52 protein-coding genes are annotated in these 53,424 nt (G+C 60.6%); 22 read left to right on the forward strand and 30 right to left on the reverse strand.

What is annotated here, in order from left to right:
• The 4 genes from GIW28_RS21325 to GIW28_RS21340 all read right to left on the reverse strand — a co-directional run.
• Positions 1-882, reverse strand: an 882-nt coding sequence (locus GIW28_RS21325) for a hypothetical protein (RefSeq protein WP_236490412.1), incomplete at its 3' end; no start/stop codon positions are given.
• A gap of 279 nt (positions 883-1,161) precedes the next feature.
• Positions 1,162-1,422 (reverse strand): hypothetical protein, encoded by a 261-nt coding sequence (locus tag GIW28_RS21330; protein ID WP_017137997.1) that lies wholly within the window; start codon positions 1,420-1,422, stop codon positions 1,162-1,164.
• A gap of 394 nt (positions 1,423-1,816) precedes the next feature.
• Positions 1,817-2,494 carry an anti-sigma factor gene (locus tag GIW28_RS21335; protein WP_017137998.1) on the reverse strand — a complete coding sequence of 226 codons (678 nt, stop codon included), beginning with the start codon at positions 2,492-2,494 and terminating at the stop codon, positions 1,817-1,819.
• A complete protein-coding gene (locus tag GIW28_RS21340) occupies positions 2,491-3,117 on the reverse strand; it encodes a sigma-70 family RNA polymerase sigma factor (RefSeq protein WP_017137999.1) in 627 nt (208 codons plus the stop codon). Before GIW28_RS21340 ends, GIW28_RS21335 begins: the two co-directional genes overlap by 4 nt.
• Before the next feature lie 151 nt (positions 3,118-3,268).
• Between GIW28_RS21340 and GIW28_RS21345 the strand changes: the two genes are divergently transcribed.
• Complete coding sequence (locus tag GIW28_RS21345; protein WP_017138000.1) at positions 3,269-3,841, forward strand: DUF2780 domain-containing protein; 573 nt, start codon at positions 3,269-3,271, stop codon at positions 3,839-3,841.
• Here GIW28_RS21345 and GIW28_RS21350 read toward each other — a convergent pair.
• Complete coding sequence (locus tag GIW28_RS21350; protein WP_017138001.1) at positions 3,838-4,725, reverse strand: acyltransferase; 888 nt, start codon at positions 4,723-4,725, stop codon at positions 3,838-3,840. The genes GIW28_RS21345 and GIW28_RS21350 overlap by 4 nt on opposite strands.
• A gap of 196 nt (positions 4,726-4,921) precedes the next feature.
• Between GIW28_RS21350 and rloA2 the strand changes: the two genes are divergently transcribed.
• The 4 genes from rloA2 to creD are packed head-to-tail and all read left to right on the forward strand — an operon-like array spanning position 4,922 to position 8,942.
• Complete coding sequence (gene rloA2, locus GIW28_RS21355; protein ID WP_017138002.1) at positions 4,922-5,422, forward strand: retropepsin-like aspartic peptidase RloA2; 501 nt, start codon at positions 4,922-4,924, stop codon at positions 5,420-5,422.
• 8 nt (positions 5,423-5,430) lie between these two features.
• The gene (gene creB / locus GIW28_RS21360; RefSeq protein ID WP_017138003.1) at positions 5,431-6,099 is read left to right on the forward strand and encodes a two-component system response regulator CreB; all 669 of its coding nucleotides are present in this window, start codon (positions 5,431-5,433) and stop codon (positions 6,097-6,099) included.
• Positions 6,099-7,538, forward strand: coding sequence for a two-component system sensor histidine kinase CreC (creC, locus tag GIW28_RS21365; protein ID WP_236446060.1), 1,440 nt, complete (start codon positions 6,099-6,101; stop codon positions 7,536-7,538). Before creB ends, creC begins: the two co-directional genes overlap by 1 nt.
• Positions 7,539-7,589: 51 nt before the next feature.
• Positions 7,590-8,942, forward strand: coding sequence for a cell envelope integrity protein CreD (gene creD, locus GIW28_RS21370; RefSeq protein WP_236446059.1), 1,353 nt, complete (start codon positions 7,590-7,592; stop codon positions 8,940-8,942).
• A gap of 186 nt (positions 8,943-9,128) precedes the next feature.
• On the opposite strand, the gene GIW28_RS21375 is transcribed toward creD, so the two are convergent.
• The 8 genes from GIW28_RS21375 to GIW28_RS21410 all read right to left on the reverse strand — a co-directional run bounded on the left by GIW28_RS21375 (position 9,129) and on the right by GIW28_RS21410 (position 18,143).
• Positions 9,129-9,758 carry a glutathione S-transferase family protein gene (locus GIW28_RS21375; protein ID WP_236446058.1) on the reverse strand — a complete coding sequence of 210 codons (630 nt, stop codon included), beginning with the start codon at positions 9,756-9,758 and terminating at the stop codon, positions 9,129-9,131.
• A gap of 155 nt (positions 9,759-9,913) precedes the next feature.
• Positions 9,914-10,096 carry a hypothetical protein gene (locus tag GIW28_RS21380; RefSeq protein WP_170036884.1) on the reverse strand — a complete coding sequence of 61 codons (183 nt, stop codon included), beginning with the start codon at positions 10,094-10,096 and terminating at the stop codon, positions 9,914-9,916.
• Positions 10,093-11,196, reverse strand: coding sequence for a PepSY-associated TM helix domain-containing protein (locus GIW28_RS21385; RefSeq protein WP_236446057.1), 1,104 nt, complete (start codon positions 11,194-11,196; stop codon positions 10,093-10,095). Before GIW28_RS21385 ends, GIW28_RS21380 begins: the two co-directional genes overlap by 4 nt.
• A gap of 62 nt (positions 11,197-11,258) precedes the next feature.
• Positions 11,259-13,688, reverse strand: coding sequence for a TonB-dependent siderophore receptor (locus GIW28_RS21390; RefSeq protein WP_236446056.1), 2,430 nt, complete (start codon positions 13,686-13,688; stop codon positions 11,259-11,261).
• Between the two features lie 206 nt (positions 13,689-13,894).
• On the reverse strand, positions 13,895-14,857 hold the full coding sequence (locus GIW28_RS21395; protein WP_236446055.1) for a FecR domain-containing protein: 963 nt from the start codon (positions 14,855-14,857) through the stop codon (positions 13,895-13,897).
• Positions 14,854-15,372 carry an RNA polymerase sigma factor gene (locus GIW28_RS21400; protein WP_017138011.1) on the reverse strand — a complete coding sequence of 173 codons (519 nt, stop codon included), beginning with the start codon at positions 15,370-15,372 and terminating at the stop codon, positions 14,854-14,856. The genes GIW28_RS21395 and GIW28_RS21400 overlap by 4 nt, the downstream gene beginning before the upstream one ends.
• 144 nt (positions 15,373-15,516) lie before the next feature.
• Positions 15,517-16,224: a 3'-5' exonuclease gene (locus GIW28_RS21405; protein ID WP_236446053.1), complete on the reverse strand. Its 708-nt coding sequence runs from the start codon at positions 16,222-16,224 to the stop codon at positions 15,517-15,519.
• The gene (locus tag GIW28_RS21410; protein ID WP_236446051.1) at positions 16,221-18,143 is read right to left on the reverse strand and encodes a putative nucleotidyltransferase substrate binding domain-containing protein; all 1,923 of its coding nucleotides are present in this window, start codon (positions 18,141-18,143) and stop codon (positions 16,221-16,223) included. The genes GIW28_RS21405 and GIW28_RS21410 overlap by 4 nt, the downstream gene beginning before the upstream one ends.
• A gap of 247 nt (positions 18,144-18,390) precedes the next feature.
• On the opposite strand from GIW28_RS21410, the gene GIW28_RS21415 reads away from it, so the two are divergent.
• A complete protein-coding gene (locus tag GIW28_RS21415) occupies positions 18,391-18,837 on the forward strand; it encodes a response regulator (RefSeq protein ID WP_017138015.1) in 447 nt (148 codons plus the stop codon).
• Positions 18,838-18,967: 130 nt separating this feature from the next.
• Positions 18,968-19,354 (forward strand): hypothetical protein, encoded by a 387-nt coding sequence (locus GIW28_RS21420; RefSeq protein ID WP_099550401.1) that lies wholly within the window; start codon positions 18,968-18,970, stop codon positions 19,352-19,354.
• Between the two features lie 72 nt (positions 19,355-19,426).
• Here the strand turns inward: GIW28_RS21420 and GIW28_RS21425 are convergent, their stop codons facing one another.
• Positions 19,427-21,604, reverse strand: a complete 2,178-nt coding sequence (locus GIW28_RS21425; protein WP_236446049.1) for a malate synthase G — start codon at positions 21,602-21,604, stop codon at positions 19,427-19,429.
• A gap of 379 nt (positions 21,605-21,983) precedes the next feature.
• Here GIW28_RS21425 and GIW28_RS21430 point away from each other — a divergent pair, with 379 nt between their 5' ends.
• Positions 21,984-22,496, forward strand: coding sequence for a glycine cleavage system protein R (locus GIW28_RS21430; protein ID WP_017138018.1), 513 nt, complete (start codon positions 21,984-21,986; stop codon positions 22,494-22,496).
• Positions 22,497-22,719: 223 nt separating this feature from the next.
• On the opposite strand, the gene rarD is transcribed toward GIW28_RS21430, so the two are convergent.
• The 5 genes from rarD to GIW28_RS21455 form a co-directional block, all read right to left on the reverse strand.
• The gene (rarD, locus tag GIW28_RS21435) at positions 22,720-23,604 is read right to left on the reverse strand and encodes an EamA family transporter RarD (RefSeq protein ID WP_017138019.1); all 885 of its coding nucleotides are present in this window, start codon (positions 23,602-23,604) and stop codon (positions 22,720-22,722) included.
• A gap of 178 nt (positions 23,605-23,782) precedes the next feature.
• Positions 23,783-24,757: a serine/threonine protein kinase gene (locus GIW28_RS21440; RefSeq protein WP_056857817.1), complete on the reverse strand. Its 975-nt coding sequence runs from the start codon at positions 24,755-24,757 to the stop codon at positions 23,783-23,785.
• 167 nt (positions 24,758-24,924) lie between these two features.
• The gene (locus GIW28_RS21445; protein WP_017138021.1) at positions 24,925-26,823 is read right to left on the reverse strand and encodes a PhoX family protein; all 1,899 of its coding nucleotides are present in this window, start codon (positions 26,821-26,823) and stop codon (positions 24,925-24,927) included.
• A gap of 79 nt (positions 26,824-26,902) precedes the next feature.
• Complete coding sequence (locus GIW28_RS21450) at positions 26,903-27,667, reverse strand: TOBE domain-containing protein (RefSeq protein WP_017138022.1); 765 nt, start codon at positions 27,665-27,667, stop codon at positions 26,903-26,905.
• Between the two features lie 57 nt (positions 27,668-27,724).
• Entirely contained in the window at positions 27,725-28,462 is a 738-nt protein-coding gene (locus GIW28_RS21455; protein ID WP_138451640.1) for a ComF family protein, read from the reverse strand.
• 123 nt (positions 28,463-28,585) lie between these two features.
• On the opposite strand from GIW28_RS21455, the gene bioB reads away from it, so the two are divergent.
• From bioB to GIW28_RS21485, 6 genes are all read left to right on the forward strand, one after another.
• The gene (bioB, locus tag GIW28_RS21460) at positions 28,586-29,641 is read left to right on the forward strand and encodes a biotin synthase BioB (protein ID WP_017138024.1); all 1,056 of its coding nucleotides are present in this window, start codon (positions 28,586-28,588) and stop codon (positions 29,639-29,641) included.
• A 156-nt stretch (positions 29,642-29,797) separates the two neighbouring features.
• Positions 29,798-30,979 carry an 8-amino-7-oxononanoate synthase gene (gene bioF, locus GIW28_RS21465; RefSeq protein WP_236446047.1) on the forward strand — a complete coding sequence of 394 codons (1,182 nt, stop codon included), beginning with the start codon at positions 29,798-29,800 and terminating at the stop codon, positions 30,977-30,979.
• Positions 30,972-31,703 carry an alpha/beta fold hydrolase gene (locus GIW28_RS21470; protein WP_176991594.1) on the forward strand — a complete coding sequence of 244 codons (732 nt, stop codon included), beginning with the start codon at positions 30,972-30,974 and terminating at the stop codon, positions 31,701-31,703. Before bioF ends, GIW28_RS21470 begins: the two co-directional genes overlap by 8 nt.
• Entirely contained in the window at positions 31,696-32,508 is an 813-nt protein-coding gene (gene bioC, locus GIW28_RS21475) for a malonyl-ACP O-methyltransferase BioC (RefSeq protein WP_138451646.1), read from the forward strand. Before GIW28_RS21470 ends, bioC begins: the two co-directional genes overlap by 8 nt.
• Positions 32,505-33,185 (forward strand): dethiobiotin synthase, encoded by a 681-nt coding sequence (bioD, locus tag GIW28_RS21480; protein WP_017138028.1) that lies wholly within the window; start codon positions 32,505-32,507, stop codon positions 33,183-33,185. Before bioC ends, bioD begins: the two co-directional genes overlap by 4 nt.
• Before the next feature lie 106 nt (positions 33,186-33,291).
• Positions 33,292-33,573 (forward strand): hypothetical protein, encoded by a 282-nt coding sequence (locus tag GIW28_RS21485; RefSeq protein ID WP_017138029.1) that lies wholly within the window; start codon positions 33,292-33,294, stop codon positions 33,571-33,573.
• Between the two features lie 156 nt (positions 33,574-33,729).
• On the opposite strand, the gene GIW28_RS21490 is transcribed toward GIW28_RS21485, so the two are convergent.
• Complete coding sequence (locus GIW28_RS21490; RefSeq protein ID WP_186617045.1) at positions 33,730-33,870, reverse strand: hypothetical protein; 141 nt, start codon at positions 33,868-33,870, stop codon at positions 33,730-33,732.
• A gap of 52 nt (positions 33,871-33,922) precedes the next feature.
• Here GIW28_RS21490 and GIW28_RS21495 point away from each other — a divergent pair, with 52 nt between their 5' ends.
• The 4 genes from GIW28_RS21495 to GIW28_RS21510 all read left to right on the forward strand — a co-directional run bounded on the left by GIW28_RS21495 (position 33,923) and on the right by GIW28_RS21510 (position 41,120).
• Positions 33,923-35,728, forward strand: coding sequence for a phenylacyl-CoA dehydrogenase (locus GIW28_RS21495; protein WP_017138032.1), 1,806 nt, complete (start codon positions 33,923-33,925; stop codon positions 35,726-35,728).
• 205 nt (positions 35,729-35,933) lie between these two features.
• Positions 35,934-37,223, forward strand: coding sequence for a GGDEF domain-containing protein (locus tag GIW28_RS21500; protein ID WP_017138033.1), 1,290 nt, complete (start codon positions 35,934-35,936; stop codon positions 37,221-37,223).
• 90 nt (positions 37,224-37,313) lie between these two features.
• Positions 37,314-39,083 (forward strand): acyl-CoA dehydrogenase C-terminal domain-containing protein, encoded by a 1,770-nt coding sequence (locus tag GIW28_RS21505; protein WP_236446044.1) that lies wholly within the window; start codon positions 37,314-37,316, stop codon positions 39,081-39,083.
• A 258-nt stretch (positions 39,084-39,341) separates the two neighbouring features.
• Complete coding sequence (locus tag GIW28_RS21510) at positions 39,342-41,120, forward strand: acyl-CoA dehydrogenase C-terminal domain-containing protein (protein ID WP_169987495.1); 1,779 nt, start codon at positions 39,342-39,344, stop codon at positions 41,118-41,120.
• Between the two features lie 226 nt (positions 41,121-41,346).
• On the opposite strand, the gene GIW28_RS21515 is transcribed toward GIW28_RS21510, so the two are convergent.
• On the reverse strand, positions 41,347-42,246 hold the full coding sequence (locus GIW28_RS21515) for a LysR family transcriptional regulator (protein ID WP_236448186.1): 900 nt from the start codon (positions 42,244-42,246) through the stop codon (positions 41,347-41,349).
• Positions 42,247-42,455: 209 nt separating this feature from the next.
• Between GIW28_RS21515 and GIW28_RS21520 the strand changes: the two genes are divergently transcribed.
• From GIW28_RS21520 to GIW28_RS21535, 4 genes are all read left to right on the forward strand, one after another.
• Positions 42,456-43,715, forward strand: coding sequence for an aspartate aminotransferase family protein (locus GIW28_RS21520; RefSeq protein WP_236448185.1), 1,260 nt, complete (start codon positions 42,456-42,458; stop codon positions 43,713-43,715).
• Positions 43,716-43,820: 105 nt separating this feature from the next.
• Positions 43,821-43,976 (forward strand): hypothetical protein, encoded by a 156-nt coding sequence (locus tag GIW28_RS21525; protein ID WP_157786506.1) that lies wholly within the window; start codon positions 43,821-43,823, stop codon positions 43,974-43,976.
• Entirely contained in the window at positions 43,960-44,280 is a 321-nt protein-coding gene (locus tag GIW28_RS21530) for a helix-turn-helix domain-containing protein (RefSeq protein WP_017138039.1), read from the forward strand. The genes GIW28_RS21525 and GIW28_RS21530 overlap by 17 nt, the downstream gene beginning before the upstream one ends.
• Before the next feature lie 94 nt (positions 44,281-44,374).
• Positions 44,375-44,533, forward strand: coding sequence for a YqaE/Pmp3 family membrane protein (locus GIW28_RS21535; RefSeq protein WP_003194776.1), 159 nt, complete (start codon positions 44,375-44,377; stop codon positions 44,531-44,533).
• 5 nt (positions 44,534-44,538) lie between these two features.
• Here GIW28_RS21535 and pqqE read toward each other — a convergent pair whose 3' ends face one another.
• From pqqE to GIW28_RS21580, 9 genes are all read right to left on the reverse strand, one after another.
• The gene (gene pqqE / locus GIW28_RS21540) at positions 44,539-45,669 is read right to left on the reverse strand and encodes a pyrroloquinoline quinone biosynthesis protein PqqE (protein WP_017138040.1); all 1,131 of its coding nucleotides are present in this window, start codon (positions 45,667-45,669) and stop codon (positions 44,539-44,541) included.
• On the reverse strand, positions 45,662-45,937 hold the full coding sequence (gene pqqD, locus GIW28_RS21545; RefSeq protein ID WP_017138041.1) for a pyrroloquinoline quinone biosynthesis peptide chaperone PqqD: 276 nt from the start codon (positions 45,935-45,937) through the stop codon (positions 45,662-45,664). The genes pqqE and pqqD overlap by 8 nt, the downstream gene beginning before the upstream one ends.
• The gene (pqqC, locus tag GIW28_RS21550; protein WP_017138042.1) at positions 45,934-46,686 is read right to left on the reverse strand and encodes a pyrroloquinoline-quinone synthase PqqC; all 753 of its coding nucleotides are present in this window, start codon (positions 46,684-46,686) and stop codon (positions 45,934-45,936) included. Before pqqC ends, pqqD begins: the two co-directional genes overlap by 4 nt.
• An 11-nt stretch (positions 46,687-46,697) precedes the next feature.
• Complete coding sequence (pqqB, locus tag GIW28_RS21555) at positions 46,698-47,609, reverse strand: pyrroloquinoline quinone biosynthesis protein PqqB (RefSeq protein WP_010207003.1); 912 nt, start codon at positions 47,607-47,609, stop codon at positions 46,698-46,700.
• Between the two features lie 71 nt (positions 47,610-47,680).
• Positions 47,681-47,755, reverse strand: coding sequence for a pyrroloquinoline quinone precursor peptide PqqA (gene pqqA / locus GIW28_RS21560; protein ID WP_003194766.1), 75 nt, complete (start codon positions 47,753-47,755; stop codon positions 47,681-47,683).
• 158 nt (positions 47,756-47,913) lie between these two features.
• Complete coding sequence (pqqF, locus tag GIW28_RS21565; RefSeq protein ID WP_236447856.1) at positions 47,914-50,271, reverse strand: pyrroloquinoline quinone biosynthesis protein PqqF; 2,358 nt, start codon at positions 50,269-50,271, stop codon at positions 47,914-47,916.
• 48 nt (positions 50,272-50,319) lie between these two features.
• The gene (locus GIW28_RS21570; RefSeq protein WP_017138045.1) at positions 50,320-51,114 is read right to left on the reverse strand and encodes a carbon-nitrogen hydrolase family protein; all 795 of its coding nucleotides are present in this window, start codon (positions 51,112-51,114) and stop codon (positions 50,320-50,322) included.
• 10 nt (positions 51,115-51,124) lie between these two features.
• Entirely contained in the window at positions 51,125-52,807 is a 1,683-nt protein-coding gene (locus GIW28_RS21575) for a flavin monoamine oxidase family protein (RefSeq protein ID WP_065929487.1), read from the reverse strand.
• Between the two features lie 167 nt (positions 52,808-52,974).
• Positions 52,975-53,421 carry an Lrp/AsnC family transcriptional regulator gene (locus GIW28_RS21580; protein ID WP_058420501.1) on the reverse strand — a complete coding sequence of 149 codons (447 nt, stop codon included), beginning with the start codon at positions 53,419-53,421 and terminating at the stop codon, positions 52,975-52,977.
• Between the last annotated feature and the right edge of the window lie 3 nt (positions 53,422-53,424).

Raw genomic sequence — 53,424 nt, forward strand, 5'->3', positions numbered from 1 at the left:
GATGATGGCACATGCCAAGGCTCCGGCGCCTGCCGTCGGTATACCAAAAACAATCATGCAGGAGCCAATCCCGATAGCTGCCCCTGCTTTACCCCCCCAATATGAGCCACCCACGGCACCCACCAGCTTGGCGCCGTCAACATATTTCGCTTTCGTGCACTCCTGTTCACGCCCAGTGGAGCATGCCTCCGTTATTTCCAGCGCTGCCGCCCCTACATCCAGCGCGATGCCAATGTAAGTACCTTTCTTCAATAGCTGGGAGGCCTTGGCTACACGCTTGACGGTCTCCTCGTACTTGCGAATCTCTCCATGATGCCAATAGCTCTTAGTGGAAATTCCCAGCATTTTCTTGATTGAACCTTCACTCTTCAACCCCGTACCAAAGCGCGCCATCCCCGAGAGTTGGGTATCGAGCCTCGCAAACAACGCCCTGCGTTTAACCAGAAAGTCATTCCTCGCACTCGCGGTGCCCTTCCTCAGGTACTGCCTATGCAGCTCATCGACTTCCTTGAGGGTGGCCTCGACTTGCGCCAGATGTTTGCTCCAGGCGCTACTGGCACTGCCAATGCCCAGGGACGCATGGGCCATGATGGCCTGTAACTGATCGTAGTTTTTGATCAGGAAATGATCCGTCGCGGAGTGTGCGAACAAAGCCTGTTTGATGTTCTGCGCCGAGCGCATCAGTTGGGCCTCTTCCGTCGTGCAAGACGCTGTACGAGCATCTGGAATGATCACCAACTGCCCTGGCAGTACCACGACGTTGCGAATGTGTTGGTTGAGGCTGTCGAACTTGGTTTGAATGTGAGGGTTGAGTGAAAGGTCGAGTTTAAGCAGCGGATAAGGCTGCGGTCGTACATTAATAAATGCGTAGGGTCCCTGCATAGCGTGCACCTCCAAGTGACTGAGGCGCACGACTATAAGAAGGCGCTACAGGCGAGGTAAGACGCGTGCAGGGCCGTTTTTGACGTTTCAGAAAGGGACTACGCAAGTCCCGGCAGACGCTGACATGTTTGATTCATTTGAGCTTTGTAAGTCGCAGGTACGGGTCGGCCACTTCGCCGTTTTTTATCACCCGCTTGCCGCCGTAGTCGCAGTGAGTTTTACCGTTGCTTCACATGTAGGAAAGGGCAACAGGGCGCTGCCCTTCTTTGAATCGGGTGTTTAAGCCTGCAAGCGCCGGCTGATCACATCCAGCAGATCACAGCCATCGCGCAATGGAATGGCGCAGAGCAGGGCGAAGTCCTGGAGGACGAGGTTGTCGGTGTTCAGGCCTTCGCGAAACGCCAGGTTTTCCATGACTTGGGTGACGGCGCGGATGCGGTAGACGGCGGCGTCGTGGAGCACGTCGAGCGGGACTTGGGTGTCGATGAGCAGGGAGGGCGTGGTGGCGTCGTGGCCGGTGAGCGGCATGTATCGGTTCATGTTTTAAAACCCATTCAAGTAGAAGTGGGCTACACACTTATTCGTCGCCAAACGAATGGGTGGCAGCTGTACGCAGGTTGGCGAACCGGGAATGGAACCGGCAGACCCGAAGGTCTCCCGCGCACAGCCACCATGAAAGCAGCTATTGCGGACGCAAAAGAACCTGCAAAAAAGCAGAAGCTTTTGCACCATTCACCCGAGTCGCCAAACCCGTGTCGCCATATGGACGACCGCCGAACTATAAGCGCCATCCTCCGCCGGGAGCAAGTCGCTCGGCCAATGAAGCTCAAATGTGGGAGCTGGCTTGCCTGCGATAGCGGCGGGCCAGTCAACTTATCCTTGGCTGAGCCACCGCCATCGCAGGCAAGCCAGCTCCCACATTGATTGAGTTGTGTCAGCGAGTGGCCAGGGCACCTTGGTACAGCACGGGGCCGGTGGGTTGTCCGGTGGGTGAGCCGCCTTGTGGCTCCAGGCTGACGGCGAGGGTCGCGGGTGCAGTCAACAGCGCCTGCTGTTCCTTGCTCAGCTGGATTCGGCCTTTACCCGAGCTCGGCACCAGGCCCAGGGAGACGGGTTTGCCACCGGCCGCAATGACCCACAGTTCCAGGGCACGCGTCGGCTCTACGGCGGCCAATGTGAGTGGCTCGACTTGCAGGTGATCGCCAAACGCCTGGACCTGCAACGCCGGTTGCTGGTTGGCAGCCACCAACGTGGCGTTGTATTCGGCGCCGATATCACGCTGATACAGCACGCCCACCAGCACTGCGACAACTACCGCACAGGCAGCGGCCAGCAGTCGGAAACTCATCCAGAATGGTTTCTTCGCCGGCACGTGCAGCACTTGCGGCTCAATGCGTGCCTTGATGCCTGCCCACACATGATCCGGCACCGGCCGCTCGGGCACGGCGCCAGTCAGGCTGGCGAGGGCATCCTGCCAATGGCCGAGTTCGACGCGCAGCGCGGCATCGTCCAGCAGCAGGTTTTCAAAGCGCCGACGGGCAGTGGCGGGCATCAGCCCGATGGCGTAATCGGCAGCGAGGGCGCGGCGCAGGGTGGTGGTTTGGTAGTTCATGATTCAAGGCACCTGCGCAGGCGCTCCATGCCGCGGCGAATCCAGGATTTGACCGAGCCCAGGGGCGCCGCCAAGTGGTCGGCCAGTTCCGAGCACGACAGGCCCTGGAAGTAAGCCACGGTAATCGATTGGCGTTGCATACCGTCGAGGGTGTCGAGGCAGCGGTTGAGGGCGCGGGCTTCGCGCTCACTGTCGAGCTGTTCGTAGGCGCTGGGGCTGTCGTCGAGCATGGCGTCTTGCTGGCCCTCAGCTAATGGCTGTTCGCGGTGTTTGCGCAATTGGTCGATGGCCAAGTTGCGGGTGATGTTGACCATCCAGGTCATCGGCGCGGCCAAATGGGCCTCGTAGCGCGAAGCGTTGTACCAGATACGCACAAAGGCCTCCTGCAGCACTTCTTCGGCCAGGTCTGCGCGCCCCATGAAACGAAACGCGACACCGTGCAGCCGTGGCGAAACACTGCGGTAAAGGGTCTCGAACGCCTGTCGGTTGCCCAGGGCACATTGGGCCAGCAAGGGCTGCAACGGGTCAGCATCATGAATGGAAATAGGGCTTCTCCAGGCTCTCGTTCGAGGGCGACGGGACTGCGCACGGTAGGCAGAGGGTAGTCCAGCTTGAGCATTCATTCCATCCGACTCCGGGCGGCGCTTGTGGGATATACGCGCGCGGCGAACATTTGGATGCAGATTTTTCTGAACTAATCTGCAGGTGGGAACATTCCTTCGGGACTGTCAGTCAAACGCCTGCTTTTAGCTCCTACATTCAGAGGTTGTCTTGATGAAGATTTCACGCGGTTTTGCCCTGTCCTGCCTGTTGACCGTGGCCGCCAGCCCGGTGTTTGCCGCAGGTTTCAGCCTCGGTGACGTGGCCAATGCCGTCTCCGGTGCCCAGGGCAGCAACAACAAGGCGGCGGCTGCGGCGCCTAGCTCTGAGACCGCCGGCCTGCTGAGCGCCTTGACCTCGCAACTGAACATCACCCCCGAACAAGCCGTGGGCGGTACTGGCGCCATGCTGGGCCTGGCCAAGAACAAACTGAGCGGTACCGACTACTCGCAACTGGGCAAGAGTGTGCCGGGCCTGGATCAACTCTCGGGCAGCAACTCCCTGGGCAGCCTCGGCGCGTTGAGCGGGATGCTCGGCCAGAGCGGCGGCAGCAAGACCAGCGGCCTGGACGGTTTGTTGGGTAACGTGAAGAGCACCAACGACCTGAACACCGCCTTCAGCGCGTTGGGCATGGACAGCGGCATGGTCAGCCAATTTGCCCCGGTGATCCTCAAGTACCTGGGCGGCCAGGGCGCCAGCGAATCGGTGCTGGGCAAGCTGGCCTCGGCCTGGGGTACTGGCAGCTAAAGCGACTCTGCGCGCAGTTGTGCGATGCGCGCATCCTTCTCCATCCAGAGCTGGTTCACCCAGTTCTGGACGGTCTGGCGAAACGCCGGGTCATTCTCGTAATCCCCTTGCCACAACGCCGGGTCCAGCTCACGGGTGCGGATATCAATGATCACCTTGGGCACTGTGCCGCAGATCAAGTCCCAGAACCCCGGGATCTTCTGCTGCGGGTAGACCACCGTCACGTCGAGGACCGCGTCCAATTGCTCACCCATGGCCGCCAGCACAAACGCCACGCCACCCGCTTTGGGCTTGAGTAAGCGGGCAAATGGCGAATCCTGCTGCTTGCGCTTGGCCTCGCTGAACCGTGTGCCCTCCAGATAATTGACCACCGTCACCGGTTGGCGCTTGAACAGCTCGCACGCCTGCTTGGTGATCTTCAAATCCTGGCCCGCCAGTTCCGGGTGTTTGGCCAGAAAGGCCTTGGTGTAGCGCTTCATGAACGGGTAATCCAGCGCCCACCAGGCCAGGCCCAGGAAGGGCACCCAGATCAGCTCTTTTTTCAGGAAGAATTTGAAGAACGGCGTACGCCGGTTGAGTGCCTGGATCAGTGCGGGAATATCGACCCAGGATTGGTGATTGCTGATCACCAGGTAAGACGTATCGCCGCGCAGTTCGTCGCCGCCACGAATGTCCCATTGGGTGGGGATGCACAGCGCGAAAATCAGTTTGTCGATCTCGGCCCAGGTCTCGGCGATCCACATCACGGCCCAAGAGGCGTAGTCGCGAAAGCGGCCGGGCGCTACCAGCTTGAGCAGGGCAAACACCATCAACGGGCCGAACAGCACCAGGGTGTTGAGCAATAACAGCAGTGTGACAAAACAGCCGGTGAGCAGGCGGCGCATAAGTAACTCTTGGAATCGGGTGGGCGGGTCATGATAAGCAAGCTGAGTCTAGAGGCCAAATCGCAAATTGCCGCACGAATGTGAGCTGACGCGGAGCGTCCAGAGCTGCATTCCCACGCAGAGCGTGGGAACGATCTAACTAAACAACGCTTTTGCGGTCTAGAATCCGCCTACTTCTTTCCAAGGAAATCACTTCGTGAAACTGCTCCTTGCCTTACTCGCCCTGGCTGCCGTGCCTGTCATGGCCGCCGAACCGACCCTCTACGGTCGCTACGAATACATCCAACTGCCGGAGATCGGCCAAACCTTCAAGGCCAAGATGGACACTGGCGCGCTGACCGCTTCGCTGTCGGCCCGCGATATCGAAACCTTCCAGCGCGACGGCGACGACTGGGTGCGCTTCCGCCTCGGCGGCAAGGACGCCAGCGACAAGGTTTTTGAACACAAAGTCTCGCGCATCAGCAAAATCAAAAGCCGCGCCGATGAAGACGAGGACAAGGACGAAGCCACCGTGGCCAAGCGCCCGGTGATCGACCTGGAAATGTGCCTGGGCAACGTCAAGCGCACCGTCGAGGTCAACCTCACTGACCGCAGCAGTTTCAACTACCCGTTGCTGATCGGCGCCAAGGCCCTGCGTGAGTTCGGTGCGGCGGTTAACCCGGCCCGTCGTTACACTGCCGACAAACCGGACTGCTGATCGAGCCTATGCCGCACATCCTGATTGTCGAAGACGAAGCGGCGATAGCCGACACGCTGATCTTTGCCCTGCAAGGCGAGGGGTTCACCACTACCTGGCTGAGCCTTGGCCAGGAGGCGCTGGCGCATCAACGCCAGACGCCTGCCGACCTGATAATCCTCGACATCGGCCTGCCGGACATCACCGGCTTTGAGACGTGCAAGCAACTGCGCCGCTTCAGTGAAGTGCCGGTGATGTTCCTCAGTGCGCGCGACGGCGAGATTGACCGGGTGGTGGGCCTGGAGATCGGCGCCGACGATTATGTGGTCAAGCCGTTCAGCCCACGGGAAGTGGCGGCGCGGGTTCGGGCGATTCTCAAACGCGTCAGCCCAGGTGCCGCGCCGGCCGTGTTTCAGGTCGATCTGGAGCGCATGCAGATCAGTTATCGCGGCCAGGCTTTGAGCCTTACGCGGCATGAATTTCGCCTGCTGCAAAGCTTGCTGGAGCAGCCCGAGCGGGTGTTCAGCCGCGAGCAATTGCTCGACGCGGTGGGCGTGCCGGCCGATGCCGGCTACGAGCGCAATATCGACAGCCATATTAAAAGCCTGCGCAGCAAACTGCGGGGCATTGCGGCGGATGCCGAGCCGATCCAGACCCATCGTGGCCTCGGCTACAGCTACAGCCCGAGCCACAGCTGATGCGCCTGGGGCTGCGGATCTTCCTGGTGTATGCGCTGTTTATCGGCCTCACCGGTTACTTTGTGCTCAACACGGTGATGAAGGAAATCCGCCCCGGCGTGCGCCAGTCCACCGAAGAAACTTTGGTGGACACGGCGAACCTGCTGGCTGAGATCCTGCGCGATGACGTAAAAAATCATACCCTCGGCCAAAGCCACTGGCCTGAGTTGCTCAAGGCCTACGGCAATCGCCAGCCCGGCGCGACCATCTGGGGCCTGCCGAAAAACCAGGTTAACCACCGCATCTACGTGACCGACGCCAACGGCATCGTGCTGCTCGATTCCACGGGCGAAGCGGTGGGGCAGGACTATTCACGGTGGAACGACGTGTACCTCACCTTGCGGGGTGAGTACGGCGCCCGTTCCACCCGCAGCGAGCTGGACGATCCCACTTCGTCGGTGATGCACGTGGGCGCGCCGATCCGCGACAACGGGCAAATCATCGGCGTGGTAACGGTGGCCAAGCCCAACAGCTCGTTGCAGCCTTATGTGGATCGCACCGAGAACCGCTTGCTCTGGTACGGCGCCGGGTTGGTGGTTTTGGGCCTGCTGTTGGGCGCATTGCTGTCGTGGTGGCTGAGTGTGGCGCTGCATCGGCTCACGGCCTATGCGCAGGCGGTGAGCGAAGGTCGACGGGCCGAGTTGCCACATTACCGTGGCGGCGAACTCAAACAGCTGTCCACCGCTGTGGAGCACATGCGCACGCAGCTGGAAGGCAAAGCCTACGTCGAGCATTACGTGCACACCCTGACCCACGAATTGAAAAGCCCGCTGGCCGCCATTCGCGGCGCGGCGGAATTGTTGCAGGGCGATATGAGCCGCGAGCAGCAGCAGCGTTTTATCGGCAATATCGACAGCGAAAGTGCGCGCTTGCAGCAGTTGATCGAGCGGCTGCTCAACCTTGCCCAGGTGGAGCAGCGCCAGGGTTTGGAAGAACAGACCCGCATGCCGTTGGCGGCCTTGGTCGACGAGGTACTCAAGGCGCAATGTGCACGAATCGAAGGCGCCGGCCTGCAGGTCGAACAGACGATAGCGGCGGATGTGAAGGTGTTCGGTGAGCCTTTCCTGTTGCGCCAGGCGCTGGGCAACCTGCTCGATAACGCCTTGGACTTCACACCGCCCGGCGGCAGCTTGCGATTCAGCGCACAGGCGCAGCATAACGACGTGCAGGTCAGCCTGTTCAATCAGGCTGCGCCGATTCCCGACTACGCTTTGCCGCGCTTGAGCGAGCGTTTCTACTCGTTGCCGCGCCCGGTCAGTGGGCGCAAAAGCACCGGCCTGGGCCTCAATTTTGTCGAAGAAGTGATGAAGCTGCACGGCGGCGCGTTGCAGATCGGCAATGTGCAAGGCGGCGTGCAGGTGGTGCTGCATCTCCACACAGTCTCCACAGTGCCCACATAAATCTCCCACAGGCGCGGTTCACGCTCTGCCCATCAAAACAGGGAGAGCCCCATGAACCGAAGCCTGCTGTTCAAACTTGGCGCCATTGCGCTGCTGATGCTGCTGTTGCTGATTCCACTGCTGATGATCAACGGCATCATCAGCGACCGCCAGCAACTGCGCGACGGCGTATTGATGGACATCGCCCGCAGCTCCAGCTACAGCCAGCGCATTACCGGCCCGGTAATGGTAGTGCCCTATCGCAAGACCGTGCGCGAGTGGAAACTCAATGAAAAGCTCAACAAACGCTACGAGGAAACCCGTGAAGAGCGCGGCCGTCTGTATTTTTTGCCGGACCGCTTTGAACTCGACGGCAAGGTGCAAACCGAACTGCGATCGCGTGGCATCTACCAGGCGCGACTGTTCCATGCAGACAACCGCATCAGTGGGCGTTTCGAGTTGCCAGCGCAGTTGGGCATTACAGAAAACTTTGCCGATTACCGTTTTGAGCCTGCGTTTCTGGCGTTGGGTATCAGCGATATTCGTGGCATCGAAAACGCCCTGAAGCTTGAGCTGGGCAGCCAGCGCCTGGCGTTCTCGCCAGGCTCGCAAGTGGACTGGTTGGGCGAGGGCGTGCATGTGACGCTGCCCGCGCAGGACAGCAAACAACCGAGCGTGGTGGACTTCGCTTTTGACCTGCGCCTGCAGGGCACCGAACAGTTGCAAGTGGTGCCGGTGGGCAAGACCAGCCAGGTGTCACTCGCGTCCAACTGGCCGCACCCCAGTTTTATCGGCAACTTCCTGCCGGCGCAGCGAGAGGTCACTGACAAGGGCTTCAGCGCCAATTGGCAGACTTCGTTTTTCTCCACCAACCTCGAACAAGCCCTGCAAACCTGCCTGGACCGCCAGGGCTGTGAAGACTTCACCAACCGCAGCTTTGGCGTGAACTTCATCGACCCGGTGGACCAGTATCTCAAGAGCGACCGCGCGATCAAATACGCGCTGCTGTTTATCGCCCTGACGTTTGCCGGTTTCTTCCTCTTCGAAGTACTGAAGAACCTCGCGGTACACCCGATTCAGTACGCGTTGGTGGGCTTCGCGTTGGCGTTCTTTTACCTGCTGCTGTTGTCGTTGTCCGAACACTTGGGTTTTGCGTTGGCCTACCTGATCTCGGCGAGTGCCTGTGTATTGTTGATCGGCTTTTATGTGTGCCATGTGCTGCGCAGTGTTGTGCATGGCCTGGGCTTTTCGGCGGGGTTGGCGGCGTTGTATGGCTTGTTGTACGGGCTGCTGAGCGCTGAAGATTACGCGCTGCTGATGGGCTCGCTGCTGCTGTTCGGGCTGCTGGGTACGGTGATGGTGCTGACGCGCAAACTGGATTGGTATGGCGTGGGCAAGCGCAAAGGTCGGGAGGTGGCGCAATGATTGGGTTGCGTGAAGATCAGCAGGTGCGCGCGCAATTGGTGGCCGGGATTGCCACCTTCCTCAGCAACACCACTCTTCAATGTGGGAGCGGGCTTGCCCGCGAATGCGGTGGGTCAGAAACCAATGTGCTGAATGACATGCCGCCATCGCGGGCAAGCCCGCTCCCACACTGGATGGGTGTGAATGTCACACCGGTGGCTGGGTCTCAAGCATCGAAGGCCGTTGGCTGACCCCGGCATACCAGTCGGCAAGCTTGGGGTTGCTGGCGCGCCATTGCAGGTCGGGGTGGCGAAAGTCCAGGTAACCCAGGGCGCAGGCCACGCTGATGGCGGCGATGTCGAAGTGGCTGGCCAGTTCGGTAATCGCATCGCTTTCCAGCTCGGCGAGGGTGCGGTGGATCTTGTTGCGCTGCTCCTCCAGCCATTGGTCCCAGTGTTTTTCTGCCGGGCGCATGGCGGTCTCGTAACGCACCAGCACGGCGGCATCCATGATGCCGTCGGCCATCGAGGCGAGGGTGAGGCGGCGCCAGCGGGCCGAGCCGTCACGCGGGATCAGCGGGTTGCCGACGTGCTGGTGGTCGAAGTAATCGAGGATCACCCGGCTGTCGTGCAGCACCGAACCATCGGCCAGGCGCAGGGCCGGGATCTTGCCCACGGGGTTGTCCTGCACCACCTGTGCGTCGGGGTTGACCGGCGTCGGCATGCAGCCATGCAAGGCCACGCGGTGCTGCTGGCCGGTCTCGATCAGCAGCACGCGGACTTTGCGAACAAAGGGTGAAGCGGGGTTGTGAAACAAGGTCATGCTGGGTGCGGACATGGGCATTCCTCGGAAATGGCAGGGCTAGCCTAGTAGGATTGTGGTTGTTTTTGAAGGCCCTATCGCAGCGGTGCGACGACTCGACAAGCCAGCTCCCACACTTGACTGCGTACACACATCAACCTGTGGGAGCTGGCTTGCCTGCGATGAGGCCTTCAGCCACGCCGCTTAAGCAAGGCCCAAGCCCCAATGGCAGCAGGAATACCCAACCCCACCCAACTCAACGAATCCCACAACCCATCCCCCAACAGCGCCGCAAACAACCCGGCAGCGCTGAGCAGGCCAATCCCCAGCGGAATGCCGAATACCTTCCAGAAACTCGATTGGCGCGGCTTCATGACTTGGCCGCCTTACGCCGCACAATCCACAGGTAAACACCGCTGCCCAACACGATGATGGTCAGTACATCCAGCACCGCCCAGAGGATCTTCATCGGCAGGCCGCCATAGTCGCCAAAGTGCAGCGGCTGGGACATGCCCATGGCGTCCATGTACCACGGCCGTTCGGCGATGGCGGTGACGGCCAGGGTGCTGGCGTCGATCAGCACCGGCGTGAGCAGGTGTGAGGTCAGATGCGTGCTGCCCTTCATGAACACCGCGTAGTGGTGTTCGCTGGAAAAGCGCGTACCGGGGAAGGCGATAAAGTCCGGCTCCATGCCGGGCGCGGCCTTGGCGGCGATGCTCAGCAGTTCGGTGGCCGGTGCGCGTTGGGTCAGCGGCGGCGCGTTTTTGTACGGCTCGATCATGGCGCTGAGGCTGTCCTGGCGCCAGGCGGCGATGATCAAATCGGCGCAGGCGCTGATCACGCCGGTGACGCCCACCACCAGCGCCCAGGTCAGCGTGACCACGCCGATCAGGTTGTGCAGGTCGAGCCAGCGCAGACGGGTGGATTTGTCATTACGCACGGTGGCGAACTTCAACCGGCGCATAAACGGCAGGTACAGCACCGTACCCGAGACAATTGCCACCACAAACAGAATGCCCATGAACGCCAGCAGCAACTTGCCTGGCAGCCCGGCGAACATATCCACGTGCAAGCGCAGCAGGAACAGGGTCAACCCGCCATTGGCCGCCGGGGTTTCCACGGCCTCACCGGTGCGCGCATCCAGCATGAAGGTGTGGGACGAGTTGGGCTCGGTGCCGGCCGTGGCAGCCATGATCGCGATCACACCGTTTTTGTCGTCTTCGTCCCACGCCAGGTACTGCATGGCCTCGCCGGGGCGATGAGCCTGGGCTTTGGCCACCAACTGCTCAAGGTTCAGCTGCGGCGTGTCGGCGGGCATCTGTGCCAGTTCCGGCTCGTTGCCCAGCAGGTGGTCGATCTCGTGGTGAAACACCAACGGCAGGCCGGTGAGGGCGAGCAGCAGCAGAAATACCGTGCAGATCAGGCTGGTCCAGGTGTGGATGAAGGACCAGCGGCGGATGGTTTTGCTTTTCATTTTCTAGCCTTCAGACACACCGAAGCCGCCCACAGGGGCGGCCCGGTTGTTAACTCAGCCGATTACCACTGATAGGTGGCGCTGGCGACGACGCTACGTTGGTCGCCGAAGTAGCAGTAGGACCCGTCACACGTGGAGATGTAGTCCTTGTTGAACAGGTTGGTGGCGTTGAGTTTCACCGAGGCGCCTTTGAGGCTGTTATCAAGCCGGCCAAGGTCGTAATGCACGGCGCCGTCGAACACGGTGTAGGCGTTGGCCTTGCCCAGCCACGTGTTGCCTTGGTCACCGTAGGTGTTGCCGGTGTAGCGGGCGCCAAAGCCAATGCCAAAACCATCGAGCACGCCGTTGTGCCAGGTGTAGTCAGTCCACAGCGAGGCTTGCTGGTTGGGCATCAACTGCAGGCGGTTGCCTTCGAAGTTGCCTTTTTGCACTTCGGATTTGGCCAGGGTGTACGCGGCGATCACCTTAAGGTTTTCGGTCACGTCAGACACCGCTTCCAGCTCCAGGCCTTTGACTTTGACTTCGCCGGTCTGGTCGGTGACCGACTGGCCGCCTGCGCCGGTGCTGGTGACGAGCACGTTTTTCTGGGTCAGGTCATACACTGCCGCACTCAGCAAGGTGTTGGAGCCGGGCGGTTGGTATTTGATACCCAGTTCCCATTGCTTGCCTTCGGTGGGCTTGTACGACTGGAGTGGGTCGACGCTGGCGTTGCTGGCTGGTTGGAATGACTCGGCGTAGGACAGGTAGGGCACAAAGCCTGAGTCGAACACATAGCTCAGTGCTGCATTGCCACTGAAGTTCTTGCTACGGTCGGTATTGGTCGCATCGTTCTTATTGAAGTAGGTTGTGCCTTGATGCACCCAGTCCTCACGCCCGCCCACGGTCAGGCGCCATTTGTCCAAAGCCATCTGGTCTTGTGCATAGAGGCCGGTCTGCACGGTTTTCTGGTTGTAGTCGTAGTACGCGGTGGAGCGGGCCGGACGCACGACCGACGTGGTGTTGACAGGGTTGAAGATGTTCACGCGCCCCGCGCTATCGTAGATCGACAGGTATGAGGTATCGGTGCGCTGGTGGTCCAGGCCCAGCAGCAAGGTGTGGGTGACGTCACCGGTAGCGAAGTCGGCCTGGAAGTTGTTGTCGACCGCGAATTGGCCAATGTTCTCGTCAACGTTGGTGGAGGTGCGGTCGATATTGCCGGCAGCGTCAACCGGATAGTAGGCATAGGCGCCGACTGTCAATTGCTGGAATGACAACTCCGACTTGGTGTAGCGCAGATTCTGCTTGAACTGCCAGGTATCGTTGAAACGATGCTCGAAGGCATAGCCCAACGCGTAGTAGGTGCGGTCGTAGTACTCGTAATCCGGGTCGCCCAGGTTTTTGTGGTGGGAGACTTTGCCCAGTGGAGAGTCGATTTTGGTGCCAACAATCGGCAAAAACTGGCTGGTGGCACCGGTATCGTCGCGGGTGAACTGCGACAGGAAAGTCAGCTTGGTATCCGGGTCGATATTCCAGGTCAGGCTGGGCGCAATGTTGTAGCGCTTGTTGTCGATATGATCGACTTGAGTGCCGGCATCGCGCACCACGCCGCTGATGCCATACAGAAACTGCCCTTCATCATCGATCTTGCCGGTGCTGGCGAAGTTGATCTGGCGGTAGTTGTCACTGCCGTATTGCACCTGGATGGCGCTGCTTTGTTCTGCGCTGGGACGGCGGCTGACCATGTCCAGCAGACCACCCGGCGGCGTTTGGCCGTAGACCGACGAGGCCGGGCCACGCAGCAGGGCGAGGCGGTCGAGGTTCCAGGTTTCGGCTTTGGGGTTGGCGTACACGCCGCGTGGCAGTGGCAGTCCGTCGAGGAATTGCGTGGGTTCGAAGCCGCGCACGCGCATCCAGTCATAGCGGGTGTCGCTGCCGTAGCTGGCGGACACGATGCCGGGCATGTATTTAACCGCGTCATCCAGGTTCTGGACGTTGCGGTCCTGCATCTGCTCACGGGTGGCGATGGAGATCGAGCGCGGCGCTTCGACCAGCGCGGTGTCGGTCTTGGTGCCAGCGGCGGTGCGCTTGGCCAGGTAGCCGTCGACTGGCCCCCAGGCGCTTTCATCGCTGCCCTGGGCAATGATGCTGGTCTCTGGCAACGCCACGACACCTTCCGGGACAGGCACCAGCGTAAACGTCCCGGCACTGCTTTGCTCCAATTGCAACCCGGTGCCACGCAACGCCTCGCGCAACGCGGCCTGGGCATCGAATTGGCCTTTGACCGGTGCTGAGGTCTTGCCCGCTGCCAGCGAAGGGTTCAGCGTCAGGGCCAGGCCCGACTGGCTGGCGATCTGGTTCAGGGTGCTCGCCAATGGCGCAGCCGGCAGGTTGTAGGCGCGCACGTTGCTAGCCTGTTCGGCGGCGATCAGCGCGGTGCTCGTCAGCGGGGCGCTGAGGGCAATGGCCATGGCTAACAGGCTGGGGCGCAACAAGGTGTCTAGCGTGCGGGACATGGGGCGGCTCCTGAATGAAAATATTTCTCAATTGCCTAGGTGCCGGATGAGAATCAGAAAGTGATAGGGCTGGTTGAAAATATTTTTTTGAGGTGGCTTTGAGGGCCTCATCGCAGGCAAGCCAGCTCCCACCTTTAACGGTGTTCACAATTCCAAAGGTGGGAGCTGGCTTGCCTGCGAAGGCGATCGGCCAGGCACTGAAAAACCTAAGGCTTAGCCTTCACGGTCACCCACCACGGCGTGTGCTGCTCGATCTGCACCGGCAAGGTCGGCAGCAGGGCATTCAGCGCCAGGGTGGTGTCGTGCAGCGGGAAGCTGCCGGTGATGCGCAGGTCGGCCACGGTTTTATCCACGCCCAGGTAGCCGGTGCGGTAACGACTCAGCTCGGCAACCACATCGCCCAGGCGCGCGTTGTCGACCACCAGCATGCCGCGTGTCCAGGCGTCTGCGGCGGGTTCGACCACCCGCGCAGGGCCGAGGCCGTCGCTGCGCATCAGCACTTGCTGGCCTTGCTTGAAAATCTGCTCCTGATGCAGCGCCTCAGGCTGGGCGGCCACGGCAGACTGCAGCACGCTCAGGCGCGTGGCGTCGCCTTCGCGCTTGACGATAAACCGCGTACCCAGGGCTCGCAGGCTGCCATCACGGGTTTTCACATAGAACGGTCGGGCATCGTTGTGGCCGGTTTCGACCAGGATTTCGCCTTCCTGCAACACGATCAGCCGGCGTTTTTCATCGAAGCGCACGTCAATGGCGCTGTGGGTGTTGAGGTTGATCAGCGTGCCGTCGGCCAGCTTCAGCGTGCGTTGCTCGCCGGTAGCGGTGCGCTGGTCGGCCAGCCAATAGTGGATTGGCACGTAACGCTCACCGGCAAACAGCGCCAGGCCGATCACCAGCGCGATGCTGGCCAAACCGCCGCCCAACTTGCGCACGCGCTGGCGAATGCCTTGGCGTGACTGCAACAGCGCCGCCCGCGCCGGGCCAGAAGCTACGCTGAAGCGCTGGTCGAGCATGCCCAACTGACGCCAGGCGCGTGCGTGTTCTTCATCACTGGCCAGCCATTTGGCGAACTCTTCCTGTGCAACCAGGCTGCCGTCGCCTGAGCCCAGCGAGAGTTGCCAGGCAATCGCCGCATCCAGCACGCGGGCGGTGACCGGTTTGGAGCCTGTCACAGCGGCTCGCCATACAGTGCGATGTAGCACTGGCGAATGCCTTGGGCCAGGTACTGGCGCACACGTGGCACCGACACACCCAGGCGCTGGGCGATTTCGGCGTGGCCCAGGCCGTCGAGGCGGTTATAGAGGAAGGCAGCGCGTGCCTTGCTCGACAGTTTGCCGAGCAGGCGGTCGATGGCCTTGAGGTCTTCGAGGATCAGTTGCTGTGCTTCGGGCGAGGGGTGTTCGCTTTCCGGGATCAGCATCAGCTCGCTGAGGTACGCCTGCTCCAGCGCCGCGCGGCGGAAGTAGTCGAACAGCAAGCCTTTGGCGATGGCCACCAGGAACGCACGTGGCTCGCGCGGTTCGCGCAGCTCGTCCCGGCCCAGCAGGCGTATGAAGGTGTCCTGGCTCAAGTCTTCGGCGCGGCTCGGGCAGGCCACATTGCGTCGCAGCCACGCCAACAGCCAGCCACGATGGTCGCGATACAACGCGCCAACAAGCTCACTGTGTGGGGTTTGGACCGACGACAAGGCATCACCGAATAAACAAGGGGTTTAAACTAACGAGAATTATTCGCGATTGTGTCAGAGGCAGGGAGTGGGCGCAATTGGCGTCTGTCGGGCGATCGTTCCCGCGCTCTGCGTGGTAATGCCTCCTGGGACGCTCAGCGTCCCCTAGAAAGAGGGCGCTTGTTTGCGACGTGTCCATTGGCTCAAGCGCTCTTGCAGCACCTGTGGGCTGTCGATTCCCTGTTGGCGCGCACGGCTGAACAGGATGAGCATCAGCTCTGCCGTGGCCAGCGCATCGGCGCTGGCGTGATGGCGTTCGCCCACGTGCAACTTGAAGTGGTTGATCCAGTCGTCGAGCCCGGCCTCGCGAATATTCGCGTCGGGGCACAACAGCGGGGCGATGTCGGCTACATCGAGGAACGGATGGGCCAGCCGATAGCCCAGGCTGCTCTTAAGCGCCCGGCACAGCATGTGTTGGTCGAACGGCGCATGGAACGCCAGCAACGGGCTGTCGCCGACAAAGGCCATAAAATCCAGCAAGGCTTGCGCCGGGTCGCTGCCGGCGGCAATTGCACTGGGGCCGAGGCCATGGATCAGCACGCTGGGGCTGAGCTTGGTGTTGGGCTGTTGCAGGGTGCGTTCGAACATCTGTGAAAAATCCACCGCGCCATCCTCGATCACCACCGCGCCGATGGACAGCACTTGGTCGCGGTTGAGGTTCAGGCCGCTGGTTTCCAGGTCGACCACCACCCAACGCTGGCTGCGTAACGACCCGTCGCCCAGGAATGCGGGCTTGGGCAATTGTGCCAGTCGCTGCTGCTGAGCCGCGTCGAGCCCGGGCTTGTTCTTGCGCAGCCAACTGAACAGGCTCACAGCTGATACCGCAGCGTCAGGCTGCTTTGCAGGCGTTGGGCCTGGCGCAGGGATTCACGCAGGATGCGCCGGTCCAGGTGGTTGAGGCTGTCGGGGTCGACACGGTTGGAATACGGCAGGTTCTCACGGGTTTGCAGCTGATGCTGCTGCATGCGGGTTTGCTGGATAAAGTGATACGCCTCCTCGTAGGCGGCGCCATCCAGCGGTTCGATGACCTCCTTGACCACCAGTTGGCGCAGGCGCTCCAAGGTATTGTTGGCGTGGATACCGTTGGCCAGGGCCAACAGGCGCGCGCCATCGACAAAGGGCGTAAGGCCCTGCACCTTGAGGTCGAGCGTGGCCTTTTCGGTGCCTTTGCGCGTCAGCACAAAGTCGCGGAAACGCCCGACCGGCGGGCGCTGGCGCAAGGCGTTCTCGGCCAGCATGCGTTGGAATAAGCGGTTATCGGCCACCTGATCCAGAATGCCCTGGCGCAGTTGCTCGCAACCGCGCTCGTCACCCCACACCACGCGCATATCGAAATAGATGCTCGACCCGAGCAGGTTCTCCGGCGTGGCCTCGCGAATAAATGCACCGAAGCGTCGCGCCCATTCGGCCCGTGACAGGCACAGCTCGGGGTTGCCGGCCATGATATTGCCCTTGCACAGGCTGAAGCCGCACAACGCCAGGCTTTGGTTGATCTGCTGCGCCAGGGGCAGCAGGCGGCCGCGGATCTCGGCGGCTTCGGCGGCGTCCTTGGCTTCAAACAGGATGCCGTTATCCTGGTCGGTAAACAGTGTTTGCTCGCGGCGCCCTTCGCTGCCGAAACACAGCCAGCTGAAGGGCACGTCAGGGTCACCTTTCTCGGCCAGAGTCAGTTCGATCACTCGGCACACAGTGTGGTCGTTGAGCAGGGTAATAATGTGGGTGATCTGAGTCGAGGAGGCACCATGGGCCAGCATGCGTTCGACCAGTTGGCCGATTTCACCGCGAATCGCCACCAGGTTTTCCACCCGGGGCGCGTTGCGGATGGTGCGGGCCAAGTGCACCAGGTCGACCCGTTGCAGGGAAAACAGGTCGCGCTCGGACACCACGCCACACAGGCGCTGGTCTTTTACCAGGCACACATGGGCGATGTGTCGCTCGGTCATGGCGATGGCGGCATCGAAAGCGCTGTGGTCCGGGCTTAAAAAGAACGGCGCCTGGGTCATATGGCCGGCGATGGCTTGATTGAAATCGCCGGTGCCATCGGCGACCACCTGGCGCAGATCGCGCAAGGTGAAAATCCCCAGCGGCGCCTTGTGCTCGTCGACGATCACGATGCTGCCCACTTGTTGCTCATGCATCAGCGTCACCGCTTCGCGCAGCGGCGTGGTCGGGCTGCAGGTGACCGGATGGCGCATGGCCAATTCACCCAGGCGGGTGTTCAGTGAATACTGGGTGCCCAGGGTTTCCACGGCCTTTTGCTGCACCTGCTGGTTGACCTGATCCAACAGGCTGCTGACTCCGCGCAGGGCAAAATCGCGAAACGGGCTGGAAAGGGCGAACAGCTTGATAAACGCCGGCTTGTTCAGTTGCAGGCAGAAGGTGTCTTCGGCGGCTTTGTGCTCGGTGCGTGTCGCACGCTCACCCAGCAACGCGGCAAGAGGGAAGCACTCGCCGGTGGTGATCTCGAAGGTGGCTTGCGTCGAGTCCGGCCGCTCGCCGAATACGCGGCCCTGCTTGACGATATAGAAGTGCTCCACCGGCCCGCCGGACGGTTTGAGAATGCTGTCGCCGGGGCCGTAGAAACGCAGCTGGCACTGTTCGACCAAGAACGCCAGGTGGGCGTTTTCCATCTGGTTGAACGGTGGGAAGCGTTGCAGGAATTGCAGGGTGCCGTGGATGTTCTGCAACACGGCGGTTTTTCCCGCGTGCGTGAAAGCATCAGCTTTACTCATAACAGTGACCGCAGTTTTTTTGTCGTTATCGTCCTGCATGGTCGACTCCCGCGCGGCGGGTGCCCATTGGACGTAAGTCTAGGTCTGGGCAAAACCATTCACGACTAGGGAAAAACCTTACATGACTATCGTCCAAACCCCGTAGAACGCCCACTAGGCAAACTTTCCGACGAAGTGCACATTGTTCGCCCTTCCGCAGATGTCTGACGAGTGTGCTGGGAGATTGAATAGAACTGCTGAGAAACGTATGTCCGACCACGATATTTTGAGTGATGCCGAGCGCGAGGCCCTGAGCGCCGTAATGCTGGAACCCGATTTGCCGCCACAGCGGGTGTTGATTGTCGACGACGACAAGGACGCTCGTGAATTGCTTGCGGAGATCCTGGGTCTGGACGGCATTCGCTGCATGACCGCCGACAGCGGCGAGACAGCGTGGGATTTGTTGAGCTCCAGCAGTTCCATCGGTTTGCTGATCACCGATTTGCGCATGGCGCCGAGCAACGGCCTGCAATTGATTCGCAAAGTGCGCGAGTCAACCCGTGCGGCGTTGCCGATCATCATCATGTCGGGGGACGCGGAAGCGCCGGATGTGATTGATGCGATGCATTTGAGCGTGGTGGATTTTTTGCTCAAGCCGATCGATAGCGTGAAGTTGGCGAAGATGGTCAAGCGGGAATTGGGGATGGCGCAGTAGCTACCGCTGGTCAGCTTTACTCTTTACCTGTCAATGTTGACAGTTGGAAAGTTGAATAGGCTCTTGTCTACTGGATGAAGTGACGCGTAGAGATCGTTACTTTAAATACTCATTAGACGGGGTGATGGAAATGGCGACTGAAAGTTCGTTCAAAGGTTCGGCAATTCTAAAAGTTACCTATAAAGACAAACCGCACCTTGAGTTTAATTTTGATAAGGTTGAAGGGGCTGCAAACAATTTCGTTGCTTTTGACAATAAAGGCAAACCAGTCTTGCAAATTGTTTATCCTCATGACGTTAAAGACGGTGAAACCTATAAGTTTGACTACGCAGCAGATAATTCATGGGGGTTACAGTTCTACGGCGACGGAGACGCCCGCGGTTTGGCCGGGACAGTCACAGTGATTGTTACGGATGGCGGCGATCACCAAGCACTTACCATTACTGCTGTTTATGAAAAAGAAGTAGGTAAGAAATACGTGTTTGATGGGAAGGCTGATATCCAGTACACCCCATGATGAAATCGGATAGATGAGTGTTATGTGTGGGCTTGAACTCCCTGATCCGCAGATCAGGGAGTCGTTTTCTAATTAAATACCGTTTTTCGCCTTATATTCCCGACGCCGACGATGCAACACCGGCTCCGTATACCCATTCGGCTGCTTAGTCCCTTCAATCACCAACTCCACCGCCGCCTGGAACGCGATGTTGCTGTCGAAATCCGGTGCCAGCGGGCGATACAACGCGTCACCGGCATTCTGACGGTCCACCACCGGCGCCATGCGCTTGAGGCTTTCCATCACCTGGGCTTCGTTGACGATGCCGTGGCGCAGCCAGTTGGCGATGTGCTGGCTGGAGATGCGCAGGGTGGCGCGGTCTTCCATCAGGCCCACATCGTTGATGTCCGGCACTTTCGAGCAGCCGACGCCCTGGTCGATCCAACGGACCACATAGCCGAGGATGCCCTGGGCGTTGTTATCCAGTTCGTTGCGGATTTCTTCGTCAGACCAATCGGTGTTGCTGGCCAGAGGAATGGTCAGGATATCGTCTACCGAAGCGCGCTCGCGCTTGGCCAGTTCGGCCTGGCGGGCGAACACATCAACCTTGTGGTAGTGCAGCGCATGCAGCGCAGCCGCCGTCGGCGATGGCACCCAGGCGGTGTTGGCGCCGGCCAGTGGGTGAGCGATTTTCTGTTCGAGCATCGCCGCCATCAGGTCGGGCATGGCCCACATGCCTTTACCGATCTGTGCACGACCTTGCAGGCCGGTGCTCAAGCCGATATCGACGTTCCAGTTTTCGTAGGCACCGATCCATTTTTCCGCCTTCATGGCGGCCTTGCGCACCATCGCGCCAGCTTCCATGGAGGTGTGGATTTCATCGCCGGTGCGGTCGAGGAAGCCGGTGTTGATAAACACCACGCGCTCGCTGGCCGCCTTGATGCAGGCCTTGAGGTTGACCGTGGTGCGGCGCTCCTCGTCCATGATCCCGACTTTGAGGGTATTACGCGGCAGGTTCAGCACGTCTTCGATGCGGCCGAACAGCTCATTGGTAAACGCTGCTTCTTCGGGGCCGTGCATCTTCGGTTTTACGATATAGACGGAACCGGTGCGGCTGTTCTTGCGGCTGCTGTTGCCGTTGAGGCTGTGGATCGCCGCCAGGCTGGTGAGCAGGCCGTCGAGGATACCTTCCGGTACTTCGTTGCCGTCTTTATCCAGGATCGCGTCGATGGTCATCAAGTGGCCAACGTTACGCACGAACAGCAGCGAACGGCCGTGCAGGGTCACGTCCTGGCCATCCACGCCGGTGTAGACGCGGTCGGCGTTCATGGTGCGGGTGAAGGTCTTGCCGCCCTTGGCCACTTCTTCGGCCAGGTCGCCTTTCATCAGGCCGAGCCAGTTGCGGTAGATCACCACTTTGTCATCGGCATCGACGGCGGCGACGGAGTCTTCGCAGTCCATGATGGTGGTCAGCGCGGCTTCCATCAGCACGTCTTTGACGCCGGCGGCGTCGGTCTGGCCGACCGGGGTGCTGGCGTCGATCTGGATTTCGAAGTGCAGGCCGTTGTGTTTAAGCAGGATCGCAATCGGCTCGGCCGCAGGGCCCTGGAAACCGATCAGTTGTGCGTCGTCGCGCAGGCCACTGTTGCTGCCGCCCTTGAGGCTGACGATGAGCTTGCCATCCACCATCTTGTAACCGGTGGAATCGACGTGGCTGCCGGCGGTGAGCGGCGCGGCTTCGTCGAGGAAAGCACGGGCGAAGGCAATTACCTTGTCGCCACGCACTTTGTTGTAACCCTTGCCCTTCTCGGCGCCGTCGGCTTCGCTGATGGCATCGGTGCCATACAGCGCGTCGTACAGCGAGCCCCAGCGTGCATTGGAGGCGTTGAGGGCGAAGCGGGCATTCATGACCGGCACCACCAGCTGCGGGCCGGCCATGCGGGCAATTTCGTCATCGACATTTTGGGTCGAGGCCTGGAAATCTGCAGCTTCTGGCAGCAGGTAACCGATATCTTGCAGGAAGGCTTTGTAGGCCACTGGGTCGTGGGCTTTGCCTGCGTGGGTCTGGTGCCAGGTGTCGATCCGCGCCTGGAAATCATCGCGTTTGGCGAGTAGGGCTTTGTTCTTCGGTGCCAGGTCGTGGATGACCTTGTCGGCGCCGGCCCAGAACTGGTCGGCAGTGATGCCGGTGCCGGGAATGGCTTCGTTGTTCACGAAGTCGAACAGGACTTTGGCGACCTGCAGGCCACCGACTTGAACGTGTTCAGTCATTGCTTGCCTCACTCTGCGGAGCTTATGCGCTGTTTCAGATTTTCATTATGTAGTGCACGGTTGGGCATACTACATGATGACTTGCGGTTGTGAAAATTAGACTAAATACGTCGTTTAGCGACTCATTTTGGTCGTACGGTCACAGCGGAGAATCGGATGTTCTCAAAAAACTATTGGATTGTTCCAGATAAATATAAAAATGGTACACGATTTGTTTTTGACCACTTCTGTAGGAATTGGCTTTGTGTGGGAGCGGGCTTGCCCGCGATAGCAATACATCGCCCACGGATGTGTAACTGACACGCCCCCCATCGCGGGCAAGCCCGCTCCCACAGGGTGTGTGCCTATAATCGATGATCAACCCACCGAGGGCTTCGCCATGGACCATCTTGTACTCACTATTATCGCCGCCGACAAACCCGGCCTGGTTGAACGCATTGCGCAGAACATTGCCGCCCACGGCGGTAACTGGCTGGAAAGCCGCATGGCGCACATGGCCGGGCAGTTTGCCGGGATTTTGCGGGTCAGCGTGCCGACGGAACAGCGTCAAGCCCTGGTCGGCGCGCTGGAGGACTTATCCACACATGGCATTCGTGTGCTGGTGGGCGAGGGCAGCAGCGGGCAGGCCTCGGCGTCCAAATCGATCATGATGACGTTGGTGGGCAATGACCGCGCAGGCATCGTGCGCGAAATCACGGCGCTATTGAGCAAACAAGGCGTGAACCTGGCGAGCCTGAGCACGGATGTGCGTCCGGCGCCCATGAGCGGTGATCCCTTGTTTAGCGCCGAAGCGTTGTTGCAGGTGCCGGCCGCGTTGTCCCTGGATACCTTGCAGCTGTCCCTGGAAACCTTGGCCGATGATTTGATGGTGGAACTGCACCACGAGGAATAATCGGTCCACAAGGTTATGCATGGAAATCTTGCATGGGCCTGTGGATAACCTGTAGAGACCCGGCGCCAGGCCATGCCGGCCGGGCTTCTTCGTCGATTGAGCAAAAAACGAGCAGTTTCAATGGCTTGTGCACAAATGGCGGGGATCAGGGTGTGGATAACCTTGGGGTGAATGCCTGCAAGCCACGTGCACTGTGGCTTGCAGAGGTTTGTACGTTATTTGATCAGCGTTTGCGCACCGTCAGCCATGCATCCAGGCTGTAAACCACCAGGCCCGCCCAGATAAATGCGAAAGCAATCAGCGTGCTGGTCGCCAGGTGTTCACCGAACAGCAGCACCGCTTCCAACAGCACCAGCGTCGGCGCCACGTATTGCAAAAAGCCCAGTGCGGTGTAGGGCAAATGCCGTGCGGCGGCGTTGAAACACACCAGCGGAATCAGCGTAACCGGGCCTGCGGCCACCAGCCACCAGGCTTCGGAGGTGCTCCAAAATTCAAGCTGCGCACTATGGGCCGACGGGTTGAACAACAACCAGGCGACGGCGATCGGCACCAGCATCCAGGTTTCCACCACCAGCCCTGGCAGCGCCTTGACCGGCGCCTGTTTGCGGATCAAACCGTAAAAGCCGAAGGTCAGTGCCAGCACCAGCGACACCCACGGCAGACTGCCGACTTGCCACACTTGCTGCGCCACACCCACCGCCGCCAGCCCGACGGCGATCCATTGCAGGCGGCGCAGGCGCTCGCCCAGGATCAGCATGCCCAGCAGTACATTCACCAACGGGTTGATGTAGTAACCCAGGCTCGCTTCCAGCATGCGCCCGCTGTTCACCGACCACACATAGGTCAGCCAGTTGGCCGCAATCAACGAACCGCTGAGTGCCAGAATCGCCAGGCGCTTGGGGTTGTCGCGCAGTTCACGGAACCAGCCGGGGTGCTTCCACACCATCAACAGCAAACCGCCGAACAGCGCCGACCACAAGACGCGGTGCACGATGATTTCGGCGGCGGGAACACTGGCGATGGCTTTGAAATAAAGTGGGAAAAGACCCCAGATGACATAGGCACTCAGGCCCAGGATGTACCCCTTGCGGGGGTTGGCGGCGTGCATTGCAGAATCCTTGCTCAGGCAGCTTACAAAGCGCGATTGTAAGGATTTTTGTCAGGCAAGGCAGGGGCTTTTCTGTGGGAGCTGGCTTGCCTGCGATGAAATCACCTTAGTACCACTGATACACCGAGTTGTCTGAATCGCAGGCAAGCCAGCTCCCACACCGGTGGTGTACTGCTCTTTAGAAGAGTTTGAGGGGCTCTTCATTGAGCGCCGACAGTTGCTCACGCAACGCCAACACCTGGTCGCCCCAATACCGCTCGCTGCCAAACCACGGAAAGCTGTGGGGGAATGCCGGGTCATCCCAGCGCCGGGCCAGCCAGGCGCTGTAGTGCATCAGGCGCAAGGCGCGCAGGGGTTCGATCAAGGCCAGTTCGCGTGGGTCGAAGTCGTGGAACTCCTGGTAGCCGTCCATCAATTCCGACAGCTGGCCCAGGCATTCCTGACGGTCGCCCGCGAGCATCATCCACAGGTCCTGCACGGCCGGGCCCATGCGGCAGTCGTCCAGGTCGACGATGTGGAACATCTCGTCGCGGCACATCATGTTGCCGGGGTGGCAGTCGCCGTGCATGCGGATGTTCTTGTGCGGTGTGGCCTTGTACACCTCTTCCACGCGCTTGAGCAGGTCGCGCGCGACAGACTCGTAAGCGGGCAGCAGGCTTTTGGGAATGAAATTGCCTTCAAGCAAGGTGTTGAGGGAATCGTGACCGAAGTTCTTCACACCCAAGGCTTCGCGGTGTTCAAACGGGCGGGTGGACCCCACCGCGTGTAAACGGCCGAGCAATTGCCCGAGGCGATACAGCTGATCCAGGTTGCCCGGCTCCGGCGCCCGACCGCCACGGCGTGGGAACAGGGTGAAGCGAAAGCCCGCGTGTTCGAACAGGCTTTCGCCGTTATGCACCAGCGGTGCAACCACCGGCACTTCGCACTCGGCCAGTTCGAAGGTGAAGCGGTGTTCTTCCAGGATCGCTTCGTTGGTCCAGCGCTGCGGGCGGTAGAATTTGGCGATCAGCGGCTCGGAGTCTTCGATGCCCACCTGATACACGCGGTTTTCGTAGCTGTTAAGCGCCAACACGCGCGCGTCGCTGAGAAAGCCGATGCTTTCGACGGCGTCGAGTACTAAATCGGGGGTGAGTGTTTCAAACGGGTGGGCCATGCGAACTCCTGCGCGCAGCAGGGCGCCGCGTCCGGCCGGGTATGGTAACGCACCAACGCTGAGATAGGTGGCGACTGTGCCATTGCCATCGCAGGCAAGCCAGCTCCCACACTTGAGCGTGGAATGCGCTCAAAGGTGGGAGCTGGCTTGCCTGCGATGAGGCCCTGTCAGGCGCCGACTATCCCACCATCATCCCGCCGAATCGCCATCACCGACGAGCGCGGCTTGCCGTTTGGCAGATGCTCCGGCCAGGTCGAACCCCCGGTTTCCCCCGGATGCTGAATCCCCACAAACAGGGTCTTCTGGTCCGGCGAAAAGCTGATACCCGTGACCTCGCACGCCACTGGCCCGACCATGAAGCGGCGGATTTCCCCGGTGTTGGGGTCGGCGCACAGCATCTGGTTATTGCCCATGCCGGCGAAGTCGCCCTTGTTGCTGTAGTCGCCGTCGGTGAGGATCCACAAGCGCCCGGCCTTGTCGAACCCCAGGCCGTCGGGACTGTTGAACATGTTTTGCGGGTTGATGTTGGACGAGCCGCCTTTTGGCGTGCCGGCATGCACACCTGGGTTGCCGGCCACCACAAACAAATCCCAGGTGAAGGTGTTGGCGCCGTGGTTATCCGCGTCGGCTTTCCAGCGCAGGATCTGGCCATACACGTTTTTCTCACGCGGATTCGGCCCGCCCACCGGCTGGCCGTCTTCACCGCGCTTGGCGTTGTTGGTGAGCGTGCAATACACCTGGCCGTCGGTGGGGCTGACCACGATCCATTCCGGGCGGTCCATGCGTGTGGCTTTCACCACACTGGCGGCCAGGCGCGCGTGGATCAGCACTTCGGCCTGGCTGGCAAACCCCGAGCTGGCGTCGATGCCGTTTTTGCCGTGGGTGAGTTCGACCCATTCGCCTTTGCCCTTGGGGTGGTCGGCATTGCCGTCGCCGGCATCGAAAATCGCCACGTACAGGGTGCCGTGGTCGAGCAGGTTCTTGTTGGCTTTGGGGTTGTGGTGGTTGATCGGATCGCGGCTGACGAACTTGTAGATGAACTCGCCACGCTCGTCGTCGCCCATGTACACCACGGCGCGGCCATCACGGGTTTCTGCCAGTGCGGCGTTTTCGTGTTTGAAGCGGCCCAGGGCAGTGCGCTTGACCGGTGTGGATTGCGGGTCGAACGGGTCGATTTCCACCACCCAGCCGTGGCGATTGAGTTCGTTGGGGTTCTTGGCCATGTCGAAGCGCGGGTCGTGCAGGTGCCAATTGATCTCACGGCTGGCGGCCACCACGCCGTAGCGCTTTTGCCCGGCGTCGAAGCTTTGTTGCGGGTTGCTGCTGCCAAAGCAGTCGGTGAAGTTCTCTTCGCAGGTCAGGTAAGTGCCCCATGGCGTCTTGCCGTTGGCGCAGTTCTGGAAGGTGCCGAGGGCTTTTTTGCCGGTTTTGTCGGCGCTGGTTTTCAGCCAGGCATGGCCGGCAGCGGGGCCACCCAGGCGGATCGGCGAGTTACCGTGGATGCGGCGGTTGTAGCGCGAGTCCTGCACGAACTGCCAGGTGTCGCCCTTGCGCCGCACCTCTATCACCGACACACCTTCGCTGGCCTGGGCCTTGCGCACGTCTTCAGCCGATTGCGGCGCGCCGCCATGGGCGTAGAGGTAGCGGTAGTTGGTGTATTCGTTGTTGATGGCCATCAGCGCACGGTTGTTGTCACCGGGGAAGGCGAACAGGCTCATGCCGTCGTTGTTGTCACCGAACTGCTGTTCCTGGGCCTTGGCAGTGCCATTGCCGGACGGGTCGAAGGCTGGCGCGTTCTTGTGCAGCGGCTGGCCCCAACTGATCAGTACCGAGGCGGAGTAACCCGGCGGCAAGGTGATGGCGTCGCTGGTGGCCGCAGCGATGCTGGCAAAGCCCAGCAAGGGGCTGGCGGTGGCAGCGTTCACGGCCATTGCGCTGCGCGTGAGCAGGTTGCCACCCAGGAACATCGCGGCACCGCACAGGGCGCCGGCGCCGATAAAACGGCGGCGGGTGAGGCCGACCATCTGTTCAAGGTCGGTGGCTTGGTTTTCTTCTAATAGGCTCATTTCAGGCTCCCTGCGGTTTTTGCAGACACCTTAAGGAGCGCTCGTGACGAATTTGTTGCAGCTTAAAGATGGCGGGCGCCTAAACCGGTGTGCCGAGCAGCACATTGTTGGGTGAGAATTGCACCTGGACTTGGCCGCCTTCGACGACACCCAGTACCTGGAGCGCGGCGGGCTGCGCCAGGGCGCATAAAACCTGGCCGTTGGGCAGGGTGATGCGCACTTCGCTGGGGCCGTCATCGGCGTCGAGAATCGTCTCGATCACACCGCTCACGCAATTGTGTCCAGGTGTTGCAGCCTGCCCGATGGCGAGCAATTCCAGCCATCCGGCCTTGATCAAGGCGACCACTTCAACGCCGGTTTCCAGCTCCAGCCGCTGCGTGCTGTCGTGAGTGATCTGCGCACTCAGGCTCAAGCCGCCCGAGAGTTGCAGGCGAATCAAGTCATTGCGGCCCTGGTGTTCGATGGCGCTGACCTGGCCGTGCAGTTGGTTGCGCGCGCTGGTGCGCAACATCAGGCGACCGAGCAGGTTGAAGTCGCTCGCGTCCTCATCCGAACCCAGCACCTCGGCCTGCAACACTTGCAGGCGTTGGTACAGGCGCAGCACGCGCTCACCTTCGGCCGTCAGCTTGGCGCCGCCGCCGCCTTTGCCGCCGACGCTGCGCTCCACCAGCGGCTTTTGCGCCAGGTTGTTCAACTCGTCGATCGCATCCCACGCGGCCTTGTAACTCAGACCAGCGCTCTTGGCTGCGCGGGTGATCGAACCCTGCTCGGCAATATGCGCCAACAGGGCGATGCGCTGGGGGCGGCGGATGATGTGTTGGCTGAGGGAGGTCGGCAGAGACATGTGGATACGCTTCGATAAGGTCAGCGGACGTTGCAGGCGCGGCGCACGCGAGTCAAGTCATGAGCCTGGTTTTGGCGTGCGGGCCAGACAGTACACATCGACCTGACGAGCGCCAGCGTCCATCAATAGGCGGGCCAGGCTGTGGGCGGTGGCGCCGGTGGTGAGTACGTCGTCCACCAGCGCAAAGTGGCGGCCCTGCACCTGGGCGCCGGGTGCCAGCGCAAACGCGGTGAGCAGGTTGCGTTGGCGGGTCTTGGCGTCGAGGGCTTGTTGCGCGACGGTTTCATGGGGGCGTAACAACAGGTGTTCATCGTGTGGGAGGTCGAGGTCTTCGCTGAGCCAGCGGGCCAACATCAACGATTGGTTGAAGCCGCGCTCACGCAGACGCTTGCGCGCCATGGGCACCGGCAGCAGGCAGTCGGGGCGGGTGAGTGCGGTGTTGTCGAAACGGTGTTGCAGATACTGGCCCAGCAAGTGTGCGAGCAGATGACCCAGTGGCCAGCGCGACTGGTGTTTGAAGCGGCTGATAAGGGTGTCGACGGGGAAACCGTAGGTCCAGGGTGCGATCACCTGTTTATAGGCAGGCGGCTTTTTTTGACAGGGGCCGCAAATCAAACCCTCCATCGGCAGGGGCAGGGCGCACACCTCGCAATGCTCCAGCAGCCAGGGCAGCTCGGTTTCGCAGGCGTTGCACACAGTGTGGTTGGAGTTTGTTGCTTCATCGCAAATTAAACAGGTCTGGTTGTTTTCTAACCAGATGTAAACCTGATGTTTGTATCTGAGTTGACAGTGCATGAATCTTCCTTAAATATGCCGAGCATCCGTGTCGTGACTGACTGTGGGTATTGCGGGTATTGCCGGTATTGCCGGTATTGCCCTTCCCACAGCGTAAGCCCAAGCATAATCAAGGAATCGCCCATGAGCGCCAGCACCTCTGCCACCCTGCGTCACGATTGGTCTTTAGCCGAAGTCAAAGCGCTGTTTGTGCAACCCTTCAACGACCTGTTGTTCCAGGCGCAGACCGTGCACCGCGCGCATTTCGACGCCAACCGCGTGCAGGTCTCGACCTTGCTGTCGATCAAAACCGGCGCCTGCCCGGAAGATTGCAAATATTGTCCGCAGTCGGGCCACTACAACACCGGTCTGGAAAAAGAAAAGCTGATGGAGGTGCAGAAGGTCCTCGAAGAGGCCGCTCGCGCCAAAGCCATCGGTTCGACGCGCTTCTGCATGGGCGCCGCCTGGAAGCACCCGTCGGCCAAAGACATGCCCTACGTGCTGCAGATGGTCAAAGGCGTGAAGGCTATGGGCCTGGAAACCTGCATGACCCTCGGCCGTCTCGACCAGGACCAGACCGAAGCCCTGGCCCAGGCCGGCCTGGACTACTACAACCACAACCTCGACACCTCGCCTGAGTTTTACGGCAGCATCATCACCACCCGCACTTACGGCGAGCGCCTGCAAACCCTGGCCTACGTGCGTGATTCGGGGATGAAGATCTGCTCGGGCGGCATCCTCGGCATGGGCGAGTCCCTCGACGACCGCGCCAACCTGCTGATCCAACTGGCCAACCTGCCGGAGCATCCGGAGTCGGTGCCGATCAACATGCTGGTGAAGGTCGCCGGTACGCCGCTGGAAAACGCCGAAGACATCGACCCGTTTGACTTTATCCGCATGCTCGCCGTGGCGCGCATCCTGATGCCGCAATCCCATGTGCGCTTGTCGGCCGGCCGTGAAGCGATGAACGAGCAGATGCAGGCCCTGGCGTTTTTCGCCGGTGCCAACTCGATCTTCTACGGCGACAAGTTGCTGACCACCGCCAACCCGCAGGCCGACAAGGACATGCAACTGTTCTCGCGCCTGGGAATCTTGCCGGAGGCGCGTGAAGAGCACGCCGATGAAGTGCATCAGGCAGCGATTGAGCAGGCGTTGGTGGAGCAGAAGAGCAGCGAGCAGTTCTATAACGCGGTGGTTTAACGCCTCTCTCCACATTTGAAACGCAATCCAACTGTGGGAGCTGGCTTGCCTGCGATAGCGGTCGTCCAGGCACATTGATACTGAATGTGCTGCCGTCATCGCAGGCAAGCCAGCTCCCACATTGGATCGGGTTCAACCTGATCTGCCGAGGCCTGCATGTCTTTTGATCTCGCCGCGCGCCTCGCTGCCCGCCGGGCCGAACACCTTTATCGCCAACGCCCTTTGCTTGAGAGCCCGCAAGGCCCGCAAGTGGTGGTGGATGGCCAACCGCTCCTGGCATTCTGCAATAACGACTACCTGGGCCTGGCCAATCATCCACAAGTGATCGAAGCCTGGCGCGCCGGGGCCTCCCGATGGGGCGTGGGCGGTGGCGCTTCGCACCTGGTGATCGGCCATGCCACGCCGCACCATGAACTCGAGGAAGCCCTGGCCGACCTCACAGGGCGCCCGCGTGCACTGCTGTTTACCACCGGCTATATGGCCAACCTGGGCGCGGTCACCGCGTTGGTGGGGCAGGGCGATACGGTGCTGGAGGACCGGCTCAACCACGCCTCGTTGCTGGACGCCGGCCTGTTGTCCGGGGCGCGTTTCAACCGCTATCTGCATAACGACGCCAGCAGCCTGGCCAAACGCCTGGAGAAGGCGACCGGCAATACGCTGGTGGTCACCGATGGTGTGTTCAGCATGGACGGCAATCTGGCCGACCTGCCTGCGCTGGCCCGTGAGGCCCGCGCCAAAGGCGCCTGGTTGATGGTCGATGACGCCCATGGCTTCGGGCCGTTAGGTGCTACGGGCGGTGGAATTGTCGAGCATTTCGGCTTGAGCCAGGAAGACGTGCCGGTATTGGTCGGCACCCTCGGTAAAGCGTTCGGCACCGCCGGAGCGTTTGTGGCGGGCAGTGAAGAGCTGATCGAAAGCCTGATCCAGTTCGCCCGGCCCTACATCTACACCACCAGCCAGCCACCGGCATTGGCCTGCGCCACTTTGAAAAGCCTGGAGCTGCTGCGCACCGAGCACTGGCGGCGTGAGCACCTCAATGGTCTGATCCGCCAGTTCCGCCAGGGCGCCGAGCAGCTTGGCCTGCGGTTGATGGACAGCTTCACGCCGATCCAGCCGATCCTGATTGGCGACAGCGCCACCGCCATGCGCCTGTCGCAGATGCTGCGCGAGCGCGGCCTGATGGTGACAGCCATCCGCCCACCGACTGTGCCGGCCGGCAGTGCGCGTTTGCGCGTGACACTGACGGCGGCCCACAGCGCGGCCCAGGTGCAGCTATTGTTAAACGGATTGGATGAGTGTTTCCGGTTGTTAAGTATTACGGAGCCCGACCATGCGTGATCGACTGGTATTGCTGCCAGGTTGGGGGCTTGGTGTGTCCCCGCTGGAGCCTTTGGCTGGCGCCTTGCAGGGTTTGGACGAACACCTGCAAGTGCATATCGAACCGTTGCCGGTGCTGGCTTCCAGCGATCTGGATGAATGGCTCGACGAACTCGACGCCACACTGCCGGACAACGCCTGGTTGGGCGGCTGGTCCCTGGGCGGCATGCTCGCTTCCGAGTTGGCGGCGCGGCGCGGCGAGCGCTGCTGCGGGCTGCTGACATTGGCGAGCAACCCGTGTTTTGTCGCCCATCAAGGCTGGCCCAGTGCGATGCCTGCCGAGACGTTCGATGCGTTCCTCGCGGGTTGCCATGCCGATTCTCAGGTCACGCTCAAACGCTTTGGCCTGCTGTGTGCCAAGGGCGCTGCCGACCCGCGCGGGCTGTCGCGCCTGTTGGTCAGTGGGGCGCCGAATACGTTGTCGAGTGTGTTGATGCCGGGCCTGGAACTGCTTGCTCAACTGGATACCCGCGCCGCTTTGCAGGCGTTTCGTGGCCCGCAACTGCACCTGTTTGCGGGGTTGGACGGTTTAGTGCCCGCTGAAGCCGCGAGTGATCTATTGGCCCTGCTGCCCGATGTAGAAATCGGCCTGATTGAACAGGCCGGTCACGCTTTTCTTCTGGAAGACCCTCACGGTGTAGCGGGGGCCATCCAGGCTTTTTTGCATGAGTGTGTTGATGACTGATTTATCCCAGCCCCCACTGCCGGGCGGTTTGCCGGACAAGCGCCAGGTGGCGGCCTCGTTTTCCCGCGCAGCAGCCAGCTACGACAGCGTCGCCGAGTTGCAGCGCGCAGTCGGGCATGCGCTGATGTCCCGCTTGCCGGCGGCCCTCGCGCCCCGGCGCTGGCTGGATGTAGGCTGCGGCACGGGTTATTTCAGCCGTGCACTGGGCGAACTGTTGCCTGCAAGCCAAGGCGTAGCGCTGGATATTGCCGAGGGCATGCTCAACCATGCGCGGCCTTTAGGGGGCGCGCAGCACTTTATTGCGGGGGATGCAGAACGCTTGCCGCTTGCAACTGAGAGCTTCCAGCTGCTGTTCTCCAGCCTGGCGGTGCAGTGGTGCGCGAATTTCGACGCGGTGCTCAGTGAGGCCTGTCGTGTGCTGCAACCCGGGGGCGTCTTCGCATTTGCGAGCCTGTGCGTGGGCACCCTGGACGAGTTGCGCCAAAGCTGGCGTGCGGCGGATGGCCTGGTTCACGTCAACCGCTTCCGCACCTTCGAGGCTTACCAACAGCTGTGTGCTGCCAGCGGTTTGCGGGTGCTGAGCCTGGAGCGCCAGCCTCACGTGTTGCATTACCCGGATGTGCGCAGCCTGACCCACGAACTCAAGGCGTTGGGCGCGCATAACCTCAACCCCGGTCGCCCGGGAGGGTTGACGGGGCGCGCGCGGATTGTTGCACTGGTGCACGCTTACGAGCAGTTCCGCCAGGCCCAGGGCCTGCCCGCCACGTACCAAGTGGTGTATGCCGTACTGGAGAAACCGTTATGAGCGCCGCTTATTTCATCACTGGCACCGACACCGATGTGGGCAAAACCACCATCGCCGCCGGGCTGCTGCATGCCGCGCGGCTGGCGGGTAAAAGCACCGCCGCCGGAAAACCGGTGGCCTCAGGCTGCCAGCTCACCCCAAAAGGTTTGCGCAACGCCGACGCCTTGGCACTGCTGGCCGAATGTTCGCTGCCGTTGACCTATGCCGAGGTCAACCCGGTGGCCTTTGAACCCGCGATTGCGCCGCACCTGGCCGCGCGGGAGGCGGGTGTGGCGCTCACGGTGCAATCACTGTTGAAACCGATGCAGCACATACTCGCGCAACACGCGGATTTCACCTTGATCGAAGGCGCAGGCGGCTGGCGGGTGCCGTTGGCCGATCAGGACAACCTGTCGGACCTGGCCATGGCGCTCAAGCTGCCGGTGATCCTGGTGGTGGGCGTGCGTCTGGGCTGTATCAGCCATGCGCTGCTCACCGCCGAAGCCATCGCGCGGGACGGTTTGCCGTTGGCGGGTTGGGTGGCAAATATCATCGACCCCAAGACCTCTCGTCTGGAAGAGAACCTCGCCACCCTGGCTGAGCGGTTGCCTGCGCCGTGCCTGGGGCGGGTGCCAAAGCTCAAGCAGGCCAGCGCGAAAGTGGTGGCCGAGTACCTGGAGTTGGACCTGCTTGACTGATTTTGGCTATCGCTAAGGCATTATGCCATTAGTGTTTTTGACGGGCGTTTTGCCAGGATGTCTGCTTCAATTCAAGTTCACGATTCTCTAAAGGCAGGCTTACGCCATGGAAATCTCTGGAAGCAGCGCGTTTTATTCGGGGCTGAGCACTATTCAGGCCGGGCAGAACCGCGTCGACCAGGCCGCCGGCAAAATTGCCGGCGCCGCGACGACCCAGCCCTCGGACGCACAAAGTGATCGTCTACAAGCCAACGATCGCGCCCAGCCGTCCAACTCGGCGAGTAACATGGTCGAAATGGCCCAAGGCAAGTTTCAAGTGGAGCTGGGCGCGAAAGTTGCCAAGGCTTCGGATGAAATGCTTGGCACGTTGATCGATACCTACGCTTAACTTTCTATCGGCACACGCCGGCTCTTCTGTGGGAGCTGGCTTGCCTGCGATAGCATCGACTCAATCTTCCTGATATACCGCGGCGCCTGTATCGCAGGCAAGCCAGCTCCCACACAAGCCAGCTCCCACATTGTCCTGTGTCATCTCGTTGAACTTCTAAACTCCTTTTAAGCGTGGCATCCCGCCGCAGGCCTTGCCGTGCGTGGCATTGATGCGCGTCATGACAAACGGCTTCGGCGCGATGCTTGACAACCCCAGGTCGTAAACGTATGTTTCAAACACCTGTTTGACCGCCATAACAAATCCACGCGGTTGTTCATCCCAGATACATCAGCAGAGGTTTATCGCTATGCCTGACTACAAGGCCCCCTTGCGTGATATTCGCTTCGTTCGTGACGAACTGCTCGGTTATGAAGCGCACTATCAGAGCCTGCCGGCTTGCCAGGACGCTACCCCGGACATGGTTGACGCCATTCTTGAGGAAGGCGCCAAGTTCTGTGAGCAAGTGCTGGCACCGTTGAACCGCGTGGGTGACATCGAAGGGTGTACCTGGAGCGAGTCAGGCGTAAAAACCCCTACTGGTTTCAAAGAAGCCTACAAGCAGTTCGTCGAAGGCGGCTGGCCAAGCCTGGCCCACGACGTGGAGCACGGTGGCCAAGGCCTGCCGGAATCCCTGGGCCTGGCCGTGAGCGAGATGGTCGGCGCCGCCAACTGGTCGTGGGGCATGTACCCTGGCCTGTCCCACGGTGCGATGAACACCATCTCCGAGCACGGCACCCCGCAACAGCAAGACGCTTACCTGACCAAGCTGGTTTCGGGTGAGTGGACCGGCACCATGTGCCTGACCGAGCCGCACTGCGGCACCGACCTGGGCATGCTGCGCACCAAGGCCGAACCTCAGGCTGATGGTTCCTACAAAGTCTCCGGCACCAAGATCTTCATCTCGGCCGGTGAACACGATATGGCCGACAACATCGTCCATATCGTACTGGCCCGCCTGCCGGACGCACCGGCCGGCACCAAGGGTATTTCGCTGTTCATCGTGCCTAAATTCTTGCCGAACGCAGACGGCTCGATCGGCGAGCGCAATGCGGTGACCTGTGGTTCCCTGGAACACAAGATGGGCATCCACGGTAACGCCACCTGCGTGATGAACTTCGACGCGGCCACCGGTTTCCTGATCGGCCCGGCGAACAAAGGCCTGAACTGCATGTTCACCTTTATGAACACCGCTCGCCTGGGCACCGCGCTGCAAGGCTTGTCCCACGCCGAGATCGGCTTCCAGGGCGGCCTGAAATACGCTCGCGACCGCCTGCAAATGCGCTCCCTGACCGGCCCGAAAGCGCCAGACAAAGCCGCTGACCCAATCATCGTGCACCCTGACGTGCGCCGCATGCTGCTGACCATGAAAGCCTTCGCTGAAGGCAACCGGGCGATGGTGTACTTCACCGCCAAGCAAGTGGACATCGTCAAGTACGGCACCGACGACGAAGCCAAGAAACAAGCCGACGGCCTGCTGGCGTTCATGACCCCAATCGCCAAGGCGTTCATGACCGAAGTCGGTTTTGAATCGGCCAACCACGGCGTGCAGATCTACGGCGGCCACGGCTTTATCGCCGAGTGGGGCATGGAGCAGAACGTTCGCGACAGCCGCATTTCGATGCTGTACGAAGGCACTACCGGCATCCAGGCACTCGACTTGCTGGGCCGTAAAGTGCTGATGACTCAAGGCGAAGCGCTCAAGGGCTTCACCAAGATCGTGCACAAGTTCTGCCAGGCCAACGAAGGCAACGAAGCCGTTAAGGAATTTGTTGCACCGCTGGCGGCACTGAACAAAGAGTGGGGCGAGTTGACCATGAAGGTCGGTATGGCCGCGATGAAAGACCGTGAAGAAGTCGGTGCCGCCTCGGTGGACTACCTGATGTACTCCGGCTACGCGTGCCTGGCTTACTTCTGGGCCGACATGGCACGCCTGGCTGCTGAAAAACTGGCTGCCGGCACCACCGAAGAGGCGTTCTACACCGCCAAGCTGCAGACGGCGCGCTTCTACTTCCAGCGCATCCTGCCGCGTACCCAGACCCATAAGGTCACCATGCTGTCGGGCGCCAACAACCTGATGGACATGAAAGAAGAAGACTTCGGCCTGGCTTACTAAGCCCTGCCGGTCTCCTGAAAACCGCCGCTTCTTTTGGAAGCGGCGGTTTTTTATGTGCGGCGATAAAAAACACAGCACAGCACTCAGGGATTGCGCGTGGCTGCCGTTACAGTGATGGCAATGTGATACAGGTCACATTGAATGTGCTTAACTGTGCTCAGTGAAGGCACTGTGCCATCTTTCTGGGCGGGTCGGAGCTTTACCCTTGTCACGCGTGTCCGCTGTACGGTTCAGTCATTTTCTCCCTTCGTTGCTGCTGTTGCTGGCCGGGCTCTCGGCTGCGTATGTCAAAGACCTCAGCGTGTTCTTTACCTCGCTGTTCAATGTGCTGCCGACCTTGGTGCTGTTGCTCGGCGGCGCGTACTGCGCGGTGTATCGGCGCCAGCGTGAGCTGTTTCTGATGATCACGGTGTACGTCGTTTACTTCCTGCTCGACACCCAGACCGATTATTACCGCGATAACGGCCGCGTCCGTGAAGACGCCGCGGTGGTGTTCCATCTGTGTTGCTTGCTGTTGCCGTTGCTGTTCAGCATTTACGCGCTGTGGCAGGAGAAAACCCACCTGTTCCGCGACTTTGTGGCGCGCTGCGCCGTGCTTTTTGCGTTTGGCAGCGTAGCCCTGGCGCTTGAGCAGAGTTTCCCCCAAGCCTTGCTGAACTGGCTGGCGGAGATTCGCTGGCCGGCGCTGCATGGCAGTTGGATGAGCCTGATCCAGCTGTCGTACCCGATGTTCCTGATTGGTTTTGTCACCCTGGCGGCGCAGTACTGGTATCAGCCGCGGCCCTTGCACGCGGCGCAACTGGTGGGTTTGCTGGGGCTGTTCTGGATGTTGCCGCAAACCTTTATCCTGCCGTTCACGCTGAACATCATGTGCAGCCAGGTAATGCTGATGATTGCCGCCGGCGTGGCGCACGAGGCTTATCAGATGGCCTTTCGCGATGAACTCACCGGCTTGCCGGGGCGGCGCGCGCTCAATGAGCGCATGCAACGGTTGGGGCGCAATTATGTGTTGGCAATGAGCGACGTCGATCACTTCAAGCGCTTTAACGACACCCACGGCCACGATGTCGGTGACCAAGTGCTGCGGCTGGTGGCCAGCAAATTGTCGAAGGTCAATGGCGGTGGGCGTGCCTATCGTTATGGCGGGGAAGAGTTTGCCGTGGTGTTCGCCGGCAAGACGTTGGACGAGTGCATGCCGCACCTGGAAGAGATTCGCGAGATCATCGCCAACTACGCCATCAAGCTGCGCAACCCGGACCGTCCCCACGACGACCAGCAGGGCCGCCAACGCCGGGTGGGCAGTGGCGCCTCGAGTGTGTCGGTGACGGTCAGCATCGGCGTGGCCGAGCGCCAGGTCGAGCAGCGCACGCCTGAAGAAGTGCTCAAGTCCGCCGATCAGGCGCTCTACGCGGCCAAGGGCGCGGGGCGTAACTGCGTGGTCGCTGCCGGGCAAACCCGGCGCGGCGCGGTGCGCATGGAGAGCGCTGCCGGTTGAGTGATGGCGGTGTATTCAGCGGTTCTACAGTGATTGTTCGAGGCGATGACCGGCAGTAGGTTGAAAGTATCTGCTGCCGGAGACATTGCCATGCCTGAGTACAAAGCTCCCCTGCGCGACATGCGCTTTCTGATCGACAACGTGTTTGATTTTCACGGCCACTACGCCGCCTTGGGCGCCACCGACGCGAGCCCGGATATGGTCAGCGCGATTCTCGAAGAAGGCGCCAAATTCTGCGAAAACGTGCTGTCGCCGCTCAATCGCAGTGGCGATGAAGAAGGCTGCCACTTCGACAATGGCGTGGTCACCACGCCCAAGGGCTTCAAGGAAGCTTTCGCCCACTACGTGGAAGGCGGCTGGCATGGCGTGGCGGCGGACCCGGTCTACGGTGGCCAGGGCTTGCCGCTGTCCCTGGGCCTGGTGCTCAGCGAAATGATCGGCTCCAGCAACACCTCCTGGGGCATGTACCCGGGTCTCACCCACGGTGCAATGTCGGCGATTCACGCCCACGGCACTGAAGAACAGAAAGCCACCTACCTGACCAAACTCACCGCCGGCGAATGGACCGGCACCATGTGCCTCACCGAAGCCCACTGTGGCACTGACCTGGGTTTGATCAAGACCCGCGCCGTGCCCCAGGCGGACGGCAGTTACGCGGTCACCGGCAGCAAGATCTTTATCTCGGCCGGCGAGCACGACATGAGTGCCAATATCATTCACTTGGTGCTGGCCAAACTGCCGGACGCACCGGCGGGCACCAAAGGTATCTCGTTGTTTATCGTGCCCAAGTTCCACGCCGATTCAGGCGAGCGCAATGCGGTGCACTGTGGTTCCATCGAGCACAAGATGGGCATCAAGGCCTCGGCCACCTGCGTGCTGAACTTCGACGGCGCCAAGGGCTTTTTGATTGGCGAGGCGAACAAAGGCCTCAATTGCATGTTCACCATGATGAACCACGCGCGCCTGGGCACTGGCATGCAGGGTTTGTGCAATGGTGAGGCGAGTTTCCAGGGCGCGATCAAATACGCCAACGACCGCCTGCAAATGCGCGCGTTGACCGGCGCCAAGGCCCCGGATAAAGCCGCCGACCCGATCATCGTGCACGCCGACGTGCGGCGCATGTTGCTGACCATGAAGGCCTTCAACGAAGGCAATCGGGCGCTGACCTACTTCACTGCCCAACTGCTCGACACCGCGCACTTGAGCAGTGACGCCGCCCAACGCCAGGAGGCCGAAGACCTGTTGGCGTTCCTCACGCCTATCTGCAAAGCCTTTATGACCGAAACCGGGCTGGAGGTGACCAACCACGGTATGCAGGTGTTCGGCGGCCATGGCTACATTCGCGAATGGGGCATGGAGCAACTGGCGCGTGATGCGCGGATTGCGCCGATCTATGAAGGCACTAATGGCATCCAGGCGCTCGACTTGCTGGGCCGTAAGGTCCTGGGCAGCCAGGGCAAGTTGCTGCGCGGGTTTACCAAACTTGTGCATAAGTTCTGCGCAGCGAATGCCGAGCACCCGCAGCTCAAGGCCCATGTTGAGCAGCTCAACCAACTGAACCAGCAATGGGGCGAGCTGACGATGAAGGTCGGCATGGCGGCCATGAAAAACCCGGATGAAGTGGGCGCGGCGGCGGTGGATTACTTGATGTACAGCGGTTACATCATTCTGGCGTACCTGTGGTTGCGCATGGCCATTGCGGCCCAGTCGCATGACGACGCAGCGTTCGCCCAAGCCAAATTGGCCACCTGCGATTTCTACTTCAAGCGCTTGTTGCCGCGTACTGCAACGCACCGCGCCGCTGTGGAGGCGGGCAGTGAGTGCTTGATGAGCTTGCCTGCGCAGTTGTTTGCGCTTTAGGCGCGATTGATTCACTGCGGTCAAAATGTGGGGCTGGCTTGCCTGCGATGGCATCAACTCGGTGTAACTGATAAACCGAGGTGCCCGCATCGCAGGCAAGCCAGCTCCCACAGAAGTCCATATTGGATTCGTGATGTGACCATTAAATACCTAATGGTCACTAACGGACCCTATGTGTCTCAAATGTTGTTCGGTTACACTCGAAGCCTGTAAAACCGATCCTATCGAATCACTTTTCCTGTTCTCACGAGGTTTGCCATGGCTGATTACAAAGCGCCGCTGCGTGATATGCGCTTCGTCCTCAACGAAGTTTTTGAGGTCGCCAACACCTGGGCCCAATTGCCGGCATTGGCAGACACCGTAGATGCCGAAACCGTTGAGGCGATCCTTGAAGAAGCCGGCAAGGTCACGGCCAAATCCATCGCGCCGCTCAGCCGTAATGGCGACGAGCAAGGTTGCCGTTGGGCGGACACTGCCGTCAGCACGCCGGATGGTTTCCCACAGGCTTATAAGACCTACGCCGAAGGTGGCTGGGTGGGCGTCGGCGGCGACCCGATCTTCGGCGGCATGGGCATGCCCAAGGCCGTCTCGGCGCAGGTTGAAGAGATGATCAACTCATCGAGCCTGGCGTTTGGCCTTTACCCGATGCTGACCTCCGGCGCCTGCGTCTCCATCAACACCCACGCCAGCGAAGCGCTCAAGGCTACCTACCTGCCGAAAATGTATTCGGGTGAGTGGGCAGGTTCCATGTGCCTGACGGAAGCGCACGCCGGGACTGACCTGGGCATTATCCGCACCAAGGCTGAGCCTCAGGCGGACGGGTCCTACACCATCAGTGGCACCAAGATCTTTATCACCGGCGGCGAGCATGACCTCACCGACAACATCATCCACCTGGTGCTGGCCAAACTGCCGGATGCACCGGCCGGGCCAAAGGGCATTTCGCTGTTTCTGGTGCCGAAGTTCATGGTCAATGCCGACGGCAGCCTGGGCGCGCGCAACCCGGTGAGCTGCGGCTCCATCGAACACAAGATGGGCATCCAGGCATCCGCGACCTGCGTGATGAACTTCGATGCAGCCGTGGGTTACCTGGTGGGCGAGCCGAACCGTGGGTTGGCGGCGATGTTCACCATGATGAACTACGAGCGTTTGGGTGTGGGTATCCAGGGCCTGGCGTCGGGTGAGCGCTCTTATCAAAACGCGATTGAATACGCGCGCGACCGTCTGCAAAGCCGCTCGCCGACCGGCGCCCAGGCCAAGGACAAAGTGGCCGACCCGATCATCGTGCACCCGGATGTGCGCCGCATGTTGCTGACCATGAAAGCCTCGAACGAAGGCGGTCGTGCGTTCTCCACCTATGTGGCCACGCAATTGGACATCGCCAAGTTCAGTGAAGATGCCGCCGCTCGCGAACGTGCCGACAACCTGGTGGCGCTGCTGACACCTGTTGCCAAGGCCTTCCTCAGCGACCTTGGCCTGGAAACCACCGTGCTCGGCCAGCAGATCTTTGGCGGCCACGGCTACATCCGCGAGTGGGGCCAGGAGCAGTTGGTGCGGGATGTGCGCATCACGCAGATCTACGAAGGCACCAACGGCATTCAAGCGCTGGACTTGATGGGGCGCAAGATCGTTGGCAGTGGCGGGGCGTTCTACACCTTGTTCGCTGACGAGATCCGCCAGTTCATCGCGGCTTCAGGCGCCGAGTTGAGCGAGTTCACCCAACCGCTCAGCGCTGCCGTGGATAACCTGGATGAGTTGACCGCCTGGGTGCTGGACCGCGCCAAGACCAACCCGAATGAAATCGGCGCGGCTTCGGTTGAGTACCTGCACGCCTTTGGCTACATGGCCTATGCCTATATGTGGGCGCGCATGGCCAAGGCCGCGCTGGGCAAAGAGGCTGAAGAAGACTTCTACGCCAGCAAGCTGGGTACCGCGCGCTTCTACTTTGCCCGCCTGCTGCCGCGCATTCATTCACTGAGTGCGTCGGTAAAAGCCGGTAGTGAATCATTGTTTTTGCTGGATGAAGCACTGTTCTAAGGGCTTGGAGGGCGTGTAAGCATTCTCTTACATGACGTGCTGCTATTCGTCCTCTATCGCCAAATTGGATCCACGGATAATCTACTTCACATGGACGTCGCGCAGGAAGCGCAAAGCAACAACACGGACACGTAGGATTCTGCCAGGATGGCGGAGTGAAATGGATGTCAGGGAAACAGTCTGCAAAGCCCCGCTTCGGCGGGGTTTTCTTTTGCCCGCGAAAAAGTCAGGCGCCTGCCTGTGGGGCATTCATTACGTCTTCGAGCAGGGTGCGCAATAACGCCACCGTCGCTTGTTGGCGCTGCACATCGCGGCACACCAACCCCACTTTCAGCGGCACCTTGGGTTCACTCAAGGGCTTCCACAGCAGTGCCTTGCTGTTGTGTTCATCCTGGGAGCGCCCCGGCAATACGGTGGCGAGCTGGGTATGAGGCAGGCTATCGAGAATCCCTGCCATCGTATTCAACTCCGCCTGCACTTGTGGCCGTCGTCCTAAATTGGATAACTGGCCTTGCCAGATCTGGCGCACCTGAAACTCTTCCCCCAACAGCAGCATCGGCAACTCCGCCGCCTGTTTCAGCGAGACTTTCTTGAATTCCCGCAATGGGTGGTCTTCGGGGATGACGACCTTCAGTTCATCTTCGTACAGCAACACGCCGGTTAACCCCGGCTGACGGGGAGGCAAGTAGCTGATGCCGATATCCAGCGAACCGTTGAGCAAACGCCGCTCAATTTCAATCCCGGTCAACTCATAGATCTGCACCACCAGATGCGGTTGGGCTTTGCGCACGCGCTCGAGCATCTGCGGGACCAGGCTGGTGTGCACGGTTTGCAGCACGCCAATGGCCAAGGTGCGCATCGCCTGGCCCTTGAAGTTGCGCAAGGCCTCGACGGCTTGCTGCATGCCGTCGATCAGCGGCAAGGCGTGGTTGTACAAGGTGTGTGCCGCCAGTGTCGGCAACAGGCGCTTGCTGCTGCGCTCGAACAGGCTGACATCCAGGTTCTGCTCCAGCTGGCGAATCTGTTGCGACAAGGCCGGTTGCGAGATCGACAAACGCTCGGCGGCACGGCCCACGTGGCCTTCCTCATACACCGCGACGAAATAACGCAGTTGCTTGAAATCCATAAGACTTACTTATCGAAAAAGCTGGAAAATCGAAATGGCCGATGGCCCCTCGGACGCCTAGTCTAGCGCCTATTCGCAGGGCTTACAGGGCCGGATCGGGCAATGAACAGCGTTTATGTTGATAGCATTTACATAGGCAAGGCAAAAAACCTCAAGGGTGTGTTTGTACGGGGCGTCGACCAAGGCCCGGTTGCTATTGGGGGTGAGCTGTGAATCTGTTTCGTCGCCCTGCGCCGAGCCTGGACGATTTGATCGTGAACGCGCGCCATGACGGCTTCAGTAAATCCCTGATGCCGACTGTGGCAAGGCCCGCGCAGGTGTTTGTGCGTGGCCAGGGCTCCTGGCTCTGGGACAGCGACGAGCGCGCCTATCTGGATTTCAGCCAGGGCAGCGCCGCCAACAGCCTCGGTCATAGCCCGCAGGTATTGATCAAAGCCCTGGCCGATCAGACTCATATGCTGATCAACCCTGGCAACGGCCTGCACAACCGCGCCCAACTGAACCTCGTCGATCGGCTGTGCGATCACACCGGCAGCGACCAGGGTTACCTGCTCAACAGCGGCTCGGAAGCCTGTGAAGCCGCGATCAAACTGGCGCGTAAATGGGGCCAGCTGTATCGCGGTGGTGCCTATCGCATTATCAGCGCCAGCGGCGGCTGTCATGGGCGAAGCTTTGCGGCACTGGCAGCCTCGGCGAGTGCCGGCGGCAACCGTTTTGAGCCGCAACTGCCGGGTTTCAGTCATGTGCCCTTCAACGACTTGCCGGCGCTGCACGCCGCCGTCGATGCCCAAACGGTTGCCATCATGTTGGAGCCGATCCAGAGTGAAGCTGGCGTTATTCCTGCTACCGAGCACTATTTGAAGGGGGTCGAGCGCCTGTGCCGCGAACTGGGGATCCTGCTGATCTTGGATGAAGTGCAAACCGGCATTGGCCGTTGCGGCAGCCTGCTGGCTGAACAACAGTACGGCGTGCGTGCCGACATCATCACCCTCGGCAAAGGCTTGGGCGGCGGTGTGCCGTTGGCGGCGTTGCTGGCGCGCGGCAAGGCTTGTTGTTTCGAAGCGGGGGAACTGGAGGGTACGCATCACGGCAATGCTTTGATGGCGTCTGCCGGTACAGCCGTACTCGACGTCGTGTTGGAAAGCGGTTTTCTTGAACAGGTACGCGAATCCGGCCTGTACCTGGGAGAAGGCCTTGCCCGGCTGGCCTATCGATACGGCCATGGGCAACTACGCGGCAACGGACTCCTGTGGGGCCTGACGCTGTCAGATGATTCTGCGGATGCGGTGGTAAAGGCTGCATTGCACGAACACTTGCTCCTGACCGCGCCGAAACCCGACTGTTTGCGTTTTACTCCAGCCTTGAACATCAGCAAAAGCCACATCGACGAAATGCTCCTGCGCCTGGCGCGCGCGTTCTCCCGCGTGCGTACCGCCCAACTGCAATGTCGCAAGGGCATCGCCGTTTAACCTCTTATTCCTGAACCGTCTCGCGGCATACGCGGCGCCTCCAGCCTGATTCTTTTGGCTGGGGGCGTTTTTTTGTTCGTGAAATTTTTGGATTGAAAACGTTGATTGAGCATCCGTGAAAACAATGGCTTTATCAGTCAAAAAGATTTGATTTGGTTTCGGGCGATGGCAAAAACTTATGAAAGCTTAAACGACACACAAGTCCAGCAATTACTGGATTTAAGGGAGTTTGTGGAGATTCATCATGATCAAAAAATATGAAAGTGAAGCGCTGGAGTCGATTCATAAATCTGCCGTAGCACTTCATTCAATTGGAGCAATCAGCAAAACCACCCTCCGAGAATATGACGAAGCGTGCTTATCGGCCGTCCCTGAACAAATTCCGGCCGAGCAGATCAAGCAGCTGCGTGAAAGCAGTCATGTCAGTCAGCCCGTTTTCGCTCGCTACCTCAACACCAGCGCCTCCACCGTGAAAAAGTGGGAGTCCGGCGAAAAACAACCCAGCGGCATGGCGCTCAAGTTACTGAGCATCGTACAGAAACACGGCCTGGAGATTCTGGCCTGAAGATGGCCCAATGCCAGATTCCACTGAACCCTCACGAACACCCAAGGTCGATTAGCTACACGGCTCACACGAGCCGATTTTTTGGAGCTGACCCATGGACATTATTCGTATCATCATCGCCATTCTGCTGCCGCCACTGGGTGTGTTCCTGCAAGTGGGTTTCGGCGGGGCGTTCTGGCTGAACATCCTGCTGACCCTGTGCGGTTACTTCCCCGGTATCATCCACGCGGTGTACATCATCGCCAAGCGCTGAGGCCGTCAGCCTTTTGCGATGAGCCGTGAATTGCGCTCGTTGCGAAAGGCCAACTGCTCGATGGTCTGGGTGGCATGCTCGGCTTCTTCCCGCGCCTTGAGGATGATGCCGTGCTGCTCGGACTTGCTGCACACCGGGTCGGCATTGCTCGCATCGCCCGTGAGCATGAACGCCTGGCAACGGCAGCCGCCGAAGTCCTTTTCCTTTTCATCGCATGAACGGCACGGCTCGGGCATCCAGTCGTAGCCGCGAAAGCGGTTGAAGCCAAACGAGTCGTACCAGATGTGCTGCATGCTGTGGTCGCGCACATTGGGAAATTGCACCGGCATCTGTCGGGCGCCGTGGCAAGGCAGGGCGGTGCCGTCCGGCGTCACTGTCAGAAAGATGCTGCCCCAGCCGTTCATGCAGGCTTTTGGGCGTTCTTCGTAGTAATCCGGCGTCACGAATATCAGCTTGCACGGGTGGCCTTCGGCTTCGAGCTTGGCGCGGTATTCGTTGGTGATGCGTTCGGCGCGTACCAGTTGTTCCTGGGTCGGCAGCAAGCCCACACGGTTGAGTTGCGCCCAGCCGTAGAACTGGCAGGTGGCAAGCTCGACGAAATCTGCCTCCAGTGCGATGCACAGCTCGATAATGCGGTCGATCTTGTCGATATTGTGCCGATGGGTAACGAAATTCAGCACCATCGGATAGCCGTGGGCCTTCACCGCGCGGGCCATTTCCAGCTTTTGCGCGAAGGCTTTTTTCGAGCCGGCGAGCAGGTTGTTCACCTGTTCATCGCTGGCCTGGAAGCTGATCTGGATGTGGTCCAGGCCCGCCTTCTTGAAGTCGCTGATCTTCTGCTCGGTGAGACCGATGCCCGAGGTGATCAGGTTAGTGTAGAAACCCAGCTTGCGCGCCTCGGCGATCAGTTCGGCAAGGTCCTGGCGCACCAGCGGTTCACCGCCGGAAAACCCCAGTTGCGCGGCGCCCATTTCCCGCGCTTCGCGAAACACCTTGATCCACTGCTCAGTGCTCAGCTCTTTACCCTGCTCGGCAAAATCCAGCGGGTTGGAGCAATACGGGCACTGCAACGGGCAGCGATAAGTCAGCTCGGCGAGCAGCCACAGTGGCAGGCCGATCGGTGGCTTTTCAGGCAAGTTCGATCCAGTGCTCAGCACGGGCGACCTCCATGAAATCCTCGATGTCTTGACCGAGTTCAGGCACGCCCGGGAATTGTTTATCCAGCTCGGCGATGATGGCGGCCACGTCGCGCTCGCCGTCGATCAGCCCGCCGATCAAGGCGGCGCTGTCGTTGAGCTTGATCATGCCTTCGGGGTAGAGCAACACGTGGCCTTTTTGCGCTGGCTCGTACTGGTAGCGATAGCCCTGGCGCCAGGTCGGTGTTCTGCTGCGATCAAAGCTCATAGGGTGATCCCTTTATGCCAGACCCGCTGCTCGGTCACGCTGTGATACGGCGGGCGTTTAAGTTCGTAGGCCATGCTCATGGCATCCAGCATGCTCCACAGGATGTCGAGTTTGAACTGCAGGATTTCCAGCATGCGTTCCTGGCCTTCGCGGGTGGTGTAGTGCTGCAGCGTGATCGCCAAACCATGCTCTACGTCGCGACGGGCCTGGCCCAGGCGGGTGCGGAAATACTCGTAACCGGCCGGGTCGATCCACGGGTAGTGCTGCGGCCAGCTGTCGAGGCGCGACTGGTGGATCTGCGGCGCGAACAGTTCGGTCAGCGAGCTGCTGGCAGCTTCCTGCCAGCTGGCGCGGCGGGCAAAGTTGACATAGGCATCCACCGCAAACCGTACGCCGGGCAGTACCAGCTCCTGGGAGCGCAACTGGTCGGGGTCGAGGCCGACGGCCTGGCCCAGGCGCAGCCAGGCTTCAATACCGCCGTCTTCACCGGGCGCGCCGTCGTGGTCGAGCAGACGCTGGATCCACTCACGGCGGATCTCGCGGTCCGGGCAGTTGGCCAGGATCGCGGCGTCTTTGAGCGGGATGTTCACCTGATAGTAGAAACGGTTGGCGACCCAGCCCTGGATCTGCTCGCGGGTGGCGCGGCCTTCATACATCGCCACGTGGTACGGGTGATGGATATGGTAGAAGGCGCCTTTGGCCCGCAGGGCGGCTTCGAACTCGGCGGTGGTCAACGGTGTGTCAGTCACTTCGTCTGCTCCTACAATTCAATGCTCATGCCGTCGTAAGCCACTTCGACATTGCGCCGCACCAGCTCGGCGCGCTCGGGGGAGTCTTCGTCGAGGATCGGGTTGGTGTTGTTGATGTGGATAAGCACCTTGCGCTGCTTGGGTAGCTGCTCCAGTACTTCGAGCATGCCGCCAGGGCCGTTCTGCGCCAGGTGGCCCATCTCGCGGCCGGTGCGCGTACCGACGCCGCGGCGCTGCATTTCATCGTCGTCCCACATCGTGCCGTCCACCAACAGGCAGTCGCTGCCCGCCATGATTTCCAGCAGCGGCGCGTCGACTTTGCCCAGGCCCGGCGCATAGAACAGCTTGCCGCCGGTGCGCAGGTCCTCGACGATCAGGCCGATGTTATCGCCTGGGTGCGGGTCAAAGCGGTGCGGCGAGTAGGGCGGCGCGGCGCTACGCAAGGGCAGCGGGGTGAAGCGCAAATTCGGGCAGGCCGGGATCGTGAAGCTGGCGTCCAACTCGATACGGTTCCAAGCCAGGCCGCCGTTCCAGTGGGTCAACATGGTGAACAGCGGGAAACCGGTGCTCAGGTCTTCATGGACCATGTCAGTGCACCACACCTGATGCGGGCAACCTTCGCGCAAGCTCAACAGGCCGGTGGTGTGGTCGATCTGGCTGTCCATCAGGATAATTGCGCTGATGCCGGTATCGCGCAGCGCGCGGCCGGGTTGCATCGGCGCAAAGCCTTGCAGTTGCGCACGGATATCCGGCGAAGCATTGCACAGCACCCAGTTCACGCCATCGTCGGAGATCGCGATGGACGACTGGGTACGCGCCTGGGCGCGCAGGCTGCCGTCGCGAAAGCCTGCGCAGTTCACGCAGTTGCAGTTCCACTGCGGGAAGCCACCGCCGGCGGCGGAACCTAGAATCTGGACAAACATGATTGCTCCATCACGCAAAGCTCAAAACAAAAACGCCCCGGGCGAACCGAGGCGTTGTATTACTCAGCCAATCAACGGCTGGCGAAGTACATGGTGACTTCGAAACCGATACGCAGATCAGTGTAAGCGGGTTTGGACCAGGTCATATTCATACTCCTACCAAGGGATGGGACGTTCACTACCAAGTAATACATATAGTCCACCTCCTATTGGAGATGTTCAGATATTGCGTATGAATATTACGCAATTCTTTTCAAGTTAGCGCTGTCTTGACGGAAAAAGCCTGTTGCAGGGTTGGCAATGATCAGCCTGCCGGTTGCCAGGCGTCGTTGATGCGCGGGCCGTTGGCCACACAGCGCCAGCCGCCTGAGGCATCGTTGAGTTGCTGGGCGGCGCGCTGCAGATCCTCGCGTGTGCGGTTTTGTATCAACTGTTGTAGCAGGTCCAGGTAACCCGACGGATGGCCCGCCAAGTAAGCCTGCCACAGCAGTTCGGCGGCTTGGTTGAGCGGCAGTTGCTGGGCACTGAATTGCTGCGCCAGGGTCTGGTTGCCCAGGTCTGGGCTGCTGTCGATTAACGACGGTAATTGCTTCAGAAAGGTCTGCAGGTGATCGACGATCCCGCTCAGTGAAACGCTGGGGGACTGCACACCAAACAGCAGCCCGGTTTGCCCGTTGACCTGTCGGATGCCGCTGAAGACCGCGTAGCCGATTTGCAGATCAACCCGCAGGCGCTGGTAAAACGGCCCGTGCAGCAGATGCCCAAGCAGTCGCCAGGCGGCTTCGTCGGCCAAGGCTGACGTCGGTGCTGGGCAAAACAGCAGTAAAGCGGCTTCATTGGAGTCTGTTTTTATCGTGTGCCAGAGCTTCCGGCCGTCGAGGGTTGGCGGCGTGTGTTCAATGCTTGCCGCCTGCCCAGGCAGCCGCGCTGCGGCGATTTTGATCGCGGCTTCACAAGCGGCCGGCAATCCAAAGCCGAGCCCATGCCATCGAGCCGTCGCCCATGAAGCTGGCCCGGAGTGAGTGTCGGTGCAGCAAACGGGCAGCGCCTTGAGCAACTCTCGGATGGCGATCATCGGTGTCGCGGCGGGTGCGGCGTCTTGTGGCAGGCTTAAGCTTTGCGCCAATACGTCCAGAACAGCCGGCATGGGCTGATGAAGACCGACCATTTTCACCAGGAAATCATTGCCGATCGTTTCGAAAGACAACTCAACTCCGGCCTGCCGGGCATTCTCGCGCAATGGCTGTAATGTATTTTCCAACCCCACGGGCGCGGCGTTATCAAACTGCCATTGCAGATACAGCGCGCCTTCATCGGTATCATCCGCCAATGCCTGGCTGAATGTCAGCGCCGACACCTCCCGACGGCCCCGGGAGCGGTCTTGGGCGAAGGTGCGCAAACCACGATGGGCGCTGGTCTGGCCGCGGATCAGCCCGGCGCGTTGTTCTTTGGTGGGCGGGCGCAGGAATGGGTTGTTCGGCGGCAACTGCCAAGCCTGTCGGGCTGGTTTGAGGTGCAGTGAATCCAGCAGTTTTTTGAGTGCGACGACGCCCTGTTCCGACAGGTCTTCACTTTCGTTTCGCACCCATGCCAAGGCACTTTGGGTCTGTTGCTGGCGAGCGTTCAGCAAGGCGAACTCTTCGCGTAAAGGTGTCCAATCGCTGTGTGCGAAAAAGCTCAGCCAGTCGTGCAGCAACGCTTCGATTTGCGTAGCCGAATCGTCTTGAGTATCGAGGGCAAAGTCGATATCCAATACGGCTTGCCCGGCAAACGCATAAAGCACGGTCGCCTGCATGGCATTGGCCAGTTTTCGCGCTTTCAGCTCAGCCAGTAAACCACCCGGCGCCGTAGCATTGAGCCAGGTGCAGAGAAACGCCAGGGCTTGGCGGGGCGCGTCACAGGTGATGACATGGTGCAGGTGGTTATCGGCGATGTATTGAAAGCCCTGGGCGTGGCCGAGCATCAGCGCAGGCGGCGCAGCCTGTGGGTGCTGAGGGCCAGTGGCCAATTCGTCGCTGAAACGCTGGGCCAACGCTTGCAGTTCTTCCAATGGTTGCGGGCCGGCAAGGTTTAATGTCATCTGCCCGCTCTGATAGAACCTGGTATGGAATTCCTTCAATGCCTGCTGAAACGCCTCACGCTCAACCGGCAGGCTATCCCGATTACCGGCATGAAAACCGCGCAGCGGATGGTCCGCCGCCAAGCCTTCCAGCAGCGCAACCTGCTGCTGCGCCTTGGCATCCTGGGACCAGGCCACAAACTCCGCTTGCAGCACTTCGCGCTCACGCAGTTGGTCTTCAATCGTCAGGCGCGGATGGGTGAGCATATCCGCCAGCCGCTCCAGCCCATCGGCAAAGGTTGGCACCGGCAATTCAAAGAAAAAGTCCGTGGTGCGCTCGCGGGTGCTGGCGTTGACCTGCCCACCCTGGCGCTGCACGTAGGCCATCAAGCCTTCGCTTGTGGGAAAACGCGCAGTGCCGAGAAACAGCAAATGCTCAAGAAAATGCGCCAAGCCCGGCCACGCGAGTGGCACGTCATGGCTGCCGGCGGCCACGCGCAACATCGCGGCGCAACGCTTCAAGCGTGGCGCATGGCGCAAGGAAACCCGCAGGCCGTTGGCCAGGGTCAAGTCAAGGTGATGAGGGTGGGCCGGCGCAGGCATGGGCACTTCCGAAACGTAGGATGTGCCTATGCTAACAAACCGTCTGGCTCAGGGCTTGTGCAGCGCGCCGTACAACTCTGGGCGACGGTCTTGCAGGTAGTGATTGGCCGCGCGGGCATCCAGGATCGACTGGCGATCCAGCGTACCGACGATCAACGATTCATCCAGCCCCGCCTGGGCGATTCGCTGGCCATTGGGCGCAGCAATACTGCTTTGCCCGCAGTACTGAATCTCGCCTTCGTGCCCGCAGTAGTTGGCGTAGGCCACATAGCACTGGTTTTCAAAGGCCCGCGCCCGCACGGTCACGTCGGCAACAAAGTCGAACGGCACCATATTGGCCGTCGGCACCAGGATCACCTCGGCGCCGGCCAGGGCCAGGCGGCGGGTGTTTTCCGGGAACTCCAGGTCGTAGCAGATCAGAAACCCGAGCTTCCAGCCGTTAAGCTCCACCAGTGGGAAATCATCTTCCCCGGCGCTGAACATCGAGTGGTCCAGGTCGCCAAACAGATGAGTCTTGCGATAGTTGCACAGGCGCTGGCCGTGGGCATCGATCAACTGCACGGCGTTGTAGATCTGCCCGTCCTCAGCCCGCTCCGGGTAACCGTAGAGAATGGCCAGTCCGGCGCTTTTGGCCAGCTCGGCAATCGCCTGAGCCGACGGCCCATCCTGGGCTTCGGCGAGTGCGCCCACCGCTTCCGCGCCAATGTTGTAGCCGCTGAGGAACATCTCCGGCAGCACCAGCACGTCGGCACCGGTCGCCTCATGCGCCAATTGATGCAGGCGCTTGAGGTTGCCGGCCACATCCAGCGGCAGCGGTGGGCATTGGTACAGGGCGACACGCATGCTCAACTCCTTAATCGGCCAGGGCGATCGGGCCGATTTCGTCAAAGACATCACCTGGGCCCGGGTTTTCGGGGTGAGTGCTGCCGCCGAAGTGGGTCATGATGCCCCATACCGCATTCAGCGAGGTTTGCACCGCGCCCTCGACCCAAGCAGGCGTCCAGGATACGTCGTCACCGGCGATAAAAATCCCACGCTGTTCGGCGGGCATGTCCTTCTGCATAAAGTGCGCATACATGCGCTGGTTGTAGCGATAGTGGCCGGGCAACGCGCCTTTGAAGGCGCCGAGGAAATGCGGGTCGGCTTCCCAGGACACGGTGATCGGGTCGCCGATGATGCGCGCCTTGATATCGACTTTCGGGTAGATCTTTTTCAGCGCGTCGAGCGCCAGTTTCACGCGCTTGTCGATGGGTTGCGGGAGCATTTTCAGCGCGTCGCTCATCCACGAGTACGACAGGCAAATCACGCCTGGCTTGTCGTCACCGTTGTCGAACAGATAGGTGCCACGGGTGAGGCGATCGGTGAGGGTCATGCTCATCAGGTCGCGGCCGGTCTCCGGGTCCTTGTCTTTCCAGAACGGGCGGTCGACCATCACGAAGGTTTTCGACGATTGCATGTAGCGTGTGCGGTCCAGAGCCATCCACATTTTTTGCGAGAACAGGGTTTCGTCGCATTCGATCTGGGTGGTCAGCAGCCAGCTTTGACAGGTAGTCAGCACGGCGGCGTATTCGCGGGTGTCACCGTAGTTGTCGGTGACCGCAAAGCGGCCATCGGCAGCGTGGGCAATGCGTTTTACCCCTGCCCGTGGCGCGCCGCGATGCAAAGAGCTGAGGCTGGTGCCGGCGGGCCAATGGGCGCAACGCTCCGGCACATGGCGCCAGATGCCCATGGGCACTTGCGCTACGCCGCCAACCACCAGGTGTTGGTGATCGTCGCAGTTGGTCATCACCACGCGGAAGATTTCCAGCATCGAGTTGGGGAAATCCGAGTCCCAGCCGCCAGTGCCGAAACCCACTTGGCCAAACACTTCGCGGTGCGCGAACGACAGTTTGGCGAACGCCTTGGACGTGGCGACGAAGTCATAGAAGGTGCGGTCGTCCCACAGCGGTACCAGCTTGTTCCACAGCGCCTTGAGGCGTGGCACGTCGCGATCGCGAATGGCTTGCTGGATATCACCGAACTGCGAGCCGGCCTCCAGCGCATCCGCCCAGGCATCGGCAACTTCCTGGAACAGCACCGGCAGGTCCGAGAGTTTTTGTGCGTAGTGGGTCTGGCCTTCGAGGTCGACCACTGTGCTGCCGGAAGCCGGTGTCAGCGGGTTGGGAAAGGGTTTGGTCTCCAGGCCCAGCTTGTCCACATAGTGGTAGAACGCGGTGGATGACACCGGAAAACGCATGCCGCCCAGCTCGGCGATGATGCCTTCGGCGCCTTCAAAGGCCTGGGAGCGCAAACGCCCGCCCATCTTCGAGGCCTCGTATACCACCGGCTTGAGGCCCAGCTTCATCAGCTCGTAAGCAGCCACCAGCCCTGCGATCCCGGCTCCCACAATCGCCACTTCCGCGCCATGGTTGGCCGCGGGAATACTGCCCAGGCCAGCCGGGTGTTCGATCCAGTCATCAAAGGCAAACGGAAAATCCGGGCCAAAGATGGTGATAGGTTTTTTACCGTCGGCGGGATGGCGATTGGTCTTGCTGATGGTGCTGGACGGAATGCTCATGGCTGACCTTACTGACGACTCGGCGGGATTCGGCCCGTTGAGTATAGGAAAAGATGGCAGCCAGTTTAGGGAGCGTAGCGTTCGTTATTAAGACGCAATGTGTCGTCGGATTGAATTGTTTTTAGTCAGAATGACGAAGTGGCTGGTCAAACTGGCTGACCGCGGTCCAATTTGTTACTGAGGATGATCGACGTGGTGGTTTTTTCCACGCCCTCGACGCTGCCGATCTGGTCCAGCAACTGGTCCAGCTGTTCCGGCGAATCAGTGCGCAGCCAGGCCACGTAATCAAACTCGCCACTCACCGCACACAATTGCTGCACCTGCGCCATGGCGCTCAACCGGCGCAGCACTTCCTTGCCCGAGCGCGCTTGAACGGTGATGCCGACATACGCCTGCAAACCCCCGTCGACCACACGCTGCCCGAGGCGCACGCCATAACCGGTAATCACCTGGGTTTTCTCCAGGCGCGCCAGGCGCGACGTCACCGTGGTGCGCGCAATCCCCAACTGCCGGGCAAGCATGGCTACGCTTTCGCGGGCGTTGATCTGCAAGGCGGCGATCAGTTGGCGATCGATTTCGTCGAGGGCGGGCAAGGG

Origin of the sequence: Pseudomonas sp. PA-5-4B, from assembly GCF_021606215.1 — a bacterium.
In the GTDB taxonomy this organism is placed as follows: Bacteria; Pseudomonadota; Gammaproteobacteria; order Pseudomonadales; family Pseudomonadaceae; genus Aquipseudomonas; species Aquipseudomonas edaphica.

What these genes read in the sequence shown, in the direction of transcription:
- GIW28_RS21485 (WP_017138029.1), top strand. Translation starts at nt 33,292, where the DNA reads ATGGAAATCTCTGGAAGCAGCGCGTTTTATTCGGGGCTGAGCACTATT.
- GIW28_RS21505 (WP_236446044.1), top strand. Translation starts at nt 37,314, where the DNA reads ATGCCTGAGTACAAAGCTCCCCTGCGCGACATGCGCTTTCTGATCGAC.
- GIW28_RS21515 (WP_236448186.1), bottom strand. Translation starts at nt 42,246, where the DNA reads ATGGATTTCAAGCAACTGCGTTATTTCGTCGCGGTGTATGAGGAAGGC.
- bioF (WP_236446047.1), top strand. Translation starts at nt 29,798, where the DNA reads ATGTCTTTTGATCTCGCCGCGCGCCTCGCTGCCCGCCGGGCCGAACAC.
- creD (WP_236446059.1), top strand. Translation starts at nt 7,590, where the DNA reads ATGAACCGAAGCCTGCTGTTCAAACTTGGCGCCATTGCGCTGCTGATG.
- GIW28_RS21490 (WP_186617045.1), bottom strand. Translation starts at nt 33,870, where the DNA reads ATGGCGGTCAAACAGGTGTTTGAAACATACGTTTACGACCTGGGGTTG.
- GIW28_RS21510 (WP_169987495.1), top strand. Translation starts at nt 39,342, where the DNA reads ATGGCTGATTACAAAGCGCCGCTGCGTGATATGCGCTTCGTCCTCAAC.
- GIW28_RS21385 (WP_236446057.1), bottom strand. Translation starts at nt 11,196, where the DNA reads ATGAAAAGCAAAACCATCCGCCGCTGGTCCTTCATCCACACCTGGACC.
- bioC (WP_138451646.1), top strand. Translation starts at nt 31,696, where the DNA reads ATGACTGATTTATCCCAGCCCCCACTGCCGGGCGGTTTGCCGGACAAG.
- pqqD (WP_017138041.1), bottom strand. Translation starts at nt 45,937, where the DNA reads ATGAGCTTTGATCGCAGCAGAACACCGACCTGGCGCCAGGGCTATCGC.
- GIW28_RS21445 (WP_017138021.1), bottom strand. Translation starts at nt 26,823, where the DNA reads ATGAGCCTATTAGAAGAAAACCAAGCCACCGACCTTGAACAGATGGTC.
- GIW28_RS21455 (WP_138451640.1), bottom strand. Translation starts at nt 28,462, where the DNA reads ATGCACTGTCAACTCAGATACAAACATCAGGTTTACATCTGGTTAGAA.
- GIW28_RS21425 (WP_236446049.1), bottom strand. Translation starts at nt 21,604, where the DNA reads ATGACTGAACACGTTCAAGTCGGTGGCCTGCAGGTCGCCAAAGTCCTG.
- GIW28_RS21410 (WP_236446051.1), bottom strand. Translation starts at nt 18,143, where the DNA reads ATGAGTAAAGCTGATGCTTTCACGCACGCGGGAAAAACCGCCGTGTTG.
- GIW28_RS21450 (WP_017138022.1), bottom strand. Translation starts at nt 27,667, where the DNA reads ATGTCTCTGCCGACCTCCCTCAGCCAACACATCATCCGCCGCCCCCAG.
- pqqF (WP_236447856.1), bottom strand. Translation starts at nt 50,271, where the DNA reads ATGCCTGCGCCGGCCCACCCTCATCACCTTGACTTGACCCTGGCCAAC.
- GIW28_RS21470 (WP_176991594.1), top strand. Translation starts at nt 30,972, where the DNA reads ATGCGTGATCGACTGGTATTGCTGCCAGGTTGGGGGCTTGGTGTGTCC.
- GIW28_RS21350 (WP_017138001.1), bottom strand. Translation starts at nt 4,725, where the DNA reads ATGCGCCGCCTGCTCACCGGCTGTTTTGTCACACTGCTGTTATTGCTC.
- GIW28_RS21380 (WP_170036884.1), bottom strand. Translation starts at nt 10,096, where the DNA reads ATGAAGCCGCGCCAATCGAGTTTCTGGAAGGTATTCGGCATTCCGCTG.
- GIW28_RS21530 (WP_017138039.1), top strand. Translation starts at nt 43,960, where the DNA reads ATGATCAAAAAATATGAAAGTGAAGCGCTGGAGTCGATTCATAAATCT.
- creB (WP_017138003.1), top strand. Translation starts at nt 5,431, where the DNA reads ATGCCGCACATCCTGATTGTCGAAGACGAAGCGGCGATAGCCGACACG.
- GIW28_RS21335 (WP_017137998.1), bottom strand. Translation starts at nt 2,494, where the DNA reads ATGAACTACCAAACCACCACCCTGCGCCGCGCCCTCGCTGCCGATTAC.
- GIW28_RS21440 (WP_056857817.1), bottom strand. Translation starts at nt 24,757, where the DNA reads ATGGCCCACCCGTTTGAAACACTCACCCCCGATTTAGTACTCGACGCC.
- GIW28_RS21570 (WP_017138045.1), bottom strand. Translation starts at nt 51,114, where the DNA reads ATGCGTGTCGCCCTGTACCAATGCCCACCGCTGCCGCTGGATGTGGCC.
- GIW28_RS21535 (WP_003194776.1), top strand. Translation starts at nt 44,375, where the DNA reads ATGGACATTATTCGTATCATCATCGCCATTCTGCTGCCGCCACTGGGT.
- GIW28_RS21340 (WP_017137999.1), bottom strand. Translation starts at nt 3,117, where the DNA reads ATGAATGCTCAAGCTGGACTACCCTCTGCCTACCGTGCGCAGTCCCGT.
- GIW28_RS21495 (WP_017138032.1), top strand. Translation starts at nt 33,923, where the DNA reads ATGCCTGACTACAAGGCCCCCTTGCGTGATATTCGCTTCGTTCGTGAC.
- pqqB (WP_010207003.1), bottom strand. Translation starts at nt 47,609, where the DNA reads ATGTTTGTCCAGATTCTAGGTTCCGCCGCCGGCGGTGGCTTCCCGCAG.
- GIW28_RS21345 (WP_017138000.1), top strand. Translation starts at nt 3,269, where the DNA reads ATGAAGATTTCACGCGGTTTTGCCCTGTCCTGCCTGTTGACCGTGGCC.
- GIW28_RS21415 (WP_017138015.1), top strand. Translation starts at nt 18,391, where the DNA reads ATGTCCGACCACGATATTTTGAGTGATGCCGAGCGCGAGGCCCTGAGC.
- GIW28_RS21375 (WP_236446058.1), bottom strand. Translation starts at nt 9,758, where the DNA reads ATGTCCGCACCCAGCATGACCTTGTTTCACAACCCCGCTTCACCCTTT.
- GIW28_RS21390 (WP_236446056.1), bottom strand. Translation starts at nt 13,688, where the DNA reads ATGTCCCGCACGCTAGACACCTTGTTGCGCCCCAGCCTGTTAGCCATG.
- bioB (WP_017138024.1), top strand. Translation starts at nt 28,586, where the DNA reads ATGAGCGCCAGCACCTCTGCCACCCTGCGTCACGATTGGTCTTTAGCC.
- GIW28_RS21420 (WP_099550401.1), top strand. Translation starts at nt 18,968, where the DNA reads ATGGCGACTGAAAGTTCGTTCAAAGGTTCGGCAATTCTAAAAGTTACC.
- rarD (WP_017138019.1), bottom strand. Translation starts at nt 23,604, where the DNA reads ATGCACGCCGCCAACCCCCGCAAGGGGTACATCCTGGGCCTGAGTGCC.
- GIW28_RS21430 (WP_017138018.1), top strand. Translation starts at nt 21,984, where the DNA reads ATGGACCATCTTGTACTCACTATTATCGCCGCCGACAAACCCGGCCTG.
- bioD (WP_017138028.1), top strand. Translation starts at nt 32,505, where the DNA reads ATGAGCGCCGCTTATTTCATCACTGGCACCGACACCGATGTGGGCAAA.
- GIW28_RS21330 (WP_017137997.1), bottom strand. Translation starts at nt 1,422, where the DNA reads ATGAACCGATACATGCCGCTCACCGGCCACGACGCCACCACGCCCTCC.
- creC (WP_236446060.1), top strand. Translation starts at nt 6,099, where the DNA reads ATGCGCCTGGGGCTGCGGATCTTCCTGGTGTATGCGCTGTTTATCGGC.